This window comes from Pseudoalteromonas umbrosa (assembly GCF_030125375.1).
In the GTDB taxonomy this organism is placed as follows: domain Bacteria; phylum Pseudomonadota; class Gammaproteobacteria; order Enterobacterales; family Alteromonadaceae; genus Pseudoalteromonas; species Pseudoalteromonas umbrosa.
Genome location: NZ_JASJUU010000010.1, coordinates 57672 through 111829 on the forward strand (window position 1 = coordinate 57672; position 54158 = coordinate 111829).

38 protein-coding genes (1 of these 38 only partly in view) are annotated in these 54158 nt (G+C 42.5%); 19 read left to right on the forward strand and 19 right to left on the reverse strand.

Features of this window, described 5'->3' with window-relative positions; translation table 11 throughout:
- From QNM16_RS24260 to thpR, 12 genes are all read left to right on the forward strand, one after another.
- Positions 1-1716 carry the 3' portion of a winged helix-turn-helix domain-containing protein gene (locus QNM16_RS24260; RefSeq protein WP_284022804.1) on the forward strand. The gene continues 456 nt to the left of window position 1, outside the view, so 1716 of the gene's 2172 nt are visible here — the last part of the coding sequence; its start codon lies off the left edge, out of view; its stop codon occupies positions 1714-1716.
- A 1002-nt stretch (positions 1717-2718) separates the two neighbouring features.
- Positions 2719-2907 carry a hypothetical protein gene (locus QNM16_RS24265; RefSeq protein ID WP_284022805.1) on the forward strand — a complete coding sequence of 63 codons (189 nt, stop codon included), beginning with the start codon at positions 2719-2721 and terminating at the stop codon, positions 2905-2907.
- A gap of 242 nt (positions 2908-3149) precedes the next feature.
- Positions 3150-3683: a hypothetical protein gene (locus tag QNM16_RS24270; RefSeq protein WP_284022806.1), complete on the forward strand. Its 534-nt coding sequence runs from the start codon at positions 3150-3152 to the stop codon at positions 3681-3683.
- A gap of 815 nt (positions 3684-4498) precedes the next feature.
- Entirely contained in the window at positions 4499-4705 is a 207-nt protein-coding gene (locus tag QNM16_RS24275) for a hypothetical protein (protein ID WP_284022807.1), read from the forward strand.
- Positions 4706-5952: 1247 nt separating this feature from the next.
- Positions 5953-6636 (forward strand): helix-turn-helix transcriptional regulator, encoded by a 684-nt coding sequence (locus tag QNM16_RS24280; RefSeq protein WP_284022808.1) that lies wholly within the window; start codon positions 5953-5955, stop codon positions 6634-6636.
- A gap of 1106 nt (positions 6637-7742) precedes the next feature.
- A complete protein-coding gene (gene glmU, locus QNM16_RS24285; protein ID WP_284022809.1) occupies positions 7743-9104 on the forward strand; it encodes a bifunctional UDP-N-acetylglucosamine diphosphorylase/glucosamine-1-phosphate N-acetyltransferase GlmU in 1362 nt (453 codons plus the stop codon).
- A 134-nt stretch (positions 9105-9238) separates the two neighbouring features.
- Entirely contained in the window at positions 9239-10483 is a 1245-nt protein-coding gene (locus tag QNM16_RS24290) for an HlyD family secretion protein (RefSeq protein WP_284022810.1), read from the forward strand.
- Positions 10484-10512: 29 nt separating this feature from the next.
- Positions 10513-12642, forward strand: a complete 2130-nt coding sequence (locus tag QNM16_RS24295) for a peptidase domain-containing ABC transporter (protein WP_284022811.1) — start codon at positions 10513-10515, stop codon at positions 12640-12642.
- Between the two features lie 195 nt (positions 12643-12837).
- The gene (locus QNM16_RS24300) at positions 12838-14061 is read left to right on the forward strand and encodes a lanthionine synthetase C family protein (protein ID WP_284022812.1); all 1224 of its coding nucleotides are present in this window, start codon (positions 12838-12840) and stop codon (positions 14059-14061) included.
- Between the two features lie 10 nt (positions 14062-14071).
- On the forward strand, positions 14072-17218 hold the full coding sequence (locus QNM16_RS24305) for a lantibiotic dehydratase (RefSeq protein WP_284022813.1): 3147 nt from the start codon (positions 14072-14074) through the stop codon (positions 17216-17218).
- Positions 17219-17331: 113 nt separating this feature from the next.
- Entirely contained in the window at positions 17332-17850 is a 519-nt protein-coding gene (locus tag QNM16_RS24310; RefSeq protein ID WP_417710647.1) for a hypothetical protein, read from the forward strand.
- On the forward strand, positions 17850-18374 hold the full coding sequence (gene thpR / locus QNM16_RS24315) for an RNA 2',3'-cyclic phosphodiesterase (protein ID WP_284022815.1): 525 nt from the start codon (positions 17850-17852) through the stop codon (positions 18372-18374). Before QNM16_RS24310 ends, thpR begins: the two co-directional genes overlap by 1 nt.
- On the opposite strand, the gene QNM16_RS24320 is transcribed toward thpR, so the two are convergent.
- From QNM16_RS24320 to QNM16_RS24330, 3 genes are read right to left on the reverse strand one after another with little or no spacing between them, the layout of a single operon-like run.
- A complete protein-coding gene (locus tag QNM16_RS24320; RefSeq protein ID WP_284022816.1) occupies positions 18364-19014 on the reverse strand; it encodes a hypothetical protein in 651 nt (216 codons plus the stop codon). The genes thpR and QNM16_RS24320 overlap by 11 nt on opposite strands.
- The gene (locus QNM16_RS24325; protein WP_284022817.1) at positions 18993-19700 is read right to left on the reverse strand and encodes a hypothetical protein; all 708 of its coding nucleotides are present in this window, start codon (positions 19698-19700) and stop codon (positions 18993-18995) included. The genes QNM16_RS24320 and QNM16_RS24325 overlap by 22 nt, the downstream gene beginning before the upstream one ends.
- Before the next feature lie 21 nt (positions 19701-19721).
- On the reverse strand, positions 19722-20999 hold the full coding sequence (locus tag QNM16_RS24330) for a LysM peptidoglycan-binding domain-containing protein (RefSeq protein WP_284022818.1): 1278 nt from the start codon (positions 20997-20999) through the stop codon (positions 19722-19724).
- Positions 21000-21175: 176 nt separating this feature from the next.
- Between QNM16_RS24330 and QNM16_RS24335 the strand changes: the two genes are divergently transcribed.
- Entirely contained in the window at positions 21176-21472 is a 297-nt protein-coding gene (locus QNM16_RS24335) for a DUF6482 family protein (RefSeq protein WP_063363308.1), read from the forward strand.
- 26 nt (positions 21473-21498) lie between these two features.
- Here the strand turns inward: QNM16_RS24335 and QNM16_RS24340 are convergent, their stop codons facing one another.
- Both QNM16_RS24340 and QNM16_RS24345 read right to left on the reverse strand, forming a co-directional pair.
- On the reverse strand, positions 21499-23484 hold the full coding sequence (locus QNM16_RS24340; RefSeq protein ID WP_284022819.1) for a TonB-dependent receptor: 1986 nt from the start codon (positions 23482-23484) through the stop codon (positions 21499-21501).
- 159 nt (positions 23485-23643) lie between these two features.
- Positions 23644-24396, reverse strand: a complete 753-nt coding sequence (locus tag QNM16_RS24345; protein ID WP_284022820.1) for a LytR/AlgR family response regulator transcription factor — start codon at positions 24394-24396, stop codon at positions 23644-23646.
- Positions 24397-24825: 429 nt separating this feature from the next.
- Here QNM16_RS24345 and QNM16_RS24350 point away from each other — a divergent pair, with 429 nt between their 5' ends.
- Together QNM16_RS24350 and glmS are read left to right on the forward strand one after the other, a co-directional pair.
- On the forward strand, positions 24826-25602 hold the full coding sequence (locus tag QNM16_RS24350) for a DeoR/GlpR family DNA-binding transcription regulator (RefSeq protein WP_284022821.1): 777 nt from the start codon (positions 24826-24828) through the stop codon (positions 25600-25602).
- Between the two features lie 30 nt (positions 25603-25632).
- Complete coding sequence (glmS, locus tag QNM16_RS24355; RefSeq protein WP_284022822.1) at positions 25633-27453, forward strand: glutamine--fructose-6-phosphate transaminase (isomerizing); 1821 nt, start codon at positions 25633-25635, stop codon at positions 27451-27453.
- A gap of 229 nt (positions 27454-27682) precedes the next feature.
- On the opposite strand, the gene QNM16_RS24360 is transcribed toward glmS, so the two are convergent.
- The 3 genes from QNM16_RS24360 to QNM16_RS24370 form a co-directional block, all read right to left on the reverse strand.
- Positions 27683-29341, reverse strand: a complete 1659-nt coding sequence (locus QNM16_RS24360) for a golvesin C-terminal-like domain-containing protein (protein ID WP_284022823.1) — start codon at positions 29339-29341, stop codon at positions 27683-27685.
- A gap of 757 nt (positions 29342-30098) precedes the next feature.
- Complete coding sequence (locus QNM16_RS24365; RefSeq protein WP_284022824.1) at positions 30099-30683, reverse strand: hypothetical protein; 585 nt, start codon at positions 30681-30683, stop codon at positions 30099-30101.
- A gap of 201 nt (positions 30684-30884) precedes the next feature.
- The gene (locus QNM16_RS24370; protein ID WP_284022825.1) at positions 30885-31133 is read right to left on the reverse strand and encodes a helix-turn-helix domain-containing protein; all 249 of its coding nucleotides are present in this window, start codon (positions 31131-31133) and stop codon (positions 30885-30887) included.
- A 272-nt stretch (positions 31134-31405) separates the two neighbouring features.
- Here QNM16_RS24370 and QNM16_RS24375 point away from each other — a divergent pair, with 272 nt between their 5' ends.
- Positions 31406-31684 carry a helix-turn-helix transcriptional regulator gene (locus tag QNM16_RS24375; protein WP_284022826.1) on the forward strand — a complete coding sequence of 93 codons (279 nt, stop codon included), beginning with the start codon at positions 31406-31408 and terminating at the stop codon, positions 31682-31684.
- Between the two features lie 226 nt (positions 31685-31910).
- On the opposite strand, the gene QNM16_RS24380 is transcribed toward QNM16_RS24375, so the two are convergent.
- The 11 genes from QNM16_RS24380 to QNM16_RS24430 all read right to left on the reverse strand — a co-directional run bounded on the left by QNM16_RS24380 (position 31911) and on the right by QNM16_RS24430 (position 45973).
- Entirely contained in the window at positions 31911-32744 is an 834-nt protein-coding gene (locus QNM16_RS24380; protein ID WP_284022827.1) for an energy transducer TonB, read from the reverse strand.
- Positions 32745-33164, reverse strand: a complete 420-nt coding sequence (locus tag QNM16_RS24385) for a biopolymer transporter ExbD (RefSeq protein WP_284022828.1) — start codon at positions 33162-33164, stop codon at positions 32745-32747. It lies immediately after the preceding gene.
- Between the two features lies 1 nt (position 33165).
- Complete coding sequence (gene exbB / locus QNM16_RS24390) at positions 33166-33876, reverse strand: tonB-system energizer ExbB (RefSeq protein ID WP_284022829.1); 711 nt, start codon at positions 33874-33876, stop codon at positions 33166-33168.
- A gap of 341 nt (positions 33877-34217) precedes the next feature.
- On the reverse strand, positions 34218-35501 hold the full coding sequence (locus tag QNM16_RS24395; RefSeq protein ID WP_284022830.1) for an HlyD family type I secretion periplasmic adaptor subunit: 1284 nt from the start codon (positions 35499-35501) through the stop codon (positions 34218-34220).
- A 1-nt stretch (position 35502) separates the two neighbouring features.
- Positions 35503-37209: a type I secretion system permease/ATPase gene (locus QNM16_RS24400; RefSeq protein WP_284022831.1), complete on the reverse strand. Its 1707-nt coding sequence runs from the start codon at positions 37207-37209 to the stop codon at positions 35503-35505.
- Positions 37206-39095 (reverse strand): hypothetical protein, encoded by a 1890-nt coding sequence (locus QNM16_RS24405; RefSeq protein WP_284022832.1) that lies wholly within the window; start codon positions 39093-39095, stop codon positions 37206-37208. Before QNM16_RS24405 ends, QNM16_RS24400 begins: the two co-directional genes overlap by 4 nt.
- Before the next feature lie 55 nt (positions 39096-39150).
- On the reverse strand, positions 39151-39759 hold the full coding sequence (locus tag QNM16_RS24410; protein ID WP_284022833.1) for a heme acquisition protein HasA: 609 nt from the start codon (positions 39757-39759) through the stop codon (positions 39151-39153).
- A gap of 129 nt (positions 39760-39888) precedes the next feature.
- A complete protein-coding gene (locus QNM16_RS24415; RefSeq protein ID WP_284022834.1) occupies positions 39889-41847 on the reverse strand; it encodes a procyclic acidic repetitive family protein in 1959 nt (652 codons plus the stop codon).
- 21 nt (positions 41848-41868) lie between these two features.
- Positions 41869-44376 (reverse strand): TonB-dependent receptor, encoded by a 2508-nt coding sequence (locus tag QNM16_RS24420; protein ID WP_284022835.1) that lies wholly within the window; start codon positions 44374-44376, stop codon positions 41869-41871.
- A 111-nt stretch (positions 44377-44487) separates the two neighbouring features.
- Positions 44488-45453, reverse strand: coding sequence for a FecR family protein (locus QNM16_RS24425; protein WP_284022836.1), 966 nt, complete (start codon positions 45451-45453; stop codon positions 44488-44490).
- A gap of 16 nt (positions 45454-45469) precedes the next feature.
- Positions 45470-45973 carry a sigma-70 family RNA polymerase sigma factor gene (locus QNM16_RS24430; RefSeq protein ID WP_284022837.1) on the reverse strand — a complete coding sequence of 168 codons (504 nt, stop codon included), beginning with the start codon at positions 45971-45973 and terminating at the stop codon, positions 45470-45472.
- 597 nt (positions 45974-46570) lie between these two features.
- Here QNM16_RS24430 and QNM16_RS24435 point away from each other — a divergent pair.
- From QNM16_RS24435 to QNM16_RS24445, 3 genes are all read left to right on the forward strand, one after another.
- Positions 46571-48859 (forward strand): type I secretion system permease/ATPase, encoded by a 2289-nt coding sequence (locus QNM16_RS24435; protein WP_284022838.1) that lies wholly within the window; start codon positions 46571-46573, stop codon positions 48857-48859.
- On the forward strand, positions 48856-50295 hold the full coding sequence (locus QNM16_RS24440; protein WP_284022839.1) for an HlyD family type I secretion periplasmic adaptor subunit: 1440 nt from the start codon (positions 48856-48858) through the stop codon (positions 50293-50295). Before QNM16_RS24435 ends, QNM16_RS24440 begins: the two co-directional genes overlap by 4 nt.
- A 37-nt stretch (positions 50296-50332) precedes the next feature.
- On the forward strand, positions 50333-54158 hold a 3826-nt coding region (locus QNM16_RS24445; RefSeq protein WP_284022840.1), incomplete at its 3' end, for a calcium-binding protein.

Here is a 54158-nt window from a genome sequence, read left to right on the forward strand (position 1 = left end):
CGTTTTACATGGCTATTTAAAGGGGCTGCATTATGTTGCGTTATCGGTTTAACAGTAGCTGTAGGTGTTAAGTTTAGTATTGATGAACAGGTTGAAATAAAGCCTGGTATTATCACTCAAGAGCAGCCAATCAAGGAGCATGTGCTATCTTGGGTGCAAGGTAGATATACCTTACTTAATTTATCCCCAAATGATGCCATGGTGGCTTATTCCTTTATCAAACGCGATACCGACTATTATTCTCTGGTCGTTAAAAATTTAAAAAGTGGTCACGAGCGCAGGCTCGGTGAGCAGGGGGTAAACTATTACCCGGTTGGTTGGTCTGTGGATTCTAATACCATTTATTACCGAATTGTGGATGGTGATAAATGTCAGGTGTGGCAATTAAACGCAGACTTTAGCTCGGGTAGCGAGTATTTATTTGACTGCAAAATAAGCAGTATGACAGGTGGTGAAGTAAACCAAGGTCGACTTGTTTATGCTAAAAGTGGTTATCGTAATAGAGATGAATTATCTGCTTTAACCAACAGGGATTTGGTAACTGGTGATGAGTTTCAGATTACCTCTCCGAATTTGAACTCCTATGGAGATCGTTTTTTAACTTATATACCAGAAAAAGAAATAATATTGTTTGAGCGTCGTCAGTACGATACGAATGAGTTGTATATGACAGACCCTGATGGTGGTAATCAAATTAAGATTTATGATTCTCCATCGCGTATTTGGGGGCTTAATTATGATGATAAGACTGAGCAACTAGTATGGTTTAATAATGCAGAGAATATTGTTTATGGTTTTTCGCTGAGAGAAATGCGCTTGGTGAAAGCACAAAAGCTATTAACTGATCAGTTCTATGCAAATTATGAAATACTCAACAGTCACGACCTATTAATGACTAGTTACCCTTTTGTTTTAGACATTTATAGTCTAGATAAGCAAGGTAAAGAGCTGGCGCCGCTCATCAATAGTAAACGTGAAGACACAAGAGCGATAGAAGTGCCCAATGGTTTCTTATTCTTAACACGTCTAGGACATTTATATCAAATTCATCAAATGAGTCATGATGGTCAAGTTACGCCTTTGGGATTACCTAATGCTAAGTACAAGGCGCTTCGCTATAACCAAGCAACGAATGAGTTATTGATCCAATTTGCTCGAAAAATTGAAGTGTATAATTTGAGTGATTTATCTCTTTCGATGTCTAAACCAGTTGAAGGTACCTTGGTCTCGGTTGAGTATTTAAGTGATAATGAAATAAGTTATACAGTTATTGATGATCAGAAGATGAATAGCCGTGCGTATGTTTGGTCTAACGTGGATGGGCATGTTAGAGAGCTTCCTATCCAAAGCACCTTATGGTTGGATAGACTAGATGAAGACACATTAATTACACTCTCTTCTAATGACATTATTTCTGCTTTTGACTTACGCAGTGGCGAAGTGATTCATCGTGTAGAGTTACCTCCTGCAAAATATAAGCATTCGGTTGCTATTTTGGATGGCAATATTTATCACTCGAATGGCGAGCGTATATCTAAAATTGATTTCTCATCAGATGTAACCATTGAAACTATATATACAGTCAATAATCCTAAGTTGTTCATTGAACAAATACGGGCTTCTGAATCAGGCCGACTGCTCACAGATATTATAGAGACTGTAGAAAATCAGCTGTTAAAAGTATCGATGATAAACACAGGTAATAACCTTAATTAGGCTGGGAGCTTCCCTTTGTGTAGGTGGCTCTTTAGGATGAAAACGCTCGATATATCTTATCGGGCGTTTTGCCTTTTAGGGAGGTGATTGGCTTACTAAAGGGGACTTCACTATGTTTCAGGCTAGGGGGCTGATTATATTTCGTTTCATATCGTCGCTTACTGATAACGAGCACTTACCATCCTCTGGATATTTTATGAAGCACTTCTTGGGCACTATATACTTTTAAATTACTTACCAAGGTAGTGATTACCTTTACTCGTAGAGAGGGACTATAAAAGTCTAGCTCTGAGATGTGTTATACGTAGATGGGGCTGGCACTTCGATAAAGTCTATTTAGACTATAAGTGCGGCTGGTGATATGTTTATTTTATACATGTGCATACTAACTACTACTCTAGATCAGGTTTTGTGCACGGTACTATGTTGCGTCACATGTTGTGATAATAAAAGTAGCTCACTTACTAAGTACACTTTAATAACGGAAATAACCCGAGCTATTTTTTAATATCTGTAGCTTTAAGATTTGATGTGGCATTCTTTGGTTCAGACAAAACATACGATATTTCACGTTGGTTATGTAGGGCCAATCTATTAGGGGCTGGCTGCAAAGCGCCAATAAAGACTGTTAATTTTCCTAACTAGCTTAACGACCTTGGGGTCGTATTTCACTCTTTTTTCAATTTTCAGCAGGTAACGTGTCAGTCCTATTTAGGAGTGAGTATGACTTTTTTATTGGGTGCAGCGTTATTGTAAAGCTACTTTTATCATAAGATCTCCTTGTAATAACTCCGAATTACCACTTACTTTTTGTTAACAGTAGGCTCTCACTAAGTCATATTTTTTATTTGTTTAATAATCAGTAGCTTAATAAATATTACGAGAGATTTCATAAGGTTTGATATGTACCATTTTTATTACGGCTACGTTAATGTAGAAATCAGTGAAGCACACGAAGATGTGCAAAATAATTAACTACAAAAATCATCAAGGACTCAAGTAATGGTACTTTCTCTAAAAACAAAAAAACTTAAAACACTTTCTCAAAATGAAAAATTAGGTACAAAGCAAACAAAGCTAATTGGAGGAGGTTATTTAACGATTGATGCAGGTCAGTATGTAGATTGCGCAGCAAACGATAGAGGGCCTAATACGGATACTGTAACACAAAGTAAAAACGCCTCACTTTGATAGATTGGTATCTTGATACTTAATTTCTAGTTTTGAACATCAAGCTGTTAAAAATTCATAAAGCCTCATGTGGCTTTAAGCAAATAGAAGTCGTAACAAAATCAGCATTGCGCCAAATGCATCTAAATAGCATATGAATAGGTCATTTTTAGTGAGTCACTTATTCATATGCTTTATAGGTGCCTATCTTATACTCCAAATGTGATATTTCACCAAAAGCAGGATATTTTTTAAGGATTGATATGAAAAGTTTACTGGCTTTTTCTCTAATCTTACCGACTTATGATGCACCTATGGTTGGGCAATTATACTTACAGGCGCCAGCAGTAGAGTATTATTTTACTCGTGAGACCGGGTTTGCTACGCGAGCAAAAAAACTAGAGGTAGGTAAGCTCGTTGAGAAAGGTGAGGAGTTAGCGAGGTTTAAACCGGATACAGAGGGCGGCGAAAGCAAAGTATATATATCTAACATGAAGGGGTATATTGAGTTTATCAAGGACACTCAGTCTTTGTTGGAGTCAGGTGAGTTGGTTGCTAAAATTTCTTCAGATCATGCATTTGGCAATTATTACTTCGATACGAATTATGACTTAAGTAATATCACTCAAAATGTGTGGTTATGCACGGATAAGAAGCCTGTTAAATTGAATGTCGATGGCATATTAAAAAATAGTTTGTTGATATCTGTAGAATTGGTAGAAATTAGATACAATGAATTAGTTGAGTTGTCTTCTGGGCAAGTATTGTTATATGCCAACTTAAGTGATTGTGGGTAATTGATCCATATTGAATTCATTTCTTTTTCCAATTCATTTATTCATCGTCAATATCCTGTGCTAACTATAGACTTTTTAAGTTGGCGAAAAACTTTCTTAATACCTCTCAGATGTTTAAGTATCTTAAGTGTACGCCCAACGTTTTTTGTTCACCTATTTATCTAAAGCCTCAACTAACGCATTAACAATATTCAAAAATATGTCAGTCAGGTCTAAAGATCATTGATGCTGTACTTTGATCTAAATTCGCAGATTATTGATATCTAAATAAACCTAGGCTGTCATAGCTTTTTATTCAGGTTTGGCACTCTTAGATCCAAAGATACTCTCTTTACCTAGCACATAGGGGTTTTATAGCACTGTCGAATATGCATTCTGATAAGGTGCTCTAAGTAGTGTTATGTAGATCACACATAGATTCTATTGATAGTCGGTAATTAAAAGGCGAGTAGGTAACTACTTATGTTCTTATTGATGCATTTTTTATTTTGTTAACCAAGTTCAACTTGGAAAATTATTGGCCTATTTAGAGGTGTCCCTGACTTTTACTGAGTTTTGTACCTTGTATATTTCCTTTTTTCAGAACTGCGCGTTGGTTTAAATTCCGATTTTCCACCCGTTTCATGGTGACTGTATTTCCTTACCGAATTGTGTTTTTTATTTGTATATTAATCAGTAGTTTATAGAAATGTTCGAGAGATTTAATAAGGTTTGATATGTACCAATGTCACTGCAGGTACGCTAATGTAGAAATCACTGAAGCATACAAAGATGTGCAAAAAAAACTAATATAAAAACCATCAAGGAACTAAAGCATGTTACTTTCTCTAAAAACAAAAACACTTAAAATTCTTTCTCAAAATGCAAAACTTGGCGCACAGCAAACAAAGCAAATAGGTGGTGGAAATAAATACACAGGACCTAATACAGATACTGTGACACAATTCGCTGCACCCAATACAGATACAGTGACACAATATGCTGCGCCTAATACTGATACTGTGACACGCATCAATAACTAATTTGCTTTTGCCTAGCAGTTAAAAAAGCAAGCTGTAATAAAATCAGAAACCCTCAAGCGGCTTTAAGCAAATAGAAGTCGTAACAACGTCGGCGCTACGCCAAGTGCATCTAAATAGCATATGAATAGATAATTTCTAGTGAGTTGTTTATTCATATGCTTTATAGATGCCTATCTACTATTTCAAATGTAAAAGTTCATCAAAGTAAACCTCATTTTCAGTGGAGATATAAAAAGTTTATTGGCTTTTTTATTATTTTGCCTACTTATAATGCATTTATGGTGAGGTATAGGTACCAACCGCAGAGCTTTATTTTGCTAGTGAGGCAGGATTTGCTATATGAGCAAAAAAGTTGAACAAGTTCGTTGGAGTACAAGAGAGGTCGGCGAAATTTAAACTGGATACTGGTAGTGGCATGCGCAGAGTGTCTATATCTAACATGAAAAGTATATTGAGTTTGTCGGTGCTCAGCCCGATCTGAAATAAGCCGGGCTAGTGGTTATGACTCGTTCTAATTATAACTTAAGTACTACCTCTCAAGGTGTGTGGTTATACACGGATAAGCAGTCAATTATATTTAACCTTGATAGCGCAGAAAAAGCTGTCTCACAGTTCTTATTGAACAAGCATAAATCAGTGGATTGCCTTCTGGGTAAGTGCTGCTACATATTAATTTAAGTGATTATGGCTAATTGAGGTTTTTTAGCACATCCATTTTGCATACGCTTTATCTTTCTTGTATCCCTTTTTAACATCAACTCCCCGTTCTAAATACAATTGAGAATAGCTGCTTTTAATGACTATATAGTTTGGGTTGGGGTTAGTGTGTCTGGCACAAGGTAGAGTTAACACTTCTGGTTAATGCGCTGCTTATATGTGAATTGTCGTTTCATACAAAGTTTACTTATGACTACTTTCTTATGAGTCAAACGACGGTATGTGTGGCACCGATTGGATTAAATCACTAAATCTACACATCACTACTTAGATATTACTTTATCGATTATTTTTTACTTGTTTTGCTCGTTATTATTTAAATGTGTGTATGGAGAAATAATTCTTATTTGGTGTTTTATGTGCCCATTATCAAACAATACAAAGTTAATTTCAAAGCGAATATTGTGAGTTAAGTGATTGTTTTTAATTATTTTATTTTTGTTTTTCGTGTTTTGACGGTGACGTTTTTCAAAGATAAATTAGTACCCATCGTAACAGAGGGTATCCAATACCTTGAATGTGAGGGAAAAATGAAGCCAACCGAACAAGATAGCTATAATCCATTTAGCGATGTTCAGTCGATCAGAGCCGCAATTGATTTATTTGATTCAATCACTCAATCTGAACAGCTAGAAGATGCACTAAAAACGATTGCAAAAGATGTTTGTTATGACTATTTAGCATTCATTGATTATTGCTCATTACCTAAAACAACAAATCAACTAAAGGTATATGGACAGTATGAAGATGAGCTTTTAATGCATCTGGAAAATGAGAGCGTAACTTTACATGCGCAGTCAGGTATTCGAATTTGCTCTTTGGCTAAGCTGGCAGATACCGATAATTTAGGGACGCATTTGTTTGTACTACCGCTCAGAGGAATAAAAGGGATAGTAGGTGCTTTGGTCTTTAGCATGCCAAAGAATCTACCTGTGCAGGTCAGTGCGGAACTAATAGACTGGTATTGGACAATATTGTCCCCATATCTGTTGAATGCCGCCTTAAGGTGTAGAAAAGAAAAGCTGGGAATAACCAAACGGGAACGGGATTGTATGTTCTGGGTTTCTCAAGGAAAAACATCTTGGGAGATAAGTCAAATATTAGGAATAAGTGAGCGCACGGTTAATTTTCACCTGACAAATTGTATTGAAAAAACACAGAGCGCCAATCGCCAGCAAGCAATTGCTAGGTGCATAATTAATAACTTGATTTAAAGTTTTTCGTATAGCTGGTTTTTAGTAATATCAATAAGGAAAATTGAATTACTAACCAGATTACGTGTCTTATAGTGGCCACTGTATTGATTTGACTATTTTTTGCAAGTCTCTAGCACGGAGCTTACTTTCATAGTTTGGATGTCATATTGGGTATGTTTTTAACTTTATTTGCTACTTACCTGTATTTCTATGCTTAGCTAACCTCAAATATATCTAATGACTATTCTCTTGCTGGTTTTACTTGGTTTGTATTGCGTCGTCACGCTCTAAATATGTTGTATGCCAAAATGACTTGGCCGAGTGCCTACTTGAATGATTTCGAGCTATAGTTTTTAGTTTGGTACATCATTAATCCTGCGCTGAGCTGAGCTTTCAGTTATTCCATTGTTTTACTGTGATTAATAATAAGTGCGATTTAGCTGCGAAAGATAAAGTGTCTGTGCTTTGTAAAACTAAAATGGATGTTAAATGGGGGCTAGGTAGTGCTTAATATAGAAAAGGGTTACAACAATAATCGATACGAATAAATAGGCTTTGCTTCCTTGCAAAACCTGTTAGGACACTCGGGTCTATGGTTATCAATTATGATAACTAATTTTTTGAAGAGCTTCCTTGCATCGTTTACCTTGCGCTGTAAAAGCGTAAAGGAAGGCCATTCCTTGTTTTTGTATAATTATTCTTATTCTTTGTGCGCTTTTACAGCAAAGAAAGCGCTTTATTCTTTAAGGGATGCGCCCCCATATTACTTAGATTATTGGGCAAAAAAAGCCGTTAGTTATTACAGGTATACAATTGCTAGACGTGATAAAGAGAGGCATTGAAATGGGGAGATTAAATATCTGGAAAATGAGAGTGCTGCCATACCTGTTAGCTGACTCGGCACTTATTGAGGGCTTTTAGGGGCTGATCAGTATTTTGTCTGAATTCATCAGAGTAAGTCACCTTTGTGACTATCAATTTCGATAAATCTAGTTAAAATATCAGCAATAATTTCTGTGCATTATTATGAGCTGCGTTTTTGTTTGATTGGGCACACGGAGTGACAATCTTAAAGCGACTAATAGAGCTAAGAAATCGAAAGTTAAAAAAAGGATCCCTCACTGATGGCATTAAATACAGTTATTCTTGCGGCGGGTAAAGGTACCCGTATGCGTTCTAATCTACCCAAAGTTCTACATCCGGTTGCAGGCAAACCAATGGTTCAGCATGTAATAGATAATTCAAACGCGCTGGGCGCTAGAGCGACAAACCTTGTGTATGGTCATGGTGCCGAACAGTTAAAAGCTCATTTGTCACACAATGATGTGAACTGGGTTTTACAAGAAGAGCAGCTTGGTACTGGCCATGCGGTAGCTGTTGCGAAAGAATATATTAGCGATGAAGATACGGTGCTTGTCTTATATGGAGATGTGCCATTAACCAAGCAGTCCACGCTGGAAAAACTGTTGGCAGTGACACCTGAAAAAGGCTTGTCTGTATTGACAGTGACACTTGATAATCCAATGGGTTATGGTCGCATGGTCCGTGAAAATGGCAAATTAGTGGGTATTGTAGAGCAAAAAGATGCGTCACAAGAGCAACTGAAAATCCAAGAGATCAATACCGGGATCATGGCGGCCAATGGTGAGTTGCTAAAAAAATGGTTGGGTCAGCTTTCCAATAATAATGCTCAGGGTGAATACTACCTAACTGATATTGTGGCGATGGCGCATGCAGAAGGGGTTGAAATCACCTCTGCGCAACCTGATGACGAGATGGAAGTTGAAGGCGCAAATAACCGTGTTCAATTGGCTGCATTAGAACGTGCATATCAAGCTCGCCAAGCGACAGAGCTTATGATTAATGGTGCGAGCTTAGCAGATCCAGCTCGCATTGATGTGCGTGGTGAAGTGACAACAGGTCAAGATGTTGAAATTGACATCAATGTTATTTTTGAAGGTAAAGTTACTATTGGTCACAATGTGCGTATCGGCCCTAACTGTGTATTGAAAGACTGTACCATAGGGGACGGTGTTGAGATCAAAGCCAACTCGGTTGTTGAAGAAGCCGAAGTTAAAGCGAATTGCACACTCGGTCCATTCGCGCGACTGCGCCCTGGTGCGGTGATGGAAGAAAATGCCCATGTTGGTAATTTTGTTGAGATGAAAAAATCTCGACTGGGCTCTGGCTCAAAAGCTAACCACTTTACGTATTTGGGTGATACGCAAGTAGGTGAGAAAGTGAATATAGGAGCTGGCACCATTACTTGTAATTATGATGGCGTGAATAAGTCGCAAACAGTCATTGGTGACGGCGCTTTTATAGGCTCAAATTCTTCGTTGGTTGCACCTGTAAAAATAGGTGAAAAAGCAACGATTGCTGCAGGTTCTGTGATTACTAGTACAGTCCAAGATGAGCAGTTAGCAGTGGCAAGAGGCAAGCAACGTAATATTGCAGGGTGGCAAAGACCTGTGAAAAAGTCTTAATTAGAAAATAAAAAGGGAAATACGTTTCCCTTTTTTTGTACCCGATTCCTTTCTGGATTTTAAAGTGATACATTAACTTTGAGGTTAATTAAAATTTAACAATAAAAACAATTCATTCGGGTGTACAAGTTATTATGGAAAATCTCTTTCGCAAAGAAGTACTTGAGAATAAGCGACACCGATTAGAAGGAGCTGTGAGTTTAGTTCAGCCACCTGTGTTTAAAACACTCACCTTTCTGATCTTATTTGTGGTGGTTATCAGTATTATTTACTTAACCTTGGGGAGTTATGCACGTAAAGAGCGTGTGACGGGGGTACTTGAGCCGAATACTGGTGTACTAAGTATGGTTGCTTCACAGGAAGGAGTCATTTCACAAGTACTCGTCGAAGAAGGTCAACTAGTTGCTGCAAACCAACCTATTTTGCGCATTGCGTCTGCTAAGCATAGTACTCAAGCTCTTGAGCTTAACCAAGCGTTACTCAATCAATACTCTTTCCAATTACAAAACCTTAAACGATTAATTACACAGCAAGAGAAGCAATATCGACTTGACTTGGCGGAGTTAGAGCAACAAAAAGAAACGGCTCAAAAGCGCCTGCTAGAGTTAGACAATCAATCGCAAACATTTGCTAAGCGATTGGAGCTAAATGAGCAAATGGTTGGTCAAATAAGTACGTTGAAAGGGACCGGTTACATTTCTGAATTAGAGTTACAAAGGCAAAAAGACACACTTTTGTCGTTGCAGCAGCAATCTTCAAGTATCCGCTCGGAGAAACTTGGGCTAGAAGCGCAAATTGAACAATATGATATGCAATTGGAAAAGCTGCCTTTACAACATGCTGAACGTTTAAACCAATTAAACTCTCAACGTGCTGATATGGAAATTCAGTTATCTTCCGTTGAGCAGCAACGTTTGGGTGAACTAAGGGCTCCTAAAGCCGGCGTGGTAACAGGACTACTGGCTAAGGTCGGTAAAAATGTGGTTACTGGTGAGCGGTTACTCAGTGTGATCCCTGAAAATAGTCAAATGCAGGCTGTGATTTATGTGCCTACGTCAGCGTTTGGTTTTATCGAGTCTGGACAAGAGGCAAAGTTGCGCTATCACGCTTTTCCATATGAAAAGTTTGGTATTTATAGTGGCGAAATCAAGCAGATAAGCAGCTCTTTAATATTGCCTGATGAGGCTATTATCCCAGGGATGATCAATGAGCCAGCTTACCGTGTCATTGTTTCTTTGTCTGAGCAGCATATTCAGGCTTATGGTAAATCGACACCACTGCGTGCTGGTATGATGTTAGACGCAGATATCATTATCGAGGAGCGATCACTACTTCGTTGGTTGTTTGATCCGGTATTTAGTATTAAGGGACAGCTGTAGCTGCAATAACGATAATAAAAAGGCTTTATATGCACCAGGAAGATAACTCACCGGTACAAAAATTACAGTTTTGGTCAAGGAATTCGCTGCCTATTATTTTACAGTCGGAAGCGGCAGAATGTGGTTTGGCAAGCCTCGCGATGGTGGCGGCTTATCACGGCTATCATAGTGATCTTACGACACTGCGACAAAAGTTTAGCATTTCAATTGAAGGTGCAACCCTACTAGATATTATGCATTTTGCTGAACAGTTAGAGTTGAGTTCCAGACCGCTTCGAATAGAATTAGAAGATCTCGATGCACTGCAAACACCCTGTATTCTGCATTGGGATATGAACCACTTTGTGGTACTTAAAAAAGCCAATGAAAAGCGCATAGTGATCCATGACCCCGCTTATGGGGAAAAAACCTTTACGATTGAAGAAGCATCTAAACACTTTACCGGTGTAGCGCTAGAATTAACACCGACAAAAAGTTTTGAAAAGAAAGAGAAAAAGGCAACTTTACGATTTGCGGACTTTTGGAGTCGAATCACAGGGCTGAAACGCTCATTACTTTTGATATTTCTGTTATCGATACTTCTTCAGGTTTTTACACTCGCGGCACCTTATTATATTCAGTTGGTGATAGATGATGTTGTCTTAACTGGAGACACCAATCTTTTGACCGTATTGGCTACGGGCTTTTTCCTCGTACTCGTGTTTGAAATTGCCACTAATGCATTACGAGGGTTTACGCTTTTGCATTTTGGTAACCAAATGAATATTCAGTTGGGGGCTAACTTATTTCATCATTTAGTGCGCCTGCCAATCTCCTATTTTGAAAAACGTCATATGGGGGATGTGGTATCACGGTTTGGCTCGTTGCAACAGGTGAAACAGATCTTAACGACGGGTGTGATAGAAGCAATCATTGATGGCTTAATGGCGATTATTACCCTTGCGATGATTTTCTTTTACAGTCCTACCTTGTCAGTCGTTGTACTCACTGCCGTAATAGCTTATGCATTGGTTCGTATCGCTATGTACAAGCCGTTTAGAAATATCAGTGAGCAAGAGATTATGGCGCGTGCAGAAGAAAACTCAAACTTTATGGAGACCGTACGGGGCATTCAAACGATTAAGTTATTTGGCTCTGAGGTTAAACGTGAGGGGCAATGGCAGAATCGCTATGCAAATGCGATTAACCAGAGTATTCGTTTAGGTAATTTTCAAATTGGTTATGATGCAATTAACCGCGCTTTGTTTGGTATTGAGAACATCTTAGTCGTCTATCTTGCTGCGCATTTAGTGCTTGAAGGGGGATTTAGTACGGGGATGCTATTTGCTTTTATGTCATACAAGCGTCAATTTATGGACAAGACAGCGAACCTGATAGAAAAGCTAATAGAATTTAAAATGGTTGGGCTGCATTTCGATCGTATTGCTGATATCGCTTTAACGGATAAAGAAATGCTGCAGCCAGATCAACTTAAGAAGCATGCTGTTGAAGGTAAAATTGAGCTGAAGAATATTTGTTTCTCATACTCAGATGCGACGCCTAATGTATTACATAATTTGAATCTAGAGATTGCACCTGGTGAGTCTGTCGCAATCACAGGGCCATCGGGGTGTGGTAAATCAACCTTACTTAAAATTATGCTTGGGTTAAATCAAGCAAAAAGTGGTGATGTGCTCATTGATGATGTGCCAATCGACCAAATTGGCGCGCGTCAGTATCGTCAGCAAATTGCTGCGGTGATGCAGGATGATGAGCTATTGTCGGGTTCAGTTGCGGATAATATCGCGTTTTTTGACACCCCAATAGATATGGAACGTGTCGTTTACTGCGCGCAACTTGCGGCTATTCATGACGATATTAGTCAAATGCCAATGGGGTATGACAGTCTGATTGGAGACATGGGCTCCTCACTTTCTGGTGGCCAAAAACAGCGTATTATTTTAGCGCGTGCACTTTATAAGCAGCCTAAGATTTTATTTATGGATGAGGCGACAAGCCATCTAGATACTACGCTGGAGTCAGATATCAATGAAGCGGTGAGTCGATTGGATATGACCCGAGTTATCATTGCTCACAGAAAGGAAACTATCGCTTCGGCAGACAGAGAGATAAGGTTGCAAAAGGTTCTTGCTGAGGAGTTAGAACCTCAAAACGATTAATGATGAAAAGATAAATCATCTGCACATAACGTACTTAAGTGTGGATGATTTATGCTTGTTGAAAAGATGTAGTTACAAGCAATAAGGGCTATGGATTGAAGGTAGCAGGGGCAACCCTCTTGAGCTACAACATGAATTACGTTAGCTTTTATTGATAAAAGAAAAAAAATAAAGCTTTATTTATTAAGGAAGACAATGTCAGAGCAACTATTAATCACAGACAATCAACGTCAGGAAATTGGTGAGCTTATCACCGTTCTTACTCAAGAAGTCAGTCGAAATATTCAAACTAATACAGAGTTAAAAAACGGTCTACTTAGCGGGCTTGCTGGACAACTTTTGTTTTTATTTAAAGCACATCAAATAGATCCAAACTTAGTTGATGAAACGCTTTTTTCAGAAAAGCTGGAGTTATTACAAGAACAATTGGCAGATCAGAGTTTTGAGCTTAGCAATGGTCTAGCCGGTCAGGCTTGGGTATTAGAGTACCTCAATCAGGCTGACCAAGAGGATTATGATCCAGAACTACTTGAAGATGTTGATGACCTCTTCATACAGGCACTTGATTACAACCCTTGGCCTGGCGAAATTGAAATGGTATTGGGTTTATCAGGCTATGCGCCTTATGCGTCAAGGCGCAATAAGTTCTCAGATCAAACTAAACTGTTCGACATCATAGTCAGAGGGTTAGAAAGCACCGCAACTTATTTTGATAATGGCCAAGTAGCTTGGTCTCAGCCTAGCGATTCAGTGTATCGTTTTGATACTGAAGACAGAGCAAAACCAGAGTTTAACCTTGGACTTGCGCATGGCGTGCCGGGCATGATAGCTGCGTTAATACCAGCGATGGAAGTACCAGCGCTAAGAGAGCGTGCTGCAAAGTTAGTTTCAGGAGCGTGTGATTGGTTGTTAGAAAATCAAACCGGCCATGAGCATACGCATCACTCTTGTTATGGGTCATGTGCAGGTGAAAATGACCCAAGCTCTCGTTTGGGGTGGTGTTATGGGGATATCACCATCGCGTTAATTTTGGCTCGGGCAGGTCAAGCATTAGATCGTCCAAGTTACGTTGATAAAGCACGTGACATTGCACTGCATGCAGCGCAGCGAGATGAGGAGAGTGGTTATATTAATGATGCAGGGTTGTGTCATGGCTTTGTTGGCTTGGCAGTGATTTTCCAAATCGTACATAAATTTATGCCGGAACCAAAACTCGCTGAGGCGGCGCAATATTGGATTGATTATAGTCTGAAGGCATTTAAAGAACGCGGAATAGAAGCCATGTACTCATATAATGGCCTGACGAAAGGTCATGAAGCTGATTTTGGCTTTTTAATGGGATATGCAGGTATCGGCTGTGGTTTGATCGGTTTATTAGATGATGATGTGAGCTGGACTGACTGTTTGTTGATGGTATAGGAGTACAAAAATGTCTAGCAAACAATTAAAAAATGATAAGTTTTTTGTTATTAGAACACCTCGCCTAGCACTTGAACAGCTGGTGGCATTTGGTGATGACAATCAAGATACCAACACTTTATTGAGCGCTTGGTTAGCCACACCAGGTGTTGAAGAAGCGATTTATTTAGCGAGTCCGTCATTGCTAGAGCGTATCGAACAGTGGCGCACTAAACCAGACTCAAAACAAGGTAAAAAGGTCGCACATGCACTCATTAAATATATGGTACGTATGTGTTCTCGGCCAACGCCGTTTGGTTTATTTTCGGGCATTCATCAAGGTCAAATCGATAGTCAAACGACCCTGACGCCTGCGCAGCATGTGAAAGATACCCGTAAGACGCGTCTTGACATGTTTTATTTGTCGGCACTAAAAGAGCACTTTATCAAACATGCTTCACGATCAGAGCACCTTACTTATAAGCCAAACTCATCGCACTACTTTATTGCTGAGCAATGTCGTTACATTGAGACCTATTTGTCTGATGATACCATGCAATATCGCTTAAGTGCGGTTGAGAGTGATGAGTACTTCAAGTTCGCGTTAGAACTCGCAAAGCCTGGGTTGAGCTTTCATGAATTAGTGGCACGCTTTTTAGCGCATTACGAAGATGCTGAGCAAGAAGAAGTTGAAAACTATATTCAAGACTTGATTGATGAGGGAGTTCTGTTGGCAGATATCCCACTGCCCTTGACGGGTGAGTCCCCTGATCAGGCCTTGCTTAAATCTATAGAGGGCATTAAAGAACTTGATGCTGCAGACAAGTTGGCAACTGCATTGAGCCAAATTGAACAGCTAGATAATAACCGCAGTGGTGAGATCACACCCTATAAACAGCTATTGTCTCACTTAGAAAGCTTGCCGGTTAAGGCCCAAGAAAACAAATTGTTCCAAAGCGATATATACCGTGCATTTGAGCAGTGCCAAATTTCCGAAATGGAAATCAAGCGTGTGCAAAAGCAGCTTGAAGTGATTTCAGGGCTCACCATTACGAGTTCGAAATCTGCCTTGAGCCAGTTTATGACACAGTTTAATAGCCGTTTTGAAGGTCAGTTTGTGCCCTTGGATGTCATCTTGGATGATGAGTCTGGTATAGGTATTTCGACAGAGACTGGTTATGAGGCACCTTTGGTAGCGGGACTTAATCTTGCGCGTAGTGGGTCAAATCAAAATACTGCGCCTGAGATAAGCATGATTGATAGTATTGTTGAGCGTGCTTTAAGCTTGCCAGAAAATCGTGGTAAAGATTGTATTGTCTTAAAGAGCAAAGAGCTTAAAAGCAAAATTAATAATAAAGATGCGGTGAAGAGTTTCCCGTATTCATTTGCGACCATGTTGAGCTTATATCAGGATGATAGAGGCAATCCAATATACAAATTCAATGGGTGTTACGGTCCTTCTGCAGCCAATTTACTTGGCCGCTTCTGTCACCTTGACTCGCAGTTAAAAGCATCGGTGACTGAGCACTTAGCGCAAGAACAAGCACACAACGAAGATGTCATTTTTGCTGAAGTAGTGCATATGCCAGAAGGTCGGCCAGGTAACGTGATTGCGCGTCCACATTTACGTCAGTATGAGATAGTGTTTATGGCTGACAGTGCATTGAGTGATGAATATCAGATCCCACTCAGTGATTTACATGTTTGGGTTGAAGGCCAAAAGGTGAAGCTGTGGAGTAAGCGTTTAAACAAACAAGTCGTACCTCGCCTATCCAGTGCGCACAATTATTCAGCACGCAGTTTAAGTGCGTATAAATTCCTGTGTATGCTGCAACATCAAGAAGGACGAGCTCCTCACTTCAGTATGCCATCGAGCACGGAGCGTGCCGCATTTGTACCACGTGTGATGCTGGATAATTTGATTTTGAGCGAAAAGGTCTGGCGTATAGAGCGCAGTGAGCTAGAGGCGATCAGTAAAAAAGGTCAATTTAACCGCGAGCAGCTAGATAGCTTGATGCAAAAATATCAGCTCGATGCGCAGGTGAGTTTTGCTATGGCAGACAATGTATTGCAGCTTGATATACGCAACCCCGATATGTTCGCGATTTTATTAGGTGAGACTAAGGGTCAAACAACGGTTGAACTTAAAGAAGTGTTGACGAGCAATTATCGCTCGCGTGTAGTCGACAGTGAAGGTCGCCATTATAACAATGAAGTGATCGTGCCATTTTTCAATGAGCATGCAGCGGTACATTCTCATTACTCAGACGATCCATATGCCAATATCACCGCCACGCCGATTAAGCGCCGCTTTAGCGCGGGCTCTGAGTGGTTAAGTTTGAAAATATACTCAGGCAACTCATTGGTTGAGCAGTTACTGACAGATGAGCTTTTACCTCTAATAGAACAAAATAGTGAATTGTACGACAAGTGGTTTTTTATCCGCTATGGCGATCCTGACTGGCATATTCGCTTACGTTTTCATGGCGAACCGAGTCTATTATGCGGTCAGTTACTACCGCGTTTAAATGCGCTATTGGACCCTAAAATTGAATCAGGAGAGCTGCACAAGGTTGAGTTAATGACCTACGAGCGCGAAGTTGAGCGCTATGGTGGGCCAGAGTCAATGAGCTTGGTGGAATCCTTATTTATGCTCGATAGCCGTTTAATTGCACAAACTTGTGGTTTAATTGATGAGTATGGAGAAGATGTGCGCTGGCGTGTCGCTTTGGCGTGTACGCACAGACTGTTTAATCTGTTTGAATACTCTGATGAATCGCGTTTTGCATTGGTTAGTCAACTGCGAGAAGGGTTTGGTCGGGAGTTCAATGAGAGCAGTACTTTGCGTAAACAACTGGGCAACCGTTATCGTGATTATCAGCAACAGCTCGATGATGATTTTGATAAGTTGGTACCGGAAAATGCGGCCGATTGCGATGAAGTTCAGTCTGCAATATTGGCGATTTTAGAGCAGTGGCAAGGCAGTGCTGCGCCTGTGATAGAAGTGCTAAATCGCTTGATTGCTGAAGATCAATTAAACTGTACAAAAGACTCGTTGCTGAACTCTATTTTGCATATGCATAACAACCGTATGTTTAAAGCTTATGGTCGTGAGCAAGAGTTAGTAATACACGATTTAATGCGTCGTAAATACTTCTCAGCAGATAAAAAATCGTAAAATCATTTATGATTAAAAAAGCGCTCAACTGAGCGCTTTTTTTGTGCTTTGTCGCAGGGCGCACTAGAGTTGAATGCAAGCAAACTAATTTCAGTTAAGAAAGGAGTGAAATGATGCGGACGCTAAAATGGCTTGTGTGTGCAATCTGTTTCTACAATCCGCTTGCTTGGGCGGCTGAACTAGCTAAAGAGTTGAGTGTGTTTTCACCCTATTTAGGGACTTGGCAAGCCCGTTTTAGCATGGCGGCAGATGCGCCTGCAGTGGAGGATGTCAGCCGCTGGGAGCGGGCGCTTAATGGCACGGCTATTCGGACTTTACACTCAATCAATCAGGGTGAATATGGAGGCGAGTCGCTGATCTTTTGGGATAAGCAAAAGCAGTCCTTGGTATTTTATTATTTTACGACAGCAGGCTTTTATACCTCTGGGCGAATTGAGGTGATCAGTGAATATGAATTTGCCGCTTATGAGCAAGTTGTGGGCGACCAAAACGGCATTACCCAAGTGAAGTCTACAAGCCGCTTTAAAGAGGGTCAGTTCAGTGTCGCAACTCAATACTTTAAGCAAGGTAAGTGGACAGCGCCGCAAACACGTATTTATACGCCGAGCAAAAAGGCTGTGGTCTTTAAATAATGGTAGGAAAACGGCTGTTTTTTGGTATTGGCTTAGCACCTGAGCAAACGGCGCATATTCAACACTGGTTAGATACCTCTGTCATCGCCACTAAAGCGTCGACACTGCCGCGTAATTGGCATCTGACATTGGCATTTTTAGCGCAGACAGACGCTAGCGCTGAAGAAAAAGTGATCGAATTTGCCCACAGTTTGGTGCAGCCACCTTTTCAATTGCGTTTTGATAGCACGGGATATTGGTCGCACAACGGACTATTTTATTTGCGGCCCGATCACATTAATGAGGCGTTGTGCGGTATTGCAGAGCCTTTGCGCAACTGTGGGGAAGCGCTGGGCTTGTATCGTAACCCCTATCCATTTGCTCCTCATATCACCTTGTTTCGCGGGCTTAAAGCTGAGCCGTCAGTACGGACACCCATAGAGCCTTTTACCTTAGACGTCACTGAGTTTCATCTTTATCACTCACACACGCTTGAGGATGGTTTGCACTATACGCCAATTCACTCTTTTGCGCTTAGTCCTTAAAACGCGCAAGTGCTTTGGTTAAAAGGAAATGGCCAAGTCGCTTTAGCAAACCTACAGAGTCGCTTTGTGCGAATAAACGTGCTGTTGCTTGATTGCGTGCGGCGCTGACATGCTTGCGTCGGCACTCTGTGGCGGCAAGCTGCCAGTTTTCATGGCGAATGGCTTGTAGTAGGTTTGGCCAAGCTCGGCTTAAGTTGGGCGTGCCTAAATTATAGGCCATATCGAGTAATGCTAATTGCACATTTGATGGCATGCGGCGAAATGGCACATAGCCGTTCTTTGCGCTAAAGAGGGTGCCCAGTTCAGTTTCGAATTCTGCAATCTTGCTTTCCAGTAACTTTACGCATGCTTGCTGTGGTAAATACAGTTTGCATTGGGATTCATACCAGCTTGCTAAGCGCCCCGATGGCAATTTGGCAATGCGTTCAAACTCTTGAATTTTTGCTGCGCGACTTGCGGCTTTTTGTGTCGATTTTTCACGCAGAGGGAGCTTGCTGAGCGCTTTAGCACTGGTAATATGAAAGCCAGCTCCCAAGGTAACATTACCGCGGGTATCGACGTATAAATGGGCAATGACCCCTTCATATAAACAAATGTGTTTAGCCGCTTTTCGGCGGTTTACTGAGTTAAGTTGGAACAATTCGCAACCTTTTTGACTTCCGACGCTTTATTAACTGTGTAGCATTGCTTGAGCAAAGAGCAATAGCAAGTGTTTACTTCAATATCATGGGCTATCTCACCAATTTTTTCCCACAAATTATTATTAAATTTGCTGCGTACCATAGAAAATAAGACTAAATCATTGCCATCAGCCAATAGAGAGTTGTTTGGGTTGCTTGTGACATACCAGCCAAATTGCTTGAGATAGTTAATATCCCCATTATCGGATTGAATTTCTTTTAGTGCATCTCGATAAGCATTGAGGCTGCAGCAATCGTTTAAGAGCTCAACGAGGGTATCGTATTGCTCACCCTGATATGCAAAGTGCATGGATTTTATAAGTGCAGGGCCTGTGCCTGAGTTTTTGACTTTGACAGTCATATGGGCGCGCTCAGCTTCGATATCATAGTCGCTATAACTGACTTGTAACCAAGGCCAAGTTTCTGCGTAAAGTTGTCGCTCAGCTGCGGTCACTTGCTCTTGAGCTGCTTTGGCTTGCATGTAAGTGGCATAAAAGGAGGCGGCGGAAATTAAAATCGCACACAGGGCTAAAATGCTGTTCATTTTTGAACGCGATAATTTTAGCTTGAATCGGGGTGGCTTAAGCCGCGGGGCTTCTTTTTGTTGATGTTGTTCTTCTATTTTCTGGTCGTGTTCAGATGACATGGTAAATTCCTTTTTATGCACTTATGGGGCGGTTAAAAATAAAGTGAGCTCTTTACCAATTTGCAGTGTTGAGCTTGATAGCGCATTCCATTGTTTTAGCTTATTTACTGACACATTAAATTGCTTGGCAATGCGCCATAAGCTATCACCAGACTTAACAGTATAAGTGTAATGTTGATCGGCCAGTACGGGCAATACCAGTTGCTGGCCGATGCGTATAGTATCGGATCGCAATTGATTAAATGATTTAAGCTGCCTCACACTGAGCTCGTAATTAGCGGCAATCACACTCAGGCTGTCGCCACGACGCACTGTGTAGGTTTGCCATTGATTACTTGGCATAGTCGGGAGGTTTTTGGCATAAGCTTGAAACTGTTGGGCTTTATCGACAGGTATAATGAGTCGATTGGGGCCACCGAGCAAAGCGGGAAATCGCGCATATCCGGTATTAAGTTCAGCCAGCATAGACCACTGTGGATCTCTGTCTAAAATGGTGGCGGCCGGTAAAGAAACTGTGGTGATGGCTGGGGTGTTAGCAATGGCGGGAAAGGGCATTAACTTCTGTTTGAGTAATTGCGTGGCAGCGATAAGTTTCGGAACATAGTGACGTGTTTGGCGCGGTAGCTGTAACGCAAAAAAATCTGTTGATTTTCCTGCTTTACGGTTATTTTCTATGGCCCTTAATACTCTCCCTTCCCCTGTATTATAAGCCGCAACAGCGTGATACCAGTTGCCGTCAAAGCGCTTGTGTAAGTAGGTTAAAAAATCAAGCGCGACACGGGTAGAGTCAATGAGATCTTGGCGTCCATCGTACCAAGGATTGATCTCAATACCATAGTGTTTAGCGATTAAAGGCGTCAGTTGCCACAATCCTGAGGCGTGCTTATGTGAATAGGCTTGCATATCAAAGTCAGTTTCAATCAATGGCATTAATGCAAGTTCAATTGGTAAACCGCGCTTTTCTATTTCAGTCACAATGTAATACAGCAGGGGGCCTGCTCGTTGACTGATGGTATCCATGTAATTTGGGTGCTGAAGATACCAATTAACGCGTCGTATTACCCGAGGGTGACTTGAGGGGGCAAAGCTAATTTGCTGGCGGATCCGCTGCCAGATATCTTCTTCATGGATTGGCGCTGTTGGAAAAGGCTGCGCCTTGATCACGTCTGTCTGAGTTTGAATTTGGGTTGGTTTAATATGTGTTTGTTGGTCAGAAGCATCAGCTTGTACAGCATCTTGCGTCGTCTGGCAGGCCGTAAGAGATAAAAAGCAGGCAATGAGAAACGGTCGTTTTAGCATAGCGGCACCGAGTTGTTATTATTCTTATCACGCTATTTTATAAGTTAGTGAAATAAATACACAAGTTAAAATAATTGGGACATAGGGAGCCAATGAGATAGTTTCTGTTTATTTTTTGAACTAAACTGGGTTTGAGTGCGTTTAAGTAAGTAGTTCCATTGTTGAGAGGTGTTTTTATGGATCGCACAGAATTGAAAGAGCAATTTGAACATAGCTATATGGATCCGGTCATACTCAGTTATGCAGACTCAAACCATTATCTTGCTGGTGGTTTAGATGTGTTGGGTAACTATCATTTGATAACCGATAAGAAAGGTAAAATCGTTACTTATAACTCGTTGCGAGAGGCTGAAGTTGAGCTGGCAGACCTGGGCGCGACGGAAGCCACGCTTGATATGGAAACTGCCTATGACGAGATGGTGGGCAGCGTCAGTGACGGACATTGTCGATTTAAACTACCACTCGTTCACTAAGAAAGGGTAGGGGCGCTGTGCCCCAGCTACAGCTGCCCTAAAAGAGATAGTGTGACAACGGGGTCGACTCGCTCATCAATACGTCGAGTCCCGGTGTATTTTCCAAGTCTATTGTCATCGAAGTAGTGCTGTATATAACTATACTTTGCCGTGTTTAGGGTTGCGACAGCACCACGCACTCGCAGCCGTCGGGATAGTTGATACTCCGCAAAAGCGCTGAGCTCTATTTGGTCCTTTTCAAGGTATAGTTCATCAACGTAATAATTGGTTTCAATGAGTGGAAGATAGATATCTACCCCCCAGCTGTAGACACTGGTGTCTTGACGAAATTCAATCGATGCATCGTGCGGGGTGAGCCCGTCGGTGGGACGTTGTCCAGTTAATGGGTCATCAAATCGGGCATTTGCAAAATCATAGCTTAAGTTAAACTGACTGCCGGTTAGCCATAGACTAGTATCCCATGTTGCGCTGAGTGCACCGCCTAGCTTTTGCGCGGCACCGGCATTACCTATCATGGAGTTGCCATTGGGCAGCTGTATAAACTCATGAATGTCTTTTTGCCATTGATGATACAGGTTTAAATTGAAAAATAAGCCATCAAATAATTGCACATTGAATTGCGTTGCAAACTCGGTGAATTGACTCGGCCTCAGTGATAAGTTGCCAGATTGAGTGCGATTAAACTCCGCATCTTGGCTTTGCACAAAATCATCGAAATCGAGCTGATCGACCTGATGCTGGGCTGTTATTGTCATATCCCAAGTGGACTGAGGGTCATAGCTGAGCCTAATTAGCGGCTTAATAAATCCCAATTGGGCTTTATGGTTTTGGTTGGCGCGGCTCTTAAGGACGGTACGCTCTGTATTTAGGCGGGTATACAGCTGCCACTGCTGATTTATTTCGCTGGAGATAGCGGCATATGGTTGATATCTGATTTCACTCACTTGCGCCTGTTCAAAGTCCCCGTCGTTGTTCGTCATGGCATCCAGTTGGTTGCGACTGATCTCAATACCAAATTCAGGTGAATAAGCGATATTTGGCAAAGTGATATTGAGTTGAACCACCTGTTCTTGTTGTGTTTTGTGCTGTTGGTAGGGCGCTGCGACGGCAGCGTGATCAAAAGTGGCACTGTGAATATGCTCTAATTTTCGGTTGTGTAGTGCGACGACCTGCCATTGGTTTTTGTGACGACTTTCTTTTTGCCAGTCCACAGTCATTTCATATTCAGAACGAGATTCTGATTCATCCAATTGCCATAAAAAAGGGCTGCTGTTGTCTCTGGTTTGCTCGATTTGAAAATAATCCAGAACGGCTTTGGTTGAAAAAACAAGGCGGCTGTCGGTGAGATCAGGTTGACTGGTCAGCGACAATAGCCGGCCATTGCGTTTTTCAAAAAACGCTTCATGACCTTGCTCTAACATGCTGCCAAATGCGTCTATCTCTTGAAATTTTGAGGTCGATTGGCTGCGATCATCTTGATAATGCAGATTAAGCTGATGCTGCCAGTCTGCACTGGGTAGGGCGATTTGCGCAGCCAATTCGCTAGGGCGATAGGCGTGATAAGCGGAGGTCAACTTACTTCTGGCTTGCCAGTGTGCGCCAAGTTTGGGTGAATGCGTGATGATATTGACTAATTGGTTAAATTGGCTTGCAGTACTAAAAGGATGGCCTGCACTGTATAGGTGAATGGCTGCGATTTGGTCACTGGGTAATTGCCTTAAAATATCAGACAGTGATTCAGACTTAGAGACCGCGTTTGCGCCATTGATAAGCACGTTCCCCCCTGCGGCACTTAGTCCGCGTTGAGCGTTACTTTGCACTAGCGTAAAGCCGGGTAATTGGTTCACTTTCTCCAATGCATTTTGCCCGTGTAACGCATGCAGATTGTCATTGTCATAGTATGTTGCAGCAAACTGTTGCTTGTGTGTGGTTGTATTGCTTGCTGCGGCAGTGGTACTGAATGCATTGGCGTAAAAACCAAGTAATACCATGGTTGAGAAATAGGCTTTCATCGAGAGTTGACGTCCATTTTAAACTGACTTGCTGAGTCTATTGAAATAAATCAATCTATTACTATCAATAGCCTAGGGATAGCTGGTGGGTTTTTGGGACGAATGGACTGGGATTGTTCACTCGTCCCTATGGGCTTGGGACGAATGTAATGTTGAAGGTTAAGCGACGTTTTTTAACTTGGCTCTTAATACCGGTTTAAATGCTTTGCTCAGCGCTACTGATTGACCACTTTTTAGTAGCACTAAACCGCTACCGGACGGTTTTATATGTATGCGTTCAACGTAATCTAAATTTACTAAGTGTGAGCGGTGCGTGCGAATAAATTGTGTATCTGGGAGTTGTTGTTCGATTTGCTTTAACGTGATCCGCTTTAAGTAATGGTGTTGCTCAGTATGTAACTCAACATAATTGCTGGCTGAGTTGATGTGAGTGATATCACTAAAGCGTAACCGCGCCATGGTACTGCCAGTTTCCACTTCTAATGTATTGTGATGAAGGGATTGCTCGGTGCGTAAAAACGTGTGCCAAAGATAGCTTAAAACAAACAACACCAGTGGATGGGAAGGTGCAAAGTACAGCATGGTGTAAGGGATGGCATCGCATAACACCCAGAAGTCAAAAATGGCTTGGTAGGTCATTGAAATACATAACATCAAGGCTAGGATGCAGATAAATTTTTGCTTAGTTAGGCGGTTTGCTTCATGGTGCTGTGTGAGGAGACGAAAAACCACGGGTGTTAATAAATACCAAATTCCCCACTCTTGTAAAGCCCACCAAGGGCGATTATTAATCTCATCAGCCGGTGGCATGGCCCAATCATAAAGCACATAAGTGGCAGACATGAAGAAGATAAAGGCACTCCACCCAGCAAAGGAGATGAGCCATTCCTTTTTAAGTTGTGCTGTCATCATATAACCCTGAATCAGAAACGCAGTGATAGTGTACGCGAATAATTTAATTTGCCTATATAAAGTGGTGGCATTTTAACCTATTCACTATCCAAATACGCACCGAAAGCAAGCCCCCTCAGGACGATGAAGGTAAAGCAGTTCGCCTCCATGTTGCACCGTGATTTGTGTTGAGTGCGGGATTTGTGGCGTTAAGCACTTGGCTCACGGTTGCTATTTTAGCCTTTAGAGCGGCAACAATCAGACCGTCTCTCATTCTACGTTACGAGTAGCAAACACAGCCAGCGTGGTGAGCGTTGGCTGTTTGACTTTAAATGGGGTCTTTTGACACTGCAAGGTGTCAATTATTTATACAAATTTACACTTGAATAGTCTTCAATGTTTCGACTAGAATACCCTTAAATTTCGAATCGAAACTTATGTGAAAGATAAATGACCAAACGTAACACTCAACAGCGCCGTCATACCATAGTTAGCCGTGTGAATAGCGAAGGTGAAGTCAGTGTAGAGGCTTTGGCTGCAGAATTTGAAACATCAGAAGTTACGATTCGAAAGGATTTAACTGCCTTAGAAAAAAGCGGCCTATTACTACGTCGTTATGGTGGTGCCGTTGCCTTGCCAAAGGAGATAGTTTCCACTGGTATAGACAAGCAAGATCCACTGCGTAAAGTGGCGATTGCAAGAGCCGCTGCGGCATTGATCCGCGACCATAACCGCATCATTATAGATAGCGGTAGAACAACCGCAGCCATGATCCCAGAGCTTGCGACTAAGCGTGGCTTAGTCGTTATGACTAATGCTATCAATATTGCTAACCGCTTATTGTCACTAGAAAATGAACCGACCTTATTGATGACCGGTGGTACATGGGACCCTCATTCTGAGTCCTTCCAAGGCCAAGTTGCCGAACAAGTGCTACGCTCATATGACTTTGATCAGCTGTTTATCGGTGCTGATGGCATTGATGTGGCAAGGGGAACCACCACATTCAATGAGTTGATTGGGTTGAGTAAGGTGATGGCGGAAGCGGCAAGAGAAGTGATTGTGCTGGTTGAATCTGAAAAAATTGGTCGAAAAATTCCAAATTTAGAGCTGCCATGGCAGCAAGTCACTACCTTGATCACCGACAACACCTTGGCACCACAGATGCGCCAAGCGATCGAGGCACATGGCGTAAACGTGATCTGTGCAGAGATCACACAAGAGTAAACACACAAACGTGCAACGAATGGAGAGATTATGTGTGGCATCGTAGGAGCTGTGGCAGAGCGCCCGGTTAACCGAATTCTAATTGAAGGTTTAAAACGTCTAGAATACCGTGGCTATGATTCAGCAGGTGTAGCACTGAGCAGTGCAGGCACATTAAACACGGTTAAAGCAGTAGGTAAAGTGGCTAATTTAGCCAGTGCACTTGAGCGTGCAGAAGTCAAAGGCACTACCGGTATTGCGCACACGCGCTGGGCAACACATGGTGGTGTAACCGAAGCGAATGCTCACCCACATTTATCTAATGAGCAAATTGCGCTGGTACATAATGGCATCATTGAAAACCATGAAGCACTGCGTCATGCGTTAAAAGAAGATGGCTACACGTTCTTATCGGATACAGATACAGAAGTGATGGTGCACCTTATTCACCAATTGCGTCAGCAGCATGGTAGCTTGCTTGAGTCTGTACAAGCTGCGACTAAGCAGCTTGAAGGTGCATACGGTACGGTTGTTTTTGACAAAGAAAACGACAATGAAATCATCGTGGCACGCTCAGGTAGCCCATTGGTGATCGGTCTCGGCCTTGGTGAAAACTTCATTGCCTCCGATCAGCTGGCGTTATTACCTGTGACACGTAGCTTTATCTTTTTAGAAGAAGGCGATGTTGCACGTATTACTCGTGATACGGTTGAGATTTTTGATGTGGACGGCAATCCAGTAGAGCGTGAAGTCGTTGAGTCGAACATCACACAAGATGCATCAGGTAAGGGCGAATATCGTCACTACATGCTAAAAGAGATTTATGAGCAGCCGTTGGCTGTGCGTAATACACTTGAAGGCCGCCTTGAAAACGACCGTGTCACAGTGGATGCGTTTGGTGAGAGTGCAAACCAAATCTTTAAAGATGTGAAGCACGTGCAGATCATTGCTTGCGGTACTTCTTATCACTCAGGTATGGTAGCGCGTTACTGGCTTGAGCAGTTTGCAGGTGTAAGCTGTAATGTCGAAATTGCCTCAGAATTCCGCTATCGTGAGTCGTTTGTACACGAAAATAGCCTATTAGTAACGATCTCTCAATCTGGTGAAACGGCGGATACATTAGCGGCATTACGCCTAGCAAAAGAGCAAGGTTATATGGCGTCTATGACCATTTGTAACGTACCTGGCTCATCACTGGTACGTGAATCTGATTTGGCGTTTATGACCAAAGCGGGCGCTGAGATCGGCGTTGCATCAACCAAAGCCTTTACAACACAACTGGTTGGCTTGTTGATGCTAACTGCCTCTATCGCGCAAGAAAAAGGTCGCGATCAGAGTGTGATTGTTAATGCCATTAAGACCTTACCTAACAAGCTAGAAGAAGCACTAAACATGGCTGAAGGTATTGAAGCATTGGCAGAAGAGTTTGCAGACAAGCATCACTCTCTTTTCCTTGGCCGTGGCTCACAATACCCAATCGCAATGGAAGGTGCACTCAAGCTTAAAGAGATATCTTATATTCACGCTGAAGCATACGCGGCAGGTGAACTAAAGCACGGTCCGCTAGCGTTGATTGACGCTGACATGCCGATCATTGTTGTGGCACCAAATAATGAGCTACTTGAAAAGCTGAAGTCTAACGTCGAAGAAGTACGCGCTCGTGGCGGTATCATCTATGTATTCGCTGACAAAGACTCTGCATTTGCATCAGATGATACGATGCGTGTAATGAACGTGAACCATGTTGAAGACATCATTGCGCCAGTTGTCTATACAATTCCACTACAGCTGTTGTCATACTATGTAGCTGTTATCAAAGGCACTGACGTTGACCAACCACGTAACCTGGCTAAATCGGTCACGGTTGAGTAATTAGGTTAAATAAACTAGATGAAAAGGCGCTACTGCGCCTTTTTTTATGTACTTCACTAAGTGATAACTATGGCTCGCTTTACAAATCACATTGAGCTGTAGTTAATTTTACAGTTAGATTTGAGCGTCTAAGCCTTACTTCACATCAAGCGATTGTAGTGCGCTTTTCATTAGAGAATGTACGATTACTAATTCACATAAGATACGTGATAAAAGCAAAGATACGCAATTACCTATCATAAATAATCACTCTGGTCTTAACGTGTGGGTGTGACACAAATGACAGCTTGTACTTATCGGAGCCTACAAATGCAGGGCCAGAGACACCATTATTACAATGAGGATGGATGTAGTTAAATGCCCAAGTCCAATTCCATGACCAATAAATAGGATATTTGTGTCCTGTACTCCGACCTAAAGTAAATATAGACTCTTCCCCCCTACCTTGTCGTGAATAACCTGCAACCCCAATACCGTTGTTATTTGAAAGCGTTCCTTCGAGGTAAATATGCTGTTCTACTACTCTAACATCGTCAGTACCGCTAGTTTCATGCTGTAACAATAACCGGATAGTACACCCGTCACCATCAGCACAGTGCGTTTTAATATCCCTTGTGACGCAGGCATAAGTGGTTGTGTCATTGTTGTATACATCAAAGATCATTGGTTGGGTTTGTTGAATAATACCCGCAGAGAGCGCAGCTATCTTGCTATCAACGTAGGCTTTATTAGCGACATCATTATGTTGAGTCGGCGAAGCCACGCCGGTGATTGTTTGATTATTCGCGTGATTACTGCTCGCTAGTATTTCTGCCAAGCTTTGATTAACGACAACTGTGTCTCCTTTTTCACCTTGAATCCCTTGAGGACCAGGCACTCCCTGTGGGCCTTGTTCTCCGCGATCACCTTTTTCTCCCTTTAGCCCCGGGATACCTTGGAGACCTCTCTCTCCTTGTACACCCGCAACACCTTGCAAACCCTGTAACCCTTGTGGTCCTTGCTCGCCAACGTCACCTTTTAGGCCTTTCTCTCCTTGAGGGCCTTTAAATTCACTCCATTGCTGACCATTACAAATCATGGCCGTGTCTAGGTGTTCATCATAGTAAATACTGCCACGACTAGCCTGCGAGCAAATAAAAGGGGCCACCAGTTTTGGCGTGAGTAACATAGCACCATCAATCGTCACGTTGCCTGAAAAGGTATTTTGCTCAGAAGAAATCGGTGGTACCGAGTTTATATCAAGAGGATCAAAGCCTGTTTTGATCTCATATAGATTAGTAAAGCCATCGCCGTCACTATCGAATTGCGCGTCGTTTAAATGACCCGTTGGATCTAGACTGAAGGGGCTATTTGGATCGGAATTTAAAAGGGTGATTTCGTCATTATCGACAATGCCATCATTATCTGAATCTATGAGCGACTCTTGTAAAACGGCTTGCACGGCATCCGCAATCACAAATCCATTGGCATTGTGGTTAGAAAGCTTGACGAAAGAAGGCCGGTCAAAAATCCCTAGTGAAACCCATTCACCATTTCGATGTTGCTGGTTCACCTGTATTACATGGCTACCTGTAGTATCAGTAACCTCATAACTGGCGTTAGTGGCTCGATTTGCGTGGGTTGTCCATCGAGCAAATACTTCATACGTAGCGTTGTTGCTGATATTTAAGTGCCATTGAACTTCGCTAAATGTATCAACATTACCATCATGCTGGTAATAGCTGCCTTCATATCCTGCTACAGAAGTACTCTTAACCCAGTCACCGGATAACACTGAAAAGAGACTAGACTCGTTGTCAATGACAAGGGTTTCAGCGTTCGCTGATAGCGAAGTTAAAGAGAGTAAACTAATACAAATATAAGTTCGTATTGTGACTGTATGCTTCATAAATCCTCCATGCATATTGTTGAAAAAACAAAATAGTTAAAGTAATTCAGTCAATCATCTTGCAGAGGCAAAGCACTCTGGTAGATTTCGAATGCTTTGCAATTTTTAACGATAGAAGTACTTTTTAAAATCCTTAGTGGACCCCTAGTGTTTTTGCCAAGGGTTCTATTTGATTTATATAAAATACTTCATGCAATGAGATGTTTTACTAACGACATTAATTACGCAATGAGCAATTTGGCTGATATTACTTTTTAAGTGATTATGAAAAGTAAATTGAATAAGGCTTATTAATAATTAGGTATTTAAAAGTTTGGTGAGTGTGTAAATGGAGAGAGTTACAGTAACTCCTGAATGTAAAAGATGAGTGCAAGTGGCCCCTTATGGATGAAGGCCATGCATATTAATTGCTTGTCTATACAACCAGTAATGCAAACAATTGATTTTGTCTTACTGCCTGTTTTTTTTTATAGTTTTTATGTTTTTGACATGAGGGGAGTGGGGCGGTTTCCCCAAATAAAATAAGCGTCAAAATAATAGACGCTTATTTGTAAATTTAATGGCTGTACATCAATGTGCTCGCTGAGAATGGCACGATAGCGCATCGCTAAGTTATAGTTAAGCAGCTGACCTTAATACCAAAAGCGACTGCTGTATATACGCCGCTATTGCTCTCTAATATTTACTCTACACCACACTTTAGTGACATAAACGGTATGTAAATTTTCATTTGTATACGCAAAAAATAGTGACAACCTTAAGTAAGTTGCTTATTTTTTGCTTGTAAGATCAACATGGTTAGTAATAACCCACACGTCAGAGCCATAATAGCTGAACCAACAAATGTATAGATGTCATAAATCAATGTCAAAGATAGCCAACCAAGGCCATTTCTTAACGCATTTTCAATCAAGGCCAATACATTCATAATACCTGCTACTATAAATAGCCAATGAAAAAGACCATCAAAGTCGGTAAGTACAATCTTGCTTGAGCTTGAGAAAAACCGTGAAATTTGCACTCTAAAAATAAAAAGCGCAATAGCAAATAGGTTGATTAACAGTTGTGTGCCAAATATTTTGGTACCAACGATGAGGTAGTCATCGTCTGGTGCTCCTAAATCTATGAGACCGGTACTAAATAAACCATATTCAGTTAATGCAACAACGGCGAGCATAATAGAGATATGGCAAATATTAGGCTCTTTTTGCAGTAAGCCAAATATAAAGCAGAAAGCTAGTACTGGAAGGTAAACGTGAAAGACTACCTGAGGGTCATCTATTTGCAGATAAAAAGCGATAAGTGCAATGACTGAAACAAGTATCAAATGTACCATTTTCATAGAGTTAATTACTTATATTTGAGCTTTATTCAGTAATGTATTCTAAAGCTGAGATTATATAAATTCTGAGCTTGATAAAATACGCCAATAAATAGTTTTAACTCAGTGGAGTTATAACTTTAATCTCATGAGGTTGCTTTGGCATAAATAATGAGCCTCCAATGACTTTTTTTAGAGATTCTTGGTTGAGTGATTTCATAATTATTCCTTATCTTTAATGTCTTTTGGATCGTTTAATTTACTCGATACATTGCTAATTTGTATCATCAGTGGGTTAATGTCAATTTTACAATAAGCTAGCCATTTGAAAAAATGACTCATCCGTGGCTCACCGACCCCAAGCTCATAGTTACTCACCGTTTCTCTGGTGATATTGAGCTTATCGGCCATTTGCTTTTGAGTGAAGCCTGCTTTTTTGCGCATGGCTTTGAGGTCGTCACCGCTTATCACATTTGATTTCCTTTTGGATAAATATCAAAGGTTTTATCTCATGTAACTGTATAAGGCATTATGTCTTAAACAGTGTGATGAGACTTGTTACATCAAGCTTTGAATTTTTACAAAAATGCTGAAGGTAAGAAAATTTCTCATAAATATTCCTTTTTATAAAATTCGAAGATTTTTCCACATTAAGCTCTTTATATTATTAACAATGCATTTTCATAAGTAAATATGGAAACTGATTTTAGAGTAGTATGTTGGTGAGTTTTTCGAGGGAAACGATGAAAAATAATGTCATAAGAAGAAAAATCAAAGTGAATGACTTAATGTCTGAGGTTCAGCATAATTTGCGCAGGCTAAGGAAAAAAAATAATCTGACGCAAACCCAGTTGGGTGCAAAACTCAGCGTAGATCAAGCAACTATTAGCAATTTTGAAACAGGCAGGACAGTGATGACGGTCGCACAGCTTTACGAAATGTATTTGATTTTTGGTGATGATTTCGATTGTCCATTTATTCAGTATACCGGAAAAGTAAATAGCGCGATTTCTAGGTTGTAGAATGAATTAATAAATGGTGGTTTCGATTAAATTATGGTTTATAATATTTTTAATTTTTAAGTAATTAAAAATATTTTTATTTTTTTTAATGTTTATAACCTGATTTTATAGCCTTGAAATATGGTTGGAGTGATTTTTGAATATCACATTTTTTAAAAACACATGGTGATATAACTCACTTTGAAGTAAAAACCACGTTAGTTGCACGTGATGGGTATTTTGTTGTTTACATTAAATAGAATCGCACAGGCACAATAACGGTATGGTTGCGCATTGTTTGCGGAGGTAAGGGCAGAGGCTGTGCACGTTTTACGACGCTTTTGGCTTCTTTATTTAATAGCGGGTAACGAGATGACTGCACAACTTCTATATTGCGTGCCTGACCCTTGTCGTCGATGTCAAAACTGACCATTATGGTCGCTTCTTGACCTCTTTTACGTGCCATCGTGGGGTAGCGCTTTTTCTTCGCAAGGTGAGCAATGAGGTCGGCCTGCCAAGTTTGTTTGTCAACCAACGCCAGCTGCGTGCTTTGGCCTTGCTGTTGGGCCTGATTTTGCTGCGCTGTGGTGTCTGCTTGAATTTCTTTGGCGCGACTTGCGATGCTTTCTTGCTGTGAAGGTTTGTCCGCATCTTTTTTGGGCGATTCAGCCATCTGTTTTGGTTTTGGCGCTTGAGGCGGTTGTTCAGCCACCTTTTCAGGTTTGGGCTTAGTATTTAGCTTTTGCTGTTGCTCAGGCTGGGGTTTTGGCAGTTCTGCCTTCTCAGGTTTTTTGGCAATAGCCAACTTTCCATCATGGGCTAAGCCTATGTCATTTGGCGCAGCGGCTTGCTTTATGTTAGGTGGTGGTGTGTTTGTTGATTGAGCTTTTGAGGTTTGCAGCTCCTGAGATTGGCTGTTTGCTTTAGCTAAAGGGGCCAATCTCACCACAAAAGGCGCTTTTGAAATGGTTGGTGTTTCAGGTATATGCGGTTGCCAGCGCCAAAGCGCCGCGCCAAGTATGACAAGATGCAAACTGATTGCCCAAATAAACCCAAATAACCAATCACGGTGAGTGAGCACTTAATTTAAATCCTCTTCACCAACTAAAGACACATTGAGGTAGCCGATACCGCGCAGAGTATTAAGTACAGACATCAGGTTGCCATAATCAACTTGTTCGTCGGCACGGATAAAGATGATTTGCTCTGGGTTGTTATCGCTTGCCAAATTGAGTGCGGCTTCAAGCCCATCTTTTGATACAGCTTGATCGCCTAAATAGAGTTGTAACTTTTTGTCTAATGACAAAATAAGTTGGTTTTGCTCTAAGGTGTGTGCCTGTGCATTGGCGCCGGGTAGCTCGAGCGGCACAGAGACCGTTGATAGAGGTGCGGCTACCATAAATATGATTAGCAGCACCAACATGACATCGATAAACGGCGTCATGTTGATTTCATTATTGAGTGCGAATTCATCTTGATCGTCGTCATTCATCATCGCCATATCAACGTAATTCCAGTTGACGACCAGCCAATACTAAGAGTTGGCTAGAAAATGCATTGAGTTGCTTGCGATATAACGCGATATTACGGGTAAAGTGGTTATACATTAATACTGCAGGAATAGCGGCAACGAGTCCTAAAGCGGTAGCTAGAAGGGCTTCTGCGATACCCGGCGCAACAACCGCTAAGTTGGTGCTATTGGTCGCAGCAATACCGATAAAGCTGTTCATAATGCCCCAAACGGTGCCGAACAAGCCGATAAACGGCGCAGTGGAGCCTATAGAGGCTAAAGAACCCGTGCCTTGAGTAAGGCCATCCGTGAATTCGTCGACACGGGTTTTCATGCGCTGCAGAGATCGCTCCTTGACCCCTTCAGCTGTGGCATTATTTTTGGCACCCCAATCTATTTCTATTAATACTTCCTCGACTAATTGGGCTTCTAATGCGTTTGCATTGTTTAGCTTTATTAGATCATCTTGAGTACGGCTTTGTGCTAATAATTGTGAGAGGCGCTTGCGAGCGAGGTTAATTTGCTTTTGCTTGGTAATAAATACGGCCCAACAGGCGACAGAAGCGACAATTAACATCAACATCACACTTTTTACTACCCAGTCTGCTTGCATAAACATGGCATATGCTGTGAGCGAGCCTGTGCTGCTCGCGGATGCACTAAAAATGGGTGCGAGCGCTAAAAAGGCGAAAGCTTTTTTCATTTATTTGTAAACCTCTGACTTCACTAAAAACGAACCCCTATAGTTAAAGAACGCATGAGATTAAAAAAACAGTAATGCTTTTTTAACTTTTTCGTATTTTGTTGGGAAAACACGATTTTTTAGAAGGTGTCAGCTGTGTAAAAAAAAGCGACGCATGTTACTTATGCTTGGACAATCTAAGGCGAGGTGTTTAAGCCCTTTAGTGGTTAAACCGATTCTGTGAGCTGCGATAAACGGTGAGAAATTTGACCAAAATAGGCCCGCCTATGATGCAAATGACATCTGGGAAACGGCGGGCACTATGGCCAAGTCAGGGGAGGATATCAAAACAAGGCTTGCAGTTAAATATCCGCCATCGCATTGGGAATTCGATCGGTCAGCGGCTTAAGTAAGTAACTGAGCATGGGGCGCTCTCCATTTTTAACAAACGCTTGCACTGGCATACCTGGTTGCAACACCAATTTGTCACTCAGTGCATCTTGGTTAACGCGGATCGCCACTTGGTAATAAGGCTGTCCAGTGCGTTCATCATTGATAGTGTCTTGCGCCAAGCGTTCAACCTGCCCTTTTACTTTCGGGGTTGTGCTGGTATTGAATGCGCTGAACAAGAGATCCACATCCTGACCCAGTGCAACACTGTCTATCAAATTACTTGGGATTTTGGCGTTCACTATTAACCTTTGTCCTTTAGGGACGATTTCCATTAATAATTGAGATTGAGAAACCACATCACCAAATGCGTCTAAGCCAACAACCTGACCGGCAACCGGCGCCCGAATTTCGCTGTTGCCCAAACTAAATTGAGCTGCTGTCATTCTTTGTTTGAAATCACTGATACTAGATAGGTTCTTTGCTCTTTGCTGACTGACTTCTTGACGGTAGCTTTTGAGCGTTTGCTGGTGTTGAGTGTCAAGCTCTAACAGCCTTGCTTGTTGAGATAGTAACTCTGATTGTGCATTGGCCAAATCTGCGCGAATTTCAGCAGCCTGTGCTTTTAGTTGATACAGCTGCTCTTGTGATTGAAAGCCTTTTTTTACCAGAGCTTGGGTATCATTCACCCAATTATCGTATACCTGTGCCCTTTGCTTATGACTATCAACAACATGCGTAAGACCCGAAATGCGAGATTGTGTAGTGTGTTTATTGTCTAGCATTAATTTAAGCTGAGTGTGCAGGGCCGCGCGGCGTTGCTCGAATAATTGCTGGTTTAGCGCCATAGCTTGAACAGCTTGCGGCAAGTTCACCTTGGTCAGAGTATCTGAGTAAATGAGCTGCTGCGCATCGCGTAATTCTGCATCTAGGCGCTCTTTCTCAGCCAGTGCCAAGTAGTACTGTGTGGTTGCGGCGGCAAGTTGGCTTTTTGCCACCTTGCTATCGAGGATCAGCAGCGCTTCACCTTGCTCTACCCACTGTCCATTTTGCACCAGTAATTGTTCAAGTACGCCGTGTTGCGGTGCTTGGATTTGCTTTTTGTGGCCGGAAACGATGACTTGTCCCTCAACGACCACGCCTTTGTCGAGTGGGGCAAGTGCACCCCAGAGTAAAAAGATACCCAAGCTAAGTGCGATAATCGTCCAGCCAAGTCGAATATGTTTGCTTCCCGCGATAGTGTGCTGTGTTGTCACGTTACGCTGCTCCTCTTTGACCTTGCTTGGCTTGCTGCATTGCTCCAAGTACTTGCTGTTTAGGGCCAAAGGCCTGAACATGACCTTTGTTAAGTAACAAGATCTTATCGCTTAGATTTAAAATATTGGCTCTGTGAGTGATAAAGATGACACTAGAACCAGATTGCTTGAGTGCTTTGAGCGTGCAGGCTAAGGCTGCTTCGCCGGAATCATCTAGGTTGGAATTGGCTTCATCTAAAATAACCAGTTTGGGGTCGCCATACACTGCTCTGGCAAGACCTATCCGCTGCTTTTCACCGCCCGATAAGCCCATGCCGCCGTCACCTAGCACGGTATTGTAGCCATCGGGCAATTTTAAAATCATCTCATGCACACCTGCCAATTGGGCTGCTTTGATGACAGCAGCGTCATCAATGTCACCAAATCGGGCAATGTTCTCACTGATATTGCCAGCAAATAAGCCCACATCTTGAGGCAAATACCCCAAGTGTGGGCCTAGGCTCTGCTTGTTCCATTGAAAAATGTCGGCACCATCTAAGCGCACTTTACCCATTCGCGGTGCCCAAATACCTGTGATAAGACGCGCAATTGACGATTTACCAGCGCCAGAGGGGCCAATAATTGCCAATATTTCACCGGGGCTAATCTCAAAGTTGATGTTACTCAGAGCGGGGGTTTGTGCCATCGGAGGGATCAAAGTGGCATTTTCTACACTGAGTTTGCCCGTCGGCGTTGGTAAATCTAGTCCAGTTTGAGGCTCTGGGTACTGATGCAGCAGGGCATCGAGACGTTGACGAGAGAGTTTCACGCTTTGCCACTGCTTAAATGCCCCGACGAGTTGCTCAACTGGAGATAACATGCGTCCAGCGATGATTGAGCCTGCGATCATCATGCCAGCGGTGATCTGGCCATCAACGGCAAGCCAAGCGCCTGCACCTAAAACAATTGATTGTAATGCTAGGCGCAATATTTTACTGGTTGCGGTGAGCACTGAGCTTAAATTACTGGCTTCACTTTGATGGCGGATCCCCGCTTGATGCTGTGTCTGCCAGCGGGTTTGCAAACTGTGTTGCATGCCCATCGCTTGCGCGACTTCAGCATTGTTAATGATGCCACTGGCAAGGCGCGTGGCATTGGCTGTGGCTTGTGAAGATGCTTGTAAGGGCTTCTTCGCCCAGACCTCGTTGAGCAGTGCCAGTACCAGTAAGATCACCGTACCGACGAGGGCAATTGTGCCCAGTAATGGGTGAAAGAAAAACAATACAATAAGGAAAAGCGGGGCCCATGGGGCATCAAAAAACGCAAATACGCCCGTACCTGTCATAAATTGGCGTACTTGATTAAGGTCGTTAATTAATTGACTTGGATTGGCATTGCCAATTTTGATTTGATGTTGATAGATGGCGTCAAATACCCGCACATGTAAATCGTTATCAAAATGCTCGCTTATGCCAATCAGTACACGGCTGCGAACCCACTCAAGTGCACCCATTAACAAAAAGAAGCCAGCAACTATGATGGAAATCATCAGTAAAGTATCGATATTTGCTGAGCTTAAAACACGGTCATAAACTTGCAGCATGTAAATCGCAGGGATCAGCATGAGTAAGTTGATGATGGCGCTAAATCCTGCAACGTGTATCAGGCTGCGCTTTTGTTTACGCAATGCGCGCTTTAAAGCTTCACTTGGCACCATGACGGGGTTCATGACTTGCTCCCGCGACGGCGAAATCGTCTCATGCCGAATACACTTAAGCATGTTAAAGCCGCGAAACTAAGTGCGCCACCATTACCATAGTTTAGTGTTTCTTCTTGCTTTACTTTTGCTTCTGCATTGACATAAAGCGTTGATAGGGCACCCAACCGCGAACCGACATCGGCATCTCTGCAGTTGATTGAGAAAGTATAGATACCAGAATCAGGTGAAATTTTAATACTGCCTTGAGGCTCAATTTGTCCATCGGGGACCCAATCGCCAACAGCAACACCACCTGTTGCAACACAGTCTGCCGCATTATGGCTACTCCACGTGACCTCTACTTCCTCTCCTAGCTGCGCTTTACCCGGTGTGATACTGATAGACACTGAACCTGTTGGTTTTATGCCACTTAAATCGACCTCAAAGACAGTGCCTAAGTTGTCAGCAAGAAAGGTTCTACCAAGTTGGTCAGAGTAGCCTCGGCCGCCAAATATAGTCGTGCCGTACAGCTTTCCGTTTTCAGCTAACATAAGTCCGGTTGGTACTTTGCCATCTGAGTCTTCGGCAATTCCAGCTTTAAACGAATGCACATGTTCAAATCCACTTTGAATAACTTGGCCGTTTTCAATTTTTATGTCTGCTAAATTAAGTCGATAAATGGTGCCATCGGGTGACATATTGTGCGGTTGGTTTGGGTAATCCTTACCTTCAAGTACTTGTATATTTTCACTCTTGTGTATCCCACCACCAATGGTTGTACCATAAAGAAAGCCTGTTTCTGTGATAACCATAGGACCGCGTGGCTGGCTGCCATCTTCACCATTAAATGTATGTAGCAAGTTAAATTCAGAGCCATCTTTTTTAATTCTAAATAGTGAGCCATGTGGATTGCTACCGTCATAATGTGGGTAATCGGTATGGATCAGGCGCTGATCTTTTTCAATGGCAGAATAGAATAGGTAGCTGCCACCACATACACCATTGCGATACGCAATCTCTTTACCGCTAAATGAGTTAATACCTTTAGTGAAGCAACTTCCTATCGTTGTTGAACCATATAAATAGCCTTCCTCGTCTTCCACTAAATAAGTGGCAATGCGTCCGCCATCTTGGCTTCGGGTGTCCCAAGGTACTTCGCCTTGGCTGAGGGTAAACTGATGAATTAAAGGCAGGGTGTCAATTGGGTTTTCACCGAGCTCTACGGCATATAGTGCGCCGACAATAAAGTTATCATCGATTGAGAGTGTGTTTAAATGTGGTATACCTCGGGGGTAACCCAAGTAGCCATATAGTGTATTACCACTTAATAGCATGCCGCCAACAGCGGTGAAATCGCCATGGGGATTGTTGTTAAATCTGTATAGCTCCATTAATGTATTGTCTTTTTCTAGACGCATTAATCGAGAATAAGTCGTATGATCGGTATCGATAAATAGCAGTCTTTCTTGATTGTCGAAAATCGGTTGTATATTTGGAGTGTTGTTGAGTTCTTGTTCTGTGTTGTCAAATAAAATGACTTTGTTACTGCCATCTGAGTGTACAGAAAATATATTGCCCTTAGTATCTATGCTATACAGCTTGTCTTCTGTCGGGTGCTTTGCGAAACCGACAAACCCCTCTATGTCTTTTTCGAGTGCAAAATAATGTCCATGCACGGGTGCAAGTCCCCACATACTGGGTGCGGTATCGTCTTTATGCCCAAAGGTGGATAACCCGATGAGTTGATCACGCTCTGCGTTATAAATTGGTGGGGCAAATGGTCTACCAGCGGTTGGCCAGCCGACAGGACCTGTGTAGTGCAAAGACGTCAGGTTATTAACACTGATCCCTTCTACCGTTGTGGTTGCAAGGCTAGAGAAAGACAGGGATAGCAAGCAGATGCAAAGTTTTTTCATAGTAGACTCGGTAAATGGTAAATTGCACTGCAGCAAAGCTGCAGTGCATAGTGGGTTAAGCGACTAGATCAAAGTCAGCTAGGCTTGAAACACCAACCGTATCGTTTGTTGTCAGATCGATACCGTTTTGAGACAGTACGTTCATGAAGTAGCTGAAGTCAGAGTCTTTCATGCCATCAACAATATTGTGCGTTGTGTTAGTTCCATCATGACGACCAATAACACCGCCATTTGCATCAAAGCCTGCGTTAAGGCCAATTGTATCTAGGCCGTCGAAGCTTACTAGATCTTCAGTGAAGCTGTACTCACCATTTGCACCCTGAGTTAGACCGCGACCGAATGAAATTGACGCAATTTCACCGTACATAGTGTGTGAAGGACCAGCAAAGAAAGTGTAATCGATGTAAGAGCCATCAGCTGCTTGAATAATGAAGCCTAGGCTATCTGCACCTACTTGACCTTCTTGTGCATATTGAGTGCCAGAGAAAGTACCGAATAGACCCCAGAAGCCAAGATCAACAGTCGGGTTTGGATTCTCAGCACCTGCGAAGCTACCGATGTTCTCGTTATAATCTGTATTGGTGAAGAACTGAGACGCGTGACCAAAGAACGAATCTAGGCCTGTGAAAGAGTAGCTAGCACTGTAAGTTACTTGTATAGACATGGTAAATCCTTAATCGTTAATTATTTAATAATATTGACCTAAAGGTCGTTTAGAGAAATATCAGCTGCGCGCCATGCTGATATTTCTGTTGTTTTTAGCAAGGGCGAGCCCTTGCAGTTTGAAATTGGTTTATTTGGTTTTTCTATAAAAACGTCGGCCCATTACCAAAGCACCGAGTGCCAATATCCAGCCACCAAATGAACCACTGCTGCCTTTGTTTTCTTCGGGTTCAGGAGTCGGTTCAGGATCTGTGCTTGTATCAGGCGCAGGCGCCGGCTCTGTACCTGTATTTGGCTCAGGTGCTGGTTCAGGGGTTGTGTCTGTATCAGGTTCTGGTTTTGTTCCAGTATCTGGTTCTGGCTCTGGCTCAGGCTCAGGTTCTGGTTCTGGTTCTGGTTCTGGTTCTGGTTCTGGCTCAGGTTCTGGCTCTGGCTCTGGCTCTGGCTCTGGCTCTGGCTCTGGCTCAGGTTCTGGTTCTGGTTCAGGTTCAGGTTCAGGTTCAGCACTAACGAGTAATTCAAGCGTGCGAACATAGGTCTTTTGATCGGTATCTTTACAGGTCAATACATAAGACTTTTCACCCTCAGTGTCGGGCGTGATCGATTCCTGACCGTTGGCTTCTTTTGCGCCTTCCCAGTCACCACTCGCTGTACAGTCGCTGATATTGATAGACTGCCAGTTTAGCTCAAGGCTCTCACCCAAAGTGAGCGCTTCTGTTTCTGTGTTAAAACTTAAAGTGTGTTGATTGACTGTGAATTTAAAGATGCCGCCAGCTTCTGTGCTATTGTCGCCATTGGTTGCACCATATAAAGTGTGCTTTTCGTCCACAAGTGCACCGGATGTGAGCCCGACAGGTCGAATAGATGCTTGCTCATCAAAGGTTTGAATAATTTCAAAGCCATCTTTTTCTCTGTTGATGTCTGTTGCATCTGTACTCACATTAATACGGTACAACACGCCAGCGCCTTGCTCATCTCCACCACTTGCTCTGGTTGTGCCATAGATATTGCCATCTGCAGCAACTACGAGTGGACCTGCAGGAATATGGCCATCTTGAGCAGCGTCGATACCGTTGTCTGGATCTCCAAATGTATGGATAACTGTAAAGCTATTTTCTGTGTTTTTATGAATGCGCCATAGCGTTTTGGCTGACGTACCGTATAACCATTCTCCTTGCTCAACGACCGAATTTGTTGCCAGTGAATGATCGTCAATTAGCCCATGTAGTTTGTTTGAAAATGAATTAAGCACAATCACTTCTGTGCTACCGTCTGTTGCGACGTTTGCTAAATCAATTTTAAATAAGGTACCGCTCGCGAAATCATCTTCATCGAACCCTGCATTGTCGCCAGCACCTGCCGAATTCGCATTTTTGTGCGCAAGTCCATAAATTGCATTGTCATCAGCACTAAAGATCAATGCTGCTGGTGATTGGCCTTTGGTATAAATAAAAGAGTCGCCTGCAGCTTCTTTGTATTCATCGCGACTGAAGTCGACTAATACAGCTACTTCGCCACTGTGGCTTAAACGCACCAGTGCGAAAAAGTCATCATTTCGCTGAGATGCTGCGAAATATAAATTATCCTGTGCATCAACAGTCAATAGGCCACTGATATCGAAGCTTCCGCCATTGATGTTACTCAGGTCTAGGCCGTCGAACGCATCTTGCATGCCGTCCTCTTCTGTCCACTTGAAGAGGCTCGATTTAGCGCCACCAAAAGCAACACCTTGGCTATTAATTACGACATTCGTGGTAAATGCACCCACGTCATTATTTACTGTGTTGATTTGTGTGTTGAAGTCAGTGAGCTTGCCATCAGTCAACTCGGGAGTAAAAGAGTAAATACCAGATTGTGCTAAGGTTGCAAAGTCACTGCCTGCGCCAGACATCATGGTGCCAATTAGCTTGCCGCTTTCTGGATGAAATGCCGGAGGCTTCGGGGGTAGCATGCCTTTTTCTCCGCCAAACATAATAGTTTGGACGGTACCAAATACATGTAGCTGTTGCAGGTTGATTTCAGCGGCACTCGCTAAGTTTGCGCCCATTAAAGCGCTGCTGATAAGTGCGAGCTTAAAAGCTTTTTGCATGATTTTTACCCTTGTCTTTAATTAGAATTTTATGTTGAGTCGCCCGATCACACTGCGTCCTGGTGCAATCCAATATGAAGTGCCATTGGCTTCTGCGTAATTGAGGTCTTTTAAATTATCGACGGACAGACGCAGCTGGAGTCTGGGTGAATATTGATAATCCAGCCACAGATCATATATTTCCCAATCCACAACATCCTCATAAGCGGTGCCACCTCGGCCATCGTTATCTTCTACTCGCACACGTGTGCCAAACTTCAATTTGTCATCGAGTAGTTTTATTCCCAGTGTTAAAGCACCAGTGTGTTTTGCGGGCTGTATATAAAGCAAGCCGCCTGATTTCGTTTTACCAAGGCTTGTTTCTGGGAAACCAACCTGGCTACCTAATGGGAATGGGTCATAATCACCTTGCCCCGGATCAAAGTTCATCTTGGTATAGTTAAGCTCGGCAAAGACCAAGTCGGACTCATAATCTGCTTGTAGTTCAATGCCTTCAAAGCGAACTTCATCGAATAAGTTGACATAGCTACGTATCCCACTTTTATCGCCTACTGAGGTGGGGCTCATTACCGTGCCCTGAACAATAAAGTTATCAACGGCATTTTCGAACCAGCCTGCTTTGATGAAGAGGTCATGCTCACCTGCTAATTGGGTGAACTCGAAATTGATACCTACTTCATTATTATGAGATTTCTCCGCTTTTAAGCCGGGGTTTGGGTAAAACGGGAAGCTGTTACCCACATGCATGCCAAATAGTAATGTTTCTGTGATTGCTGGGTGCCTGATACCTTTGGACGAGCTTATATAAGTTTGTATTTCGTCAGTGAATCGATATGCGAAGCGCAGATTCGGCGAGATGTATTCGTCATGGCGTGCTACTTCAAAGTTAGTGAAAATAAGGGTTCGTGATGGGCTAACACCTGGTGGGTTAAGGATAGAGCCTGAGTTGATCTCTCCTTTTCCCTCAATAGAAAAATGTTCGTACCTGGCACCTGCTTCAATAGAGATATGATCACCATATTGCCACTCAGCTTGTGTAAAAATACTCGTAACAGCACGTTCGCCGCCTGGGGTTGCGCCAGTAAACCAAGTTGGGTCGCCAGAGCCTGGTGTTTGCTGAATAGCTTGTGGCTGCGTCCAATCTCTAAAATATTCAGTGCCTGTATTGAGCATTAATAAAGAGTCTGTTTCTGGTAGCCAACTATGATCGAGACTAAAAAATGCAAAGTTTTCGATAACCATACCGAAAGTATTGGTTTCGAACTCTAGTTCAAATTCACCATAGGGATTAACTGTGTCACCGGATTCAAATTGGTGTTGGCGCATTTGAGTACGGTTGTAGTAAATGCTGGCATTTAAATCAAAATAGTCAGAATTTGGATTCCAGACATAATCTAATTTAATGGTGTCATTGTTGAGTTTGCTGGTGGCGCTTGGTTTATTGTCAGGGTCTGATTGATCTGTAGTTGAGCCTTCTTCAAAGTTGGCGTAAAAACCAATATAGCTTAGCTTCACCGCTTGCTGATCGTTAATTTTATAACTGGCTTTAAGTAGCGAAGACCATTGATCTTGCTCTGTAAATGCACTTAATGCATCGAAGTATTCACTTTTACCTGCGTTACCACCGCTTTGTCCAGGTTCAAACCTGCCGACGTTTTTTCTGCCAACGGCTGCAACCAGCTCTAAATCGTTTCCCACGCGTACACCAGATGCTAACAATCCTTGCATGTGGTAGGCATTACTGCCTGTGGCCAGTGATAGTTTAGTGCCGTGGTCTTGGCCTTCTAAAGCAAGATCATCAAATTCAAGCGTTTTAAAATTAACAACACCACCAATGGCACCTGCGCCACCGGCATCGCCTACAGGGCCCTTGGCAATATCGACACTCGATAATAATTGTGGATCTAAATAGACTGTGCCATTGGCACCGTGGCCACTGCGTTGAAAATTTTGTCTAGCGCCGTCTATCATGACGTTTACACGGCCAAAGTCTTGTATGCCTCTGACGTTTACAGCGACACCGGGTTCTTGTCGCGATTGTGAAGTTGCAACACCGGGTACATTGTAAAAAATATCAGAGGTATCACGTGGTGCCACTCGAGTGAGCTGTTGCTGGCCCAATTTGGTATCAGATGAAGCGGATTGGTAAATTTCGGTATGTACATTGTTGCTGGCATAGACGTCTAACGTATCTAGTAAAACCTCTTGTTCAGCGGCGATCGCGCGAATTATATAGCTGCCATTCGTGGTTTTTTCGGCGTACAGGCCCGTACCTGTAAGTAGCAGTTCAAATCCGTCGCTCAGTACAAACTCGCCTTTGAGCCCTGAAGTTTGTGCACTCCCAATCTGATTCGGATCGAATTGCAACAACACACCTGTTTGCAGTGCTAGCGTGTTGAGTGCTTCAGCTAAACTGCCTTTAGGAATGTCTATTTGGTGTGCTTGTTGTGCCATAACTACCGTCGGTAGAGCAAGTCCAGTGCATAACAATGCGGTCAAAATTGAGCGAGGAGTCCTGTCGCCTATCATAAATAGTTCTCATTTTTATTTAGGGCTACATATAGGACGGGGCAGTTAAAAAAAACAGTACCCAAAAACTAAAAAAAATCAGATTATTTTTAGCTTTTTGGGTAAGTTTAATTATTTCAAAGAGATAACTTGTAGGTAATTAGCAATTGAACGATGTTTTATTGCTGGGTCTGAAGCGAGCATTTTCATTGCTAAATCAATGTTGTTAGTTGGGTATACCCCAGATACACGAATGTGATTGAGTTCTGAATGTTGGTACATCAGCACGCCAGGATAGTGTGCTTCAAGGGACTCCAATAATGCAGGTAAACTAATATCATTAGCGACTAAGCGATGATTTAGCCAAGCCAATCTGACACTTGGGTTGGTATCATAAGGCCCGATTAAATGTCCATTTTCTACTTCCATGGCTTCGCCTTGTTGGCCAATCACACAACTATGTTGTGCTAGATAGCAGACTTTAACTTTTGATTCTGTTACGACAATATAGGTGTCTTGCTGACGAGACTTTACTGAAAAACTAGTACCTAATGCGGTTGCGCTGGTGTTTTGGGTTTGTACAACTAATGGCCATGAAGGGTTGGTTGTGGCATTAATGTGTATCTCACCTGTATGCAGGTGAATCAAACGTTTTTCGTCGTTAAACTCAATATCTATTTGAGTTTGCGCATTGAGGGTAACCAGACTGCCATCTTGTAGTTGAATAGTTTGAGTTTGCCCTTTGAGCGTGTAATGGTCAGCGGTAATGCCACTCAGGCCCAAGTGATTTAGTAGTAATCCAAACCCTGAAAACAACGCGATACTAAGAAAGGCTTTTACCGTGCCATGAGATCTTGGCTGATCCTTTTCTAACACGTTATTTAACACGCGTGTGTTTAATCCATCATCTTCCGGGGCTTCAAATTCACTCCAAAGAGCGGTTAACTCATCATAGGCTTTTTGGTTATCTGGATGTAAATTTAACCACTGATGGTAGGCTTGAATATCTTCATCGGCAGGTGCATCGGAATGTAGTAGCGCACACCATTGGGCTGCTTGCTTAAGTTTATGCTGATAGCTATTGTTATTTGCCGACATAAGAATTTGAGACGTATTAATCCATTAATTGGCTGTGACAATGCAACAGCGTTTGCGCAATGTATTTTTGTACCATGCTTTCTGAGACATTGAGCGCACTCGCAATCTCCTTATATTTCATGCCATCCAATCGAGCCATTAAAAAGGCGCGTCTTGGTTTGTCTGCCAATCCTTCAAGGAGCCGAGATAGCGCTTCTAGTTTTTGCATGGTTTCTAACACGGCTTCACAGGAAGGGGCTTGCTCTGTTTGTAGCTCAGTTTGAGCTTCAATATAAGCTTGTTCAATACGTCTACGGCGTGCTTTGTCTATGATGAGGCGATTTGCAATTGTCGCTAAATAAGCACGAGGTTCTTTGACTTCAAGTAGATCAGTCGATGACGTCAAGGCCCTGATAAAGGTATCTTGAGATAAGTCCTGCGCATCATGAGGAGAATGCAGTTTGAATTTGTTTTGTAAAAACCTTACTAACCAAAACTGGTTATCACGAATAAACAGGTCCATACCAGCGGAATTTGACACCGTTGTTCCTTTCTATAGTGCGTAAATGTAAATAATTATCATTAACGGTATCACTAATAAGGTGGTTGAGCAAGTCCATTATTGTAAGAATAAAATTTTGCATACGTCCCTTTGAACTCATACTTCTGTCCCAACAATGCCTTCATTATGCATCTAAGTCACTGACTGCGAGAGATTATGTAATTTAAACGGCAAGGCTTTGTCTAGTAGGGGGAAAGGCTTTTTGTAACTTAAGGTAAGTTACCTAAACATGCACAATAATGAGGTGCCGTCGTCAGGTTGGGTGCATACTGTTGGGGTTATATGGAATCGTTAAAATTGCAATGTGATTTTTTTTAAGTACGTCACTATGCTCGCGTGAAGTACAGTCTATGGTGTTGTGAGATTTGCATTTATTGTATGGCTTGACTGCGCCAAGATCAGTGGAGTTTGACAGTCAACTTTATGTGGTTAACCTCAAAAAGAAGATACTAGATATTTTTTGTTCAACCCCCAAATTATAGGGTGGATTGTTTGTTAATTATTGATTGTTGTGAATAAATTTACCATTTCAATATGTTATATTACCCGTAAAAGGGCCAAGGAAAAAGGGCTTAAATGTCTACTTTTCAATCTGATTTGCCAAGTGGCAAAACCGACAACAATAAACAAGATTCTTCAACACAACATACCATTGATTCAGGGCTTACATCATTAGTTACGCTTGCGCAGTATCATCAGGTTGCGATAGATGCTAAGCAGATAGCGCATCAATTTGGGTTACCGGGTCAACATTTCACAGACACCGAAATATTGCGAGCAGCTAAAGCTCTTGGATTTAAAGCTCGTAAGGTTAACTCCAGTTTTGATGAGTTATCCAACGCGCTCTTGCCCGCATTGGCAAAGGACAATGATGGAAATTATTTCTTAATTGCAAGGATTGCAGAGGGAAACAGTACTGGTAACACTGAAGATCAACAGAACCGCGTGTTAGCAATGTTTGCTGGTGATAAATCGCCTAAACAGTTAACAGAACAAGCGTTGTCAAAAATTTGGAGTGGGCAACTCATTTTGATCACAAAACGAGGCCAATTGCTCGCCAATATCCGAGAGTTTGATATTCGCTGGTTTATTCCTTCACTAGTCAAATATCGTAAGTTGTTCGGTGAAGTCCTAATTGCGTCATTTTTTATTCAATTATTTGCGCTCATTACGCCCTTATTTTTCCAAGTTGTCATGGATAAGGTTCTGGTACATAGAGGGTTTACTACGCTTGATGTATTAGCTTTTGGTTTTTTGGTTATTGCTGTATTTGATGCGTTATTAGGCGGTATTCGAAATTACGTATTTAGTCATACCACTAATCGAGTGGATGTCGAGCTAGGTGCAAAGCTCTATCATCATCTAATAAGTTTGCCACTGTCTTATTTTGAAAGCCGTCAAGTTGGGCAAAGCGTAGCCAGAGTTAGAGAGCTGGAGACAATCCGTAACTTCATTACGGGTAGTGCTTTAACTTTATGTATTGATTTATTTTTTACCTTACTTTTCTTCATTGTTATGTGGTGGTACAGCCCAACTTTGACACTGGTTGTACTGGCGACGATTCCCTTATATGTTCTGCTTTCGATTTTTATTACCCCAATTCTACGTGCTCGTTTGGATGAGAAATTTAAACATGGGGCTGAAAACCAAGCTTTCTTAGTCGAGTCAGTGACGGGCGTTGAAACGGTAAAAGCACAAGCTGTTGAACCACAGATGCAGCGACGTTGGGAAGATCAACTTGCGCGCTATGTTGATGCCTCTTTTCGTACTCAGAATCTCAGCAACATTGCTGGGCAAATTGCAGGCTTTATCAATAAGCTCACGACTCTGGGTATTATTTGGTGGGGTGCCCATTTGGTTATGGCTGGAGAGATGACCGTTGGTCAACTCGTCGCATTTAATATGATTGCGGGACGAGTCAGTGGCCCCATTTTAAAGCTTGTGCAATTATGGCAAGACTTTCAGCAAGCGGGTATCTCGGTTAAGCGCTTAGGCGATATTTTAAATACCCCAAAAGAGCCTGGCTTTAACCCTAACCGCAGCACTTTACCCAATTTAAAAGGGGCGGTGCATTTTGAAAATGTGCGGTTTAGGTACCGACCGGATGGTCCTGTTATTGTCGATCATGTGAATTTGCAAGTAAAACCGGGTGAAGTCGTAGGTATTGTGGGTCGATCTGGGTCTGGAAAAAGTACATTAACCAAATTGGTGCAGCGCTTTTATGTGCCTGAAGCTGGGCGGGTATTAATTGATGGTGTAAATCTATCAGTGATAGATACTAATTGGCTGAGGCAAAACATAGGGGTTGTATTGCAAGAGAATTTTCTCTTCAATCGTAGTGTGCGCGATAATATTGCGTTGGCAAATCCCGGTCTGCCAATGGAGCGCGTAGTTGCTGCAGCGAAGTTAGCCGGAGCGCATGAGTTTATTTTAGAACTCCCCGAAGGTTACGACACCTTAGTTGGCGAGCAAGGCAGTAATTTATCAGGTGGTCAGCGACAGAGGTTGGCCATCGCTCGAGCCCTCATTAATAACCCAGGCATCTTAATTTTTGATGAAGCGACCAGTGCGTTAGATTATGAGTCTGAACGCATTGTCCAAGATAATATGGCACGCATTTGCCAAGGTCGAACCGTGTTTATTATTGCCCATAGACTGTCTACGGTACGTGCTTGTGACCGCATAATTGTGATGGAAAAAGGCCAGATCGTAGAGTCAGGTAATCATCAGCAATTAATACACAAAAGAGGTTATTACGCGAAGTTAAATGCGTTCCAAAATGCGCCTCAACAGCCAATGTCAAACAGCTCTGAAATGAGGCAACAGTCCAACGCGTCGTTGAAAAGTCAGGAGCAAGTTAAATGATTAGGCGTGTGAAAAGCACTATCCAATTGCTCTGTGATGCGTGGCAAAATCGAGCCCAACTTGATGGACAGCAACGCTCCCTAGATGAATTAGATTTTCTCCCAGCGGCGCTTGAAATACAGGAACGACCGGCATCTAAAAGTGCGCGCATGTTAGGGTGGTCGCTGGTATCGCTATTTACCATCAGCGTGATATGGGCCTGTATTGGTCAAGTGAACGTCGTTGCGGTGGCTGAAGGAAAAATTATCCCGACCACAGGTGTAAAGCAAATTCAGCCTCTTGAAAAAGGTGTTGTAAAACAGATTTTTGTACGTGAAGGGGAGGTTGTTAGCAAGGGGCAGGCGTTAATTGAATTAGATCAAACACTCACACGTTCTGATCAAGAGAGGTTAGTTGCTGAACTGAACTTTGCAAAGGAAAATTTAGCACGTTATAGAGCAATGAGTGAGGTATTGGCATACCTTGCGCCAAGTACCACGTCTACATTGCAGCTTACTGTTGCCGATTTGCTTCGCTTGCCTGCACTACAAACATTGCCGCACAGTGAAAAAGTCATTCAAGCAAAGTTGTTACAGCATGAGTTTCATGAAATACAGTCACAGATTGCGGCTTTACAAAGCCAGCTCAACAGCCGTGTAGCTGAGCAATCCGTGTCCGCTGCGACTATTCAAAAACTAAAGGCGACACTTCCTTTGATCACGCGTCGTGCCAATGCAGCAAAAGCTATGCTAGATAAAAACTTAACCCCAGAAACACAATTTCTAGAATTGGAGTCAATGCGTATAGAGCAGCAGCAAGATCTTGCTGCGCAACAAGCACGGCAGGTTCAGCTGAGCGCCATGATCGATGAGGTTAAGCATCAAATTTCAGCTCTGACAGCGCAAGCAAGTGCACGTACTTTGACTTTAATAGATGACTCTGAGCGACAGGTGTACTCGTTGACTAAAGAGCTAAATAAAGCCCGAGACCTCAATGCAAAGCAAGTCCTATATGCCCCTGTTGATGGCCGAGTTCAACAGCTTTCAGTTCACACGGTTGGCGGTGTTGTCACGCCGGCTCAAGCACTAATGGTGGTTGTACCTGACGATGATTATTTGGAAGTGGATGCCGTGATTGAAAACAAAGATATTGGCTTTATTCGTGTAGGACAAAGTGCCGAGATAAAAGTACACACGTTTCCATTTACTAAGTATGGAGTTGTTGAGGCACAGGTGATTGGGATTACAGCAGATGCAATTGCAGATGAGCGTCAGGGCCTAGTGTATAAAATGCGACTAAAAATGCATAGCAAGCAGCTGTTTATTAATGGCCAATGGATAGATTTATTGCCTGGTATGGCAGTGAGTGCAGAGGTGCAAACTTCAAAGCGTCGATTGATTGAATATGTCACAGCTCCTTTATTGCGATACCAAAATGAAAGTGTAAGAGAACGCTAACGCGATATAAAACTAACTACAAACTTAAGGATGATAAATGATAAAAGATGACAATATGAGCGTTGTTGAACGTACCTCTGAGGTCACAATGAATGATGAGGTATTTTCTTCAAGTGATGCAATGGCAAACGCTTCTTCCGGAAATTCAGTCATAGGGACGCCAAATCATGAAACGTTAATCGGAAGTTTTGAAAGTGATACTATCCAAGGGCTAGAGGGTAATGACACCATTATTGCTAATCAGGGCAATGATACGCTGCTTGGTGGCTCGGGTAATGACCGACTATTCGGCGGAGACGATGATGATGTGCTTGATGGCGGCGCAGGTTACGATCTGTTGATTGGTGATGAAGGAAATGATGTATATCGATGGGGGGTTGGTTCAGGCAATGATGTGATTGACGACTATAACGAAGCAGATCGTCATAAATCGAATAATGTAGATACATTGGTATTTGGTGAAGGGATCACGCAGAGTGATTTAAGTTGGTCTCGTAACGGGCTCAACTTAGTGTTCACTCACAATACATCGGGAGAGAGCGTTACCATTAAAAACCATTTTAGTGGTGATTATCACGCCATTGAAGCCGTCCAATTAGCAGATGGCACGCCATTAGACTTAGCACAAATTGAAATAGATGTACGCACCATCACAGGTGGTGAAGGCAATGATACGCTCAGTGGTTTTGAAACAAACGATACGCTTATTGGTGGCCTAGGCAATGACACTTTAAACGGCGCTGGTGGTAATGATGTGCTTGATGGCGGTGCAGGCAATGATGTTCTGCGAGGCAATGAAGGGAATGACGTATACCGCTGGGGTGTTGGTTCGGGCAATGATGTAATTGATGATTATGATGACCTTGACCGCAAGAACGACAATAACATCGATAAATTGGTGTTTGGTGAGGGGATCACGTTAGACGACTTAAGTTGGTCACGCAATGCGACGGATTTAGTATTCACTCATAATTCCACTGGTGAAACCATTACTATTCGAAGTCACTTCTCAGGTAGTAATCACGCTATTGAAGCCGTTCAATTAGCGGATGGCACGCCATTAGACTTAGCACAAATTGAAATAGATGTACGCACCATCACAGGTGGTGAAGGCAATGATACGCTCAGTGGTTTTGAAACAAACGATACGCTTATTGGTGGCCTAGGCAATGATAGTTTATACGGCGCTGGTGGTAATGATGTGCTTGATGGCGGTGCAGGCAATGATGTTCTGCGCGGCAATGAAGGGAATGACGTATATCGTTGGGGTGTTGGTTCGGGCGATGATGTAATTGATGATTATGATGGCATCGACCGCAATAACGTCAATAACGTCGATAAATTGGTGTTTGGTGAAGGGATCACGCAGCGTGATTTAAGCTGGTCTCGTAACGGACTTAATTTAGTGTTCACGCACAATGCATCGGGAGAGAGCGTGACCATTACAAACCATTTCAGCGGTGATTATCACGCCATTGAAGCGGTAGAGCTAGCGGATGGCACGCCATTAGACTTAGCACAAATTGAAATAGATGTGCGCACCATCACAGGTGGTGAAGGCAATGATACGCTCAGTGGTTTTGAAACAAACGACACGCTTATTGGTGGCCTAGGCAATGACACTTTACACGGCGCTGGTGGTAATGATGTACTTGATGGCGGTGCAGGTAATGATGTTCTGCGCGGCAATGAAGGGAATGACGTATACCGTTGGGGTGTTGGTTCGGGCGATGATGTAATTGATGATTATGATGGCATCGACCGCAATAACGTCAATAACGTCGATAAATTGGTGTTTGGTGAAGGGATCAAGCAGCGTGATTTAAGCTGGTCTCGTAATGGACTTAATTTAGTGTTCACGCACAATACATCGGGAGAGAGCGTTACTATTAAAAACCATTTCAGTGGCAATTATCACGCCATTGAAGCGGTAGAACTAGCGGATGGCACGCCATTAGACTTAGCACAAATTGAAATAGATGTGCGCACCATCACAGGTGGTGAAGGCAATGATACGCTCAGTGGTTTTGAAACCAGCGATACACTTAATGGCGGCCTGGGTAATGATACATTAACAGGTGCAAGCGGTAATGATGTGCTTGATGGCGGTGCTGGTAATGATATTTTACGAGGTAACGAAGGGAACGATGTATACCGTTGGGGCTTGGGGTCTGGTCATGATGTAATCGAAGATTATGACACTATCGATCGTTATAATTCCAACAACATTGACAAGGTAGTGTTTGGTGAAGGCATCACTTTGAATGACTTGAGCGCTTCTCGCAATGGGTCAAATTTAGTATTTACGCACAACACATCAGGTGAAACCATCACCATCAAGCATTTTTTCCTCAATGAGTATCATGCAATAGAGGCGCTGGAATTAGCTGATGGCACTGTTTTAGATTTGCAGCAGATAGTTGCGAGTACAAGTGCAATAAATGGCACAGGTGCTAACGATACTATTTACGGTTCTGAAGAAAATAATGTGATCAATGGTTTAGGTGGCCATGATCGACTCTATGGGCAAGAGGGCAATGACACACTGGATGGTGGTAGTGGCAATGATATTTTGCGCGGTGGGGAAGGTAATGATATCTATCGTTGGGATTTAGGTTCTGGCAATGATGTCATAGAAGATTATGACGCTGTTGATCGCAACGACGCTAACCATATCGATAAATTAGTGTTTGGAGAAGGGATCAACTTAAGTGATTTGAGCTGGCACCGTAGTGGTGCAAATTTAGTGTTTTTACATAATGTTTCTGGTGAGTCAGTGACGATTAAAAATCACTTTTTGCACGACGTGCATGCGGTAGAAGTTGTTGAGTTGGCAGATGGTACGCAGTTAGATTTAGCGCAAATTGCTCTTGATGTGCGCAATGTAACGGGCACTGACGCTAGAGAGCATTTACATGGCTTTGAGACCGATGACACATTAAATGGTGCTGGGGGCAATGACTACTTATATGCAGGTGCTGGGGCTGATGTGCTTTACGGCGGCAGTGGCAACGATATTTTAAACGGCGATGCGGGCAATGACACACTAGATGGTGGCAGCGGCAATGATACTTTGCGAGGTGGGGAAGGTAATGATGTCTACCGTTGGGGTGTAGGCTCTGGCAATGATGTCATAGAAGATTATGACGCTGCTGATCGCAACGACGCTAACCATATCGATAAATTAGTGTTTGGAGAAGGGATCAACTTAAGTGATTTGAGCTGGCACCGTAGTGGTGCAAATTTAGTGTTTTTACATAATGTTTCTGGTGAGTCAGTAACGATTAAAAATCACTTTTTGCACGACGTGCATGCGGTAGAAGTTGTTGAGTTGTCAGATGGTACGCAGTTAGATTTAGCGCAAATTGCTCTTGATGTGCGCAATGTAACGGGCACTGACGCTAGAGAGCATTTACATGGCTTTGAGACCGATGACACATTAAATGGTGCTGGGGGCAATGACTACTTATATGCAGGTGCTGGCGCTGATGTACTTTACGGCGGCAGTGGCAACGATATTTTAAACGGCGATGCGGGCAATGACACACTAGATGGTGGCAGCGGCAATGATACTTTGCGAGGTGGGGAAGGTAATGATGTCTACCGCTGGGGTGTAGGCTCTGGCAATGATGTCATAGAAGATTATGATGCTGTTGATCGCAACGACGCTAACCATGTCGATAAATTGGTGTTTGGAGAAGGGATCAACTTAAGTGATTTGAGCTGGAAACGAAGTAGTACCAATCTTGTGTTTATACATAATACAACTGGTGAAACCATCACCGTTAAGAATTACTTTTTGTCTGATATTCATAGCATCGAAGCTGCAGAATTAGCTGATGGTACCCAATTAGATTTAGCGC

Bases quoted from the DNA above. Each gene is read 5' to 3' on its own strand.
- QNM16_RS24400 (WP_284022831.1), bottom strand. From the start codon at position 37,209: ATGAACCCCGTCATGGTGCCAAGTGAAGCTTTAAAGCGCGCATTGCGT.
- QNM16_RS24440 (WP_284022839.1), top strand. From the start codon at position 48,856: ATGATTAGGCGTGTGAAAAGCACTATCCAATTGCTCTGTGATGCGTGG.
- thpR (WP_284022815.1), top strand. From the start codon at position 17,850: ATGGTAGGAAAACGGCTGTTTTTTGGTATTGGCTTAGCACCTGAGCAA.
- QNM16_RS24270 (WP_284022806.1), top strand. From the start codon at position 3,150: ATGAAAAGTTTACTGGCTTTTTCTCTAATCTTACCGACTTATGATGCA.
- QNM16_RS24375 (WP_284022826.1), top strand. From the start codon at position 31,406: ATGAAAAATAATGTCATAAGAAGAAAAATCAAAGTGAATGACTTAATG.
- glmS (WP_284022822.1), top strand. From the start codon at position 25,633: ATGTGTGGCATCGTAGGAGCTGTGGCAGAGCGCCCGGTTAACCGAATT.
- QNM16_RS24265 (WP_284022805.1), top strand. From the start codon at position 2,719: ATGGTACTTTCTCTAAAAACAAAAAAACTTAAAACACTTTCTCAAAAT.
- QNM16_RS24405 (WP_284022832.1), bottom strand. From the start codon at position 39,095: ATGAAAAAACTTTGCATCTGCTTGCTATCCCTGTCTTTCTCTAGCCTT.
- QNM16_RS24335 (WP_063363308.1), top strand. From the start codon at position 21,176: ATGGATCGCACAGAATTGAAAGAGCAATTTGAACATAGCTATATGGAT.
- QNM16_RS24435 (WP_284022838.1), top strand. From the start codon at position 46,571: ATGTCTACTTTTCAATCTGATTTGCCAAGTGGCAAAACCGACAACAAT.
- QNM16_RS24305 (WP_284022813.1), top strand. From the start codon at position 14,072: ATGTCTAGCAAACAATTAAAAAATGATAAGTTTTTTGTTATTAGAACA.
- QNM16_RS24330 (WP_284022818.1), bottom strand. From the start codon at position 20,999: ATGCTAAAACGACCGTTTCTCATTGCCTGCTTTTTATCTCTTACGGCC.
- QNM16_RS24345 (WP_284022820.1), bottom strand. From the start codon at position 24,396: ATGATGACAGCACAACTTAAAAAGGAATGGCTCATCTCCTTTGCTGGG.
- QNM16_RS24410 (WP_284022833.1), bottom strand. From the start codon at position 39,759: ATGTCTATACAAGTAACTTACAGTGCTAGCTACTCTTTCACAGGCCTA.
- QNM16_RS24275 (WP_284022807.1), top strand. From the start codon at position 4,499: ATGTTACTTTCTCTAAAAACAAAAACACTTAAAATTCTTTCTCAAAAT.
- glmU (WP_284022809.1), top strand. From the start codon at position 7,743: ATGGCATTAAATACAGTTATTCTTGCGGCGGGTAAAGGTACCCGTATG.
- QNM16_RS24295 (WP_284022811.1), top strand. From the start codon at position 10,513: ATGCACCAGGAAGATAACTCACCGGTACAAAAATTACAGTTTTGGTCA.
- QNM16_RS24385 (WP_284022828.1), bottom strand. From the start codon at position 33,164: ATGGCGATGATGAATGACGACGATCAAGATGAATTCGCACTCAATAAT.
- QNM16_RS24300 (WP_284022812.1), top strand. From the start codon at position 12,838: ATGTCAGAGCAACTATTAATCACAGACAATCAACGTCAGGAAATTGGT.
- QNM16_RS24280 (WP_284022808.1), top strand. From the start codon at position 5,953: ATGAAGCCAACCGAACAAGATAGCTATAATCCATTTAGCGATGTTCAG.
- QNM16_RS24425 (WP_284022836.1), bottom strand. From the start codon at position 45,453: ATGTCGGCAAATAACAATAGCTATCAGCATAAACTTAAGCAAGCAGCC.
- QNM16_RS24350 (WP_284022821.1), top strand. From the start codon at position 24,826: ATGACCAAACGTAACACTCAACAGCGCCGTCATACCATAGTTAGCCGT.
- QNM16_RS24325 (WP_284022817.1), bottom strand. From the start codon at position 19,700: ATGTCATCTGAACACGACCAGAAAATAGAAGAACAACATCAACAAAAA.
- QNM16_RS24420 (WP_284022835.1), bottom strand. From the start codon at position 44,376: ATGATAGGCGACAGGACTCCTCGCTCAATTTTGACCGCATTGTTATGC.
- QNM16_RS24290 (WP_284022810.1), top strand. From the start codon at position 9,239: ATGGAAAATCTCTTTCGCAAAGAAGTACTTGAGAATAAGCGACACCGA.
- exbB (WP_284022829.1), bottom strand. From the start codon at position 33,876: ATGAAAAAAGCTTTCGCCTTTTTAGCGCTCGCACCCATTTTTAGTGCA.
- QNM16_RS24310 (WP_417710647.1), top strand. From the start codon at position 17,332: ATGCGGACGCTAAAATGGCTTGTGTGTGCAATCTGTTTCTACAATCCG.
- QNM16_RS24365 (WP_284022824.1), bottom strand. From the start codon at position 30,683: ATGAAAATGGTACATTTGATACTTGTTTCAGTCATTGCACTTATCGCT.
- QNM16_RS24415 (WP_284022834.1), bottom strand. From the start codon at position 41,847: ATGCAAAAAGCTTTTAAGCTCGCACTTATCAGCAGCGCTTTAATGGGC.
- QNM16_RS24340 (WP_284022819.1), bottom strand. From the start codon at position 23,484: ATGAAAGCCTATTTCTCAACCATGGTATTACTTGGTTTTTACGCCAAT.
- QNM16_RS24360 (WP_284022823.1), bottom strand. From the start codon at position 29,341: ATGAAGCATACAGTCACAATACGAACTTATATTTGTATTAGTTTACTC.